Raw genomic sequence first — 56899 nt, forward strand, 5'->3', positions numbered from 1 at the left:
TCCCTCTGAGCCACCACCCGACGAGCCGTCCCCGGCCCCGCCCGCGTAGCCACCTTCGCTCCCCGCACCACCATCAGCACCGCCATCCGTGGCACCCGGCGCTGCCCCACCATCAGCAGGCCCTTCACCGCCACCGGAGTAGCCGCCTTCACTGCCGGCGCCACCGTCGGCACCGCCATCGGTCGCCCCTGGGTCAGCCCCGCCGTCAGCAGGCCCCTCGCCGCCCCCGGAGTAGCTGCTTTGACCACCGCTGTCTTCGGCACCACCGGAGTCGCCACCGGCGCCACTGTCGGCACCGCCGTCAGCACCACCGTCCGTGCCGCCTACTGTCGCGCCGCCGTCCGCCAAGCCTTCGCCACCGGGGTCGCCGGAGCCGCTGGCGATGTTGCCGCCGGCGCCGCCGTCAGCTCCGCCGTCGGTGGCACCACTCGACGCTCCACCGTCGGCCGGCCCCTCGCTGCCGGTCGACGAGGTGGTCATGTCGTCGTCGTTCATGCCCATGATGCTGCTCCCTTCGAAGTGCCCGGAGTGTCCTGCCGACTCTCCTGTGCGCAAAGTAGACCGGGGCTAAACCCCCGCGCGGGTTACAACGGGCACTCGGTTCGGCACCGATCGAGAGTGCGGCCGAGCAGGGGTCGAAAGCTCAGCCGAGCAGGTCCTGCCAGACCTTCAGGAACGCGTCCGTGACCGCCTCGGGCCGGACCGCGATCCGCAACCAGTCCGGGCCCAACCCGGGGAACGTGTCACCTCGCCGTACGGCGAACCCGCGTTCGCGCAACTGCTCCCGCAACCCCAGAGCCCCAGCCACATGCACCAACACAAAAGGCCCCCGCGCCACCCCGTACGTCGAAACGCCCGCGCACCCCAACCCGGCCAGCAGATGAGCGCGCTGCCGATCCAACTCGACCGCCGCCTCACTCGCCTCGGCAAGAGCACGTTCGTTGCTGCACGCGATCGCAGCAGCCAGCGCAGGAGTAGACACCGGCCAATGCGCCTGTACTGCGGCCAGTTGCTCGATCAACCCAGGAGCGGCCACGACGTACCCGACCCGCAACCCCGCGAGCCCCCACGTCTTGGTCAGACTCCGGACCACCACCAGCCCAGGAATCGAGGCTCCCACCAACGATTCCGGCTCACCGGGTACGGCGTCCATGAAGGCCTCGTCGACCACCAGGATGCGGCCGGGCCTAGCCAGTTCGCGCAACTCGTCGGCCGGATGCAGGACCGATGTCGGGTTGGTCGGATTCCCGACCACGACCAGATCGGCGTCGGCCGGCACCACCCGGGCGTCGAGCACGAAGCCGTCGGCGGCACTCAGCAGCACCCGGTCGACCAGATGACCGGCCGATCGCAACGCCGCCTCGGGTTCGGTGAACTGCGGGTGCACGATCACCGGATGCTTCGGCCGGAAGGCCCGCGCGATCAGGACGAACGCCTCCGCGGCTCCCGCGGTCAGCAGGATCTGCGCGGGATCACGCTGGTGGCGCGCGGCAACGGCGGCCAGTGCGGCGTCCTGCCGGGGATAGCCGGCCAGGTCGGTGAGGCTCGCGCCGATCTCCTCGACCAGCCAGCCGGGCGGCGTACCGGCGCGCACGTTGACGGCGAGATCGACCAGGCCGTGACCGACCTCGAGATCGCCGTGGTGGTCGAGATCGAATCCGTCCGGCCGCAGGGTCACCCCAGGAGGCTAACCCGAGCAGGTGAACCGCACCGGAAAAGTCTCAGAAAACTAACGCGGCGCGACCGTGAACCTTCGGTTCAGCAGCGAGGGATTGCGCCGCCGCGTCTCGGCCAACCGGTCCGCCGAGATCTCGGCCACAGCGAAACCGTCCGCCTCCCCCACGGCAGCGACGGCGATGCCCTGCGGGTCGATGATCTGGCTCAGTCCGCAGTACTTCTTCCCGTTCTGCGCGGCCGCCACGACATAACAGGTGTTCTCGATCGCCCGAGCCGTGAGCAGCGTGGTCCAGTGATGCTCCTTCAGCGGTCCGCGCACCCAAGCAGCCGGTACTACGAACGCCTCCGCGCCCGCGTCGACCAAGGCTCGCGACAACTCGGGGAACCGCAGGTCGTAACAAGTCATCAACCCGAGCTTCATCCCGGCGATCTCGACGACGACCGGCGCCACCTCGCCGGAGGTCAGCTGGTCCGACTCGCGGTACCCGAACGCGTCGTACAGATGGATCTTGCGGTAGGCGCCGAGCAGGTCGCCGTCCGAGCCGACCGCGAGCAGCGTGTTGTACGGCCGGACCTCGTCGCAGCTGCGCTCGAACATGCCCGCCACGATCGCGACGCCATGCTCGGCCGCAAGCTTGCGCAGCGTGCCGACGAACTCCCCGTCGAGCGGCTCGGCCAGCTCACCGACCGACCCGCCTTCGGTCGCAAAGTCAGCCATGATCGCCTCGGGCAACACGACCAGCTCGGGCCCGCTCCGGACGGCGTCGGCGACGAGCCGCGTCACCAGGTCGCGGTTGGCGGCCTTGTCCTGCGTACTGGCGGTCTGCACCACGGCGATCTTCACCCTCCCATGGTGCCCCATCCCGAGCAGGCTTGATCCTCACCCAGCCTGCTCCAGCCAGTACGGCGTACTGGCGCCCGGCATCGCCTGTACGGAGGTCGGTCAGGTGCGGCCTCGATGTCGGAACAGCAGCTGGAAGAAATGGAGGCTCGCAGAAAGGCGATGCTCCTGAAGTAACCAGTCGGCCGAGGCAGACTGAGGGGGTGGAATTTGATGCGGTGGTGTTGGCCGGGGGCGGGTCCACGCGATTCGGTGGCGTGGACAAGGCGATGCTCGTGCTGGACGGGATGTCGTTGCTCGATCGGGTGCTGACGGCAACAATCGCGGCCCGGTCGACCGTCGTGGTCGGACCGGAGCGGGCCGTCGTACGGCCGGTGGAGTGGACGAGGGAGTCCCCGCCGGGCGGCGGTCCGGTCGCCGGGATCGCGGCCGGCCTCGCCGTCGGGCAAGCGCCCGTCGTGGTGTTGCTGTCCTGCGACCTCCCGTGGATCACCGCCGACGAGGTCACGCAGTTGGTCGACGGTCTCGGTGAGCACGACGGCTTCGGCCTCCGCGACACGACCGGCCGCAAGCAATGGCTGGCCGCGGCGTACCGGCGTACTGCGCTCGACGAGGCGCTGAAGCGACTCGGGGACCCGCACGACAAGTCGGTACGGCGTCTATTCTCCGGACTCGACCTCGCTTGGTCGGCACCCAGCCGAGCCGGCGACGACGTCGACTCCTGGGCAGACCTCGACGACTAAACGCTTCGACACCCCGCCGGCACAGCCCTAGGTTGGCGCACGTGGACATCGCCGCGATGGTCGGGAAGGCTTGCCCCGGCAGCAACATCGCGGAGATCGTCCCGCGGTCGGGCGGCCAACTGAGCACCGTCTCCGAGGTACGCCGGCACGCCGCCACGCCCGTGATCGTCAAGGTCTACGACCCCGAATGGGCCTGGAAGCAAGCGAAGGAAGTCCACGTCTACGGCCTCCTCGCGAACGAGCTCGGTGACGCCGCCACCCGCCGATCAAATCCTCGAACCGCTGCCGACCAACGTCGAAGCGCACACGGACCTGTTCAAGCACAACAGCAGCAGCCCTTTGTCACAACGACTTTCATGAGGGCAATGTGCTTGTGGATCCCGGCAGCGGGCAGGTGCGCGGCTTCATCGATGTGGAGAACGCGATCGCCGCGGACCCGCTGATGGACCTCGCCAAGACCGAGTGTTACTCGATCCGGGGCGACGCCGGCAAGCTCGCCGGGCTCATCGACGGGTACGGCGAACTGCCTGCCGACTGGCGTGCCAGGACCACGCTCTACCGGCTCTATCATTCGCTGGAACTCTGGGACTGGTTCAAGTCGATAGGCACCGTCGATCCACTCGACAGCATCGCGAGCGACCTCGCCACAATCGTCCGCCCGTGACCCGAACCGCCGCCCGCGGGAAGGCGGCGGACGCAGTACCGTGGCTGGCATGCGAGCTGTCGTTTGTGAGGGTGCCGGTGGCGTCGAGGTTCTGACGATCGGGAAGATCGAGGACCCGACCCCAGCGGTGGACGAGGTCGTCATCGACGTGGTCGCCGCGGGGGTGAACCGTGCGGACCTGCTCCAGCGGCAGGGCTTCTACCCGCCACCGCTGGGCGCGCCGGGCACCATCGGGCTGGAAGTGTCCGGCACGATCTCCGCAGTCGGCGCCGAGGTCGAGGGCTGGTCGGTCGGCGACGAGTGTTGCGCGCTGCTGGCCGGCGGCGGGTACGCCGAGAAGGTGGTGGTGCCCGCGCCGCAGGTGATGCCCGTGCCGGAAGGCATCGACCTAGTGAGCGCGGCCGCGCTGCCCGAGGTGGTCGCGACGGTGTGGTCGAACGTGTTCATGACCGCGCACCTGAAGGAGGGCGAGACGCTGCTGGTGCACGGCGGCTCGTCCGGGATCGGCACGATGGCGATCCAGCTCGCTGTCGCGCACGGCGCCCGTGTGCTCTGCACGGTCGGCAGCACCGACAAGATGGACTTCTGCACGCGACTCGGTGCGGACGTCGCGATCAACTACAAGGAAGCCGAGTGGGCTTCGGTGGTGAAGGAGGCGACCGGCAAGGCCGGCGCCGACGTGATCCTCGACATCATGGGCGCGAAGTACCTGGCGGACAACGTCAAGGCGCTCGCCTACGACGGCCGGCTGGTCGTCATCGGGTTGCAGGGCGGGACCAAGGGCGAGCTGGACCTCGGCCGGTTGATGAGCCGGCGCGGCTCCATCACCGGGACCGGACTGCGGGCCCGGTCGGTGGTCGATAAGGGCGAGATCCTCACCGAGGTGGTCGGCCACGTCTGGCCGCTGGTGACAGCGAAGAAGGTGCGGCCGATCGTGCACCGCACCTACCCGCTGGAGTCCGTCGCCGAAGCTCACCGGGCCCTCGAAGAGTCCAACCACATCGGCAAGATCCTGCTCACCCTCTGACCCGTTACTCGGCCGCGGGGAAGTTGGCGGCCAGCCAGGCCGGGTCGGGGGCGACCAGCTGGATGACGTCGATCCAGGTGCCCTCGGGGTCGCGGACGAAGAAGTGCCGCTGGCCGAAGACCTCGGTGACCGGCTCGGTCTCCAGCTCGACGCCGGCCTCGACCAGGGCGGCGGCGACCTTGTCGACGTCCTCCACGATGAAGCCGAAGACGTTGGTGCTCTCGGTCAGGGCCGAGACCGCCGCCGGGACCGTCGCGTGGCCGCGCTCGGTGATGGCCAGTTCCCAGTCGGCTTCGCCGCGGCGCAGGACCACGAACCAGCCGAGGTCGAGGGTGATCTTCAGGTCGAAGTGCTGCTGGTAGAACGCGGCGACCTCGGCCGGCCGCGCCGTGACGACCGTCGCTCCGAAGGCTGCGGGTTGCATAGAATCTCCTGACTACTACTACAGGTGTCGTTGTTGAGTACGACAGTTGTAGTGCATTCCTGCTAGCCTTGTCAACATGCCCCGAAACCCCGAACGCCGCGCCCAGCTCGCCGACGCGGGTCTCGCAGTACTGGCCGAGCAGGGTGCCCGCGGTCTCACCCACCGCGCGGTCGACGCCGCCGCCGGACTCCCGGCCGGTACTGCGTCCAACTACTTCCGCAGCCGAGACGCTTTGCTAGGAGCACTCGGTGAGCGCATCTTCGAGCGGCTGGCGCCCGACGAGGCGGTGCTGGCTCCGCTGGCCGAGCGGACTCCGTCGGTGGACCTGGTCATCGACTACGTGCGCTACATCGTCGAGCGACTGCTCGCCAAGCCGGAGCTCCCGCTTGCGCTGTTCGAGCTCCGCCTCGAGGCAGCCCGCCGGCCCGGTCTGAACGAGATCCTCTCGCGCACCTTGCAGCAGGGTTTCGACGCCGATGTCTCGTTCCACGTCCAGGCGGGACTGCCCGGTGGCGCCGAGGAGGTCCGGCTGCTGCACTTCGCGATCGACGGACTGGTCTTCGACCAGCTCACACCCGGCGTCGGCCGCCGGTACGACGTCGACGCGGCCACCGCACACCTCGTCCGGCGATTGGTACGCGAGGATTAGTACCGTCGTGCTGTGAACGGGGAACAGCCTCAGCGCGGTGCGCACGTACTGCGGGCCGTGGTCGACGTTATCGCCGAACGCGGACTCGAGGCCGCCACCATGCGGAATGTCGCCGCCGCGGCCGGGATCTCGCTGGCGCAGGTCCAGTACTACTTCCGCAGCAAGGACGAGCTCGTCGCTGCTGCGTTCCAGCACATCAGTGAACTGTTCGAGCTCAAGCTCGCCACAGTGGACCTGACCGCACCGCCCCGCCGCGTACTACGCCAAGCGCTCGAACTCTGGTTGCCGCTCGACGACTCACGGGCCCGGGACGCCCGGATCTGGCTGGCCTTCACCGCGGCGGCGGCGACATCACCCGCCCTCCGGGAGATCGCCGCGACCACCGACTACGAGCAGCGGACCGCCTTGGCCCGCGCTCTCGACGCGGCGGCCGCGGCCGGCGAATTGCCCGAAGTGACCGACACAGAGACCGAGGCCGCCGTCCTGCTCGCCGTCGTCGACGGCCTGACCATCCAGGCGCTCGCCCTGCCCGCCCAGGCGCGCCCCGGGTTCATCGCCGGCTCGCTCGACGCCCACCTGAATCGGCTCTTCACCGTCTGACCTGGCCTTTCGCTCCTGATCGAAGTCTGTTGACCTGGGAATACTGAGTATGCATACTCAGTATCTATGTCGATCAAGCACGGTTTGCTGGCGTTGCTCCGGACGGAGCCGAAGTACGGGTACCAACTGCGCGGCGAGTTCGAGGCGGCCACCAACTCGACCTGGCCGCTGAACATCGGGCAGGTCTACACGACCCTGACCCGGCTCGAACGCGACGGCCTGGTCCAGGCCAGCCAGGCCGGTAAGGATGCCGACGGACGGTCGCTGTACGAGATCACCGAGGCCGGCCGGGACGAGTTGGCGAGCTGGTTCGACACCCCGGTGACGCGCGAGTCGCGGCCGCGGGACGAGCTGGCGATCAAGCTGGCGCTCGCGCTCGCCGTACCGGGGATCGACGTCACGGCGGTGCTGCAGCGGCAGCGTGCGGCGACGATGCGGTCGATGCAGGAGCTGACCCGGCTCAAACGAGGCAGCCGCGACGGCGAGATCTCCTGGCTGCTGGTGCTGGAGTCGATGATCTTCGGCGCCGAGGCGGAGATCCGCTGGCTGGACCACTGCGAGGCGATGCTGTCCCGCCACAGCCGGACCACCGCCGCCCGGCAAGCCGGGCCCGCCACCGGATCCGCCGCTCAGGCGACCCCGAAGTCCGAAGACCGCGAAGCGGAGGCCCACAGATGAGCATCATCCTCGATATCCGCAATCTGTCCCGGGTGCACGGCACCGGCGAGCAGGCCGTGCACGCGCTGCGCGGCGTCGATCTGGCGGTGGAGTCGGGTGAGCTGGTCGCGGTGATGGGCCCGTCCGGTTCGGGCAAGTCGACGCTGCTCACCTGCGCGGGCGGCCTCGACCGGCCGACCGGTGGCGAGATCATGATCGACGGCAACGACCTGGCCACCCTCGGAGCCAAAGCGGTCGCCGCCCTGCGCCGGCGCCGGATCGGTTACGTCTTCCAGGACTTCAACCTGATCCCGGCCCTGACCGCCGCCGAGAACGTGATGCTGCCGCTCGAGCTGGACGGCACCCGCGCCCGGGCAGCCCGCAAGCACGCCGAAGCCGCACTGGCGGAGGTGGCCATCGGCGAGCTGGCCGACCGGTTTCCCGACGAGATGTCCGGTGGGCAGCGTCAGCGCGTCGCGATCGCCCGCGCGATCGTCGGGGAGCGCCGGATCCTGCTCGCCGACGAGCCCACCGGCGCACTCGACTCCGAAACCGGTGAGGCCGTCCTCCAGTTGCTCCGCGACCGGTGCGACCAACACGGTATCGCCGGTGTCCTGGTCACCCACGACGCCCGGCACGCCGCCTGGGCCGACCGCGTGGTCTACCTGCGTGATGGCGTCCTGGTAGGTCAGTCCGGCCCGCTGCCCGAGGTCGACGTGCTGCTGGAAACCCGCTGATGGCCGGCTGGGGCCCCTCACTCCGGATCGCCCGGCGAACAGCCCGGCGCTCACTGGGGAGAACTCTGCTCATCGCCGCGCTGATCGGCGTACCGGTGTTCGCTGCTTCGTGGATCGGGTTGATGTCGGCGGCCGGCAGTCCGACCGGCGAAACGCTGGCCCGGCAGTCGATCGGCCAGGCGGACGCGCGCGTCACCGTGACGCCGTACCCGAAGCTGATGCCGTGGACGGACCGGCCGAACCTGGACGGCAGCCTTCCAGGACTTCCGGAAGGTACCGACCCGGCGGGGACGCGGGACGCTACCAAAGTCGATCCGATGAAGCTCCTGCCCGCCGGCAGCACGACGGCTCGAGCACTGCGGGAGGCCAGCAACGTCGAGCTTCGCGGACCACAGGCGAACAGGAGTGTCCGGCTGGTCACCGGCGACGGTCAGAGCAAGCTGGCCGAGGGCACCTTCAAGCTGGACAGTGGCCGGATGCCGGGCAAGCCGGACGAGGTGGCGGTCTCCCCCTCGCTGGCGAAGTACCTCGATCTTCTGGACGGCGAGCAGCTGAAGCCGGGCGCGATGCTGACCACGGGGACCGAGCAGAAGTACTCCGTGGTCGGGCTGGCCCGGAGCTTCAACGAACCGGACAGACAGACCGTCTACGCCGGGCCGAACACACCGCTGGAACAGCCAGTGGCCGGTGCGGAGGTCATGTACCTGGTCGATCTGCCCACCGGGACCGATGCCGACGCACTGAGTGACCAACTGCTCGACCAAGGCCTCATGTTGTTGCCTCGGGCAAATATCGTGGATCCGCCGCCGACGACGATGGGCAGCACGCAGGACGCCGGCGCCACCGCGGTGATCGCCCTGGTGATCGGCTTCGGTGTGCTGGAGATCGTCCTGCTGGCCGGTACGGCGTTCGCGGTCGGCGCCCGGCGGCAGACCCGCGAGCTCGGCCTGGTCGCGGCAGCGGGCGGAACGGCGCAGGACATCCGCCGGATCGTGCTCGTCCAAGGCGCCTTCATCGGCCTGCTCGGAGCGGGTGGGGCGGTCCTGATCGCGGTCCTCGCGACGATCGCCGGCCGGCCGTTGTGGGAGAAGATGCTCTCCACGCTGATCGTCGGAGTGAACATTCCCTGGCGGATGCTCGTGCTGGTCGCCGTACTGGGACTGCTGGCCGGCCTGGCCTCCGCGATCGTCCCGGCCATCAGCGCCGGACGAATGGCTCCGATGGCCGCACTCAGTGGCCGGTTCGCCTCGGCGACCGGGGTGATCCGGCTGCGGAAGCCCGCGGTCGTCCTGGTGGCCGGCGGAGTCGTCTGCGCGATCGTCGGCAGTGTCTGGATGGCCAGTGAGTTCGAGCAGGCCCGGAAGGCGGTGGCCGCGCAGGCGGATCCTTATCGGGCCACCGTGACGCCGACCGGGCCGATCGCCCTGGTCCTGCTGGGGATCACCGCTGTGATCATCGGACTGGTCTGGGTCCTGCCGAACCTGGTCGGCAAGGTGGCGAGCGTGGCCCGCGTCCTCCCGTTGAGCGGACGGCTCGCTCTGCGCGACGCGGCGCGGCACCGGCATCGCACCGGTCCCGCGGCGGCCGCGATCATGATGTCGGTCGGTGCGACGGCGGCCATGGCGTTCGCGATCTCGAACTCGATCGCGGCCGAGTCGGCCGACTACGTCCCGGCGGCCATCCACGGTGATGCCACCCTGGCTTTCGACGGCCCCGTGCCCTATTCACCGGTGACGGTGGAGAAGGTCGCCGGGCTGCTGCCGACGAAGAAGACCTACGAGATCAGTGGGATCTCGCTCCCCGGCGCCAAGTCGTCGGGCGGCTACACCCCCTCCCTTTCCGTCGTCACTCCACCGGGGAGTGGCAACTGGGGATTACCTCTGATGGTTGTCGATCCGGCCTACATCGCCCGTTTCCCGGAGTACGGGGAGAAGGCGGCGGAGGCGATGCGCGCAGGCAAGATCGTTCTGCCCAACGAGAAGGGCCTGTCCGGCGGCAAGGTCAAGCTGGTCGAGGACAACCTCGCAGAGAATGCCAAACAGCAGCAGCACGCGGCGGTGGTCATCCCGTCAGCACCCGCCACCGCTCAGCTGGCGACGTCGGCGCTGATCAGCCCGGAGGCCGCGCGCAAGCTCGGCAACCTCCGGCCGTACCGGGTGCAGTACGAACTCAAGCGCGAGCCCACGGACAGCGAGCTGGCGGCGGCGACAAAGCTGCTCGGGTACGAGGACTTTCTGAAGGTGGAGAAGGGATACGAGAGCCCGGCGCGACGCTGGTTCATCGGTCTGATGAGCGCAGCCACGGTCGTCACGCTGCTCGGCGTGGCCATCTCGGTCTCGTTGTCGGCAGCCGAGGGACGCGCCGACTTGGCGACGTTGGCTGCGGTCGGAGCTCCGCCGCGACGTCGGCGCAGTCTTGCTGCCGCGCAGGCCTGGGTGCTCGGTGAACTCGGCTGCCTACTGGGAGTCGGAGTCGGCGCCCTCTACGGCTACACCGCGCATGCGGCCTTCGGTTCGCCGTACTTCGCTGTGCCCTGGCGCGAGATCGGCGGCATCGTGCTCGTTGTTCCTTTGTTTGCGGGACTTCTGGCCTGGTTGCTGACCAGGTCCCGGCTTCCGATGGTCAGCCGGGTCGACTAGTACTCCGCACCGTTGCACCTGGTTGCCCTAGGCACCGACTTGGCGATCCTTGCCAGGTCGGGATGGGCAACCGGGTGCAGCGGCGTACTGGTGACGCGCCACTGTCCGCACGAACAGCTTTGATAACTGAGCAGTCCCTCGCTGACGGGATGCGAGGACGCGACGCGCCAGCTGTGCCGGTGAGCTTCTTCCCTGGTGGTCATGAGTCCATCGTGCTGTAATGGCATTGTGCATCTCAACCCTTACGGCGCGGACGCGGTCCTGCTGGCCGTCAACCTGACTCTCAACCCGGCCACCACACCGACCGAGCTGGCCGAGCGCTGCGAGGAGAGTGGCGTCGAGAGCCGGCTGGTGAGGAGCCGACGCGTGACGGCCGCCGACCTGGCCGCAGTACGGGTTGCGTTGGACGAGTGGCTGGAAGTCGTGGACGCACCCGACGAGCACAGCCGGGTGCGGTTGATGAACGCGATGCTGGCGAAGTACACCGAGCATCCGCGGCTGACCAACCATGCCGGTGACGGCTGGCACATGCACTACCGACCGGACGACGTACCGGTCGGACGACTCGTCGCGACGCTGATCAGCACCGGTACGGCGCTGCACCTGGCCGGCCGGGGCATCTCGCGGCTCGGCCGCTGCGCCACGGACGGCTGCGACAACGTGTACGCCGATCTGTCCCGGGGCGGGCGGCAACGCTATTGCAGCCCTGCGTGCGCGAACCGCGACGCAGTGCGAAGGCATCGCTCGAAGACCTCCTGAGGCCGTCAAAGGGCCGCGACCATGGCGGACCTAGGATGGGGGAATGAGCGAGAGCGAGCAGCAGGAGGCCCGGGAAGTACAGATGACCGGCGCCCAGACCGAGGACGGCAAGATCCTGATCGTCGGTCCGGACGGCATGGCCGTCGAGGGACCGCCGCGCGAGCGATCCGAGGACCCCGAGGACGAGCCGCGTTCGGTGACCGAGCTGGTCGAGCAGCCGGCCAAGGTGATGCGGGTCGCGAACATGATCCGCCAGCTGCTCGACGAGGTGAAGGCAGCACCGCTTGACGAGGCTTCGCGGCAGCAGCTGCGGTCGATCCACGAGGCGTCGATCAAGGAGCTCGAGAGCGGCCTGGCTCCGGAGCTGGTCGAGGAGCTGGAGCGCCTCAGCCTCGACTTCACCGAGGACAGCACGCCCACCGAGGCGGAGCTGCGGATCGCGCAGGCTCAGCTGGTCGGCTGGCTGGAGGGCCTGTTCCACGGCATCCAGACCGCGTTGTTCGCCCAGCAGATGGCGGCACGCCAGCAGCTGGAGCAGATGCGCCGCGCACTGCCCGGCGGCCAGCAGATGCAGCCGAGCGACGACGGTTCCCCGTTCCCCGGTCCGCGCCCGCCCGGCACCACGGATGGGCCGGGCAGCGGCGGGATGTACCTGTAAAACTTCAGAGTTCGAAGAGTTCCTCGAGGACGGTGGCGACACCGTCCTCGTCGTTTGCCGGGCAGACGACGTCAGCCATCGCCAGTACTTCGGCGTGCCCGTTGGCCATCCCGTACGACGTACCGGCCCAGGCGAGCATCGGCAGATCGTTCAGCGAGTCCCCGAAGGCGATCGCCTCGTCGGCCTTGATGCCCAGGTCGGCGGCGAAGTCGGCGAGCATGGCCGCCTTCGAGACGCCGCCGGCCGAGATCTCCACCAGGCTGTGACCGCCGCTGTGGCTGGCCGTCACCCGGCTCCCGGCCACCGGCGTGATCCGCGCCAGCAGGTCGTCGGAATGCCAGCTGGGATGGCGAACCAGCAACTTCGCGGCCGGCTCGGACAGCAGCTCCTCGACCTCGGCGACCAAGGTGTCGTCGGGCGTCGGCCACCGATTGAGATACCGCGGTTCCTGTCCGTAACGGTCCGGTCGCTCGATCGCGAACTCGACCTCGGGGATCTCTGCCCGGATGGCCAATGCGACGTCCAGCGCCACCTGCGGATCGATGAGTGAACTCCGGATCGCCTTGCGCTGAACGACGTCGTACAAAATGGCGCCGTTGGCAACGATCGCGACACCGTGCGCGCCGACCAGGTCGGCGAGGTCGTGCAACCAGCGCGGCGGCCGGGCGGTGACCATCACGAACTGGGCCCCGGCTTCCTGCACCGCGAGCACCGCGGCCTTGGTCCGCGGCGAGATCGAGTGATCACTGTGTACTAAGGTTCCGTCAAGATCGGTCGCGACCAGACGCGGTGGGCGGACTGCTTCAGGGATGCGCACCTGACCACCGTAGCGCCCGGCAAACGCGCCACCTATACCCCTTCGAGGGCCCTCGGCGCAACCGTTTGGACATCGCTTTCCGTGCAATCTGATTGACCGTTGAACAATGTCACCAGACCGTTACGGCAGGATGCTGCAAAGGCAGCTAGTTCCCATGCGCTGCAGGGTTTGCGCGTGATTTCATGCGGTGGCCAGTGGGAACCGGAGGCGATTCCTTCGCGTCGTAGGCCTGTTCCGGATCACGGGATCTGGCGCAGTCTCACCCCGGCAAAACCATCGGCATATCGATGTGGAATTGGGTGCAACCAAATCCACGTCCACAACGTCAACAGTTATGGATCGGTGCGTCCCGCGCCGGGACGCCACGGGGTGGGTCGGCAACAGATCGGTCCATCAGCTAGTGGGCTCGAGTGTTCGAACGTCATTCACCGTTCGTTCACGCGGGTCCTGGAACTTGGGGAGCCACGATGATCGTCAACAGCGCCAAGATAGCGGGGCAAGGGAGCAACGGCTCTCGTGCGGCTGTCGACACATCTTCCATCACGGAGGGGGCCATGACGGGCTGCACTGCACGCGCGGACATCTTCCAGCACCGGTTGATGGAAGAGCCGCCGCCTGCATCAGCGACCCGGCGGACACGGGAACGCTACGACCAGCTGGTCCGGGAGGCCAAAGCGGTCTGCGCGTCCTGCCCGTTGTTCACCGACTGCTTGTTCAGCGCCGTTGCCCAGCACGATGTCAGCGGCTTCGTCGCCGGCACCACCGCTGCGCAGCGTCGCTCGATGCGAAACCTGCTGGACGTCGAGGTCCAGGCAGACGACTTCGACCAGCTGGCCGGAGCGCGGGGCACGCGCCGGCCGGTCAGCCACGAAGAGGTGCTGCGACTCCGGACGCAGTACCCCAACGACAGCCTGGAGTCGCTGGCCATGCGACTGGGGTGCTCACTGTCGACCGTCAAGCGCCATCTGCGCAGGGCCCGTCGGGGGCAGAGCCCGGCGGCCAAGGCTCCGCGTCCGCGCCCGGAGGTGAGCGCCGTCCTGGACGCGTTCGACGCCGTGGTGGACCGGCCTTGCCAGTCACCTCGTCCCGGCAGCACCCGCGTCGCCTGACCGCTGATACTCGGCCCGCCAGCGGACTATCAGCACTTCGGTCAGACATCAGAAAGCCCGGAACCCCTGCTGGCGCAGGAGTTCCGGGCTTTTTGGTTGCCGCGTGAAACTATCTCCGGTGGCTATTCGACCAGGATCGAAGTGTTCATTTCCCGATGGTTCAGAAATAACGATTGAGTACCGCCGCGACGCCGTCGTCGGTGACCGACTTGGTCACCTCGTCGGCTTTCACCTTGACCTCGTCCGGCGCCGAACCCATCGCGATCCCCAGCCCGGCGTAGGTGAGCATCTCGATGTCGTTGCGCCCGTCGCCCATCGCCAGCAGATCGGCCGGCTCCACCCCGTACTGCGCCAGCGCGACCTTCAGCCCCGTGCTCTTGTCGACGCCCTCGGGCGCGATGTCGAGCCACGCCGTCCAGCCGACGAAGTAGCTCACCCCGTGCAGACCGAGCCGTTCGGCCAGCAGGACGAAGTCACTCTCCGACTGCTCCGGATCGCGGATGATCAACCGGGTCACCGGTCGCGGCGCCAGCTCGGCGTCCGTGACCACCCGGACGGTCGCGCCGGTCCCGAGGTCACCGTCCGGGAAGGGCGCGGTGACCAGGTAGCTGCCGTCGTGTTCCTCGACCGCCATCCGGGCGTTCGGCGCGTGCCGGCGGACCGACTCGATCACCGTCCGCGGATCGAAGGTCCGCTCGTCGACCACTTCACCGGCCGGCATCCGCAGCGTTCGCGCACCGTTGCTGCAGACAACCAATCCGTCGGTGAGGCCGAACATCTCGGCCACCGGCCGGGTGGTCTGCCAGGCCCGGCCGGTGGCGAGGATGACGGGCACCTGCGCCGCAGTACGGCGTACTGCGTCGACGACCGCCTGGGAAAGGCGTTCGTCGTGGTCGATCAGCGTTCCGTCGATGTCGAGGGCAACGGCTTTCGGCCGCCAGCCGTCGATCATCCGGCAACCGGTTCGAGAACCTCGCGACCGCCGACGTACGGACGCAGCGCGGCCGGCACCCGGACCGAGCCGTCGGCCTGCTGGTGGGTCTCCAGGATCGCGACCAGCCAGCGGGTGGTGGCCAGCGTGCCGTTCAGCGTCGCGACCGGACGCGGCTTGCCGTCCGCGTCACGGTGCCGGATGTTCAGCCGGCGAGCCTGGAAGTCGGTGCAGTTCGACGTCGAGGTGAGCTCCCGGTACGCGCCCTGCGTCGGCACCCACGCTTCACAGTCGAACTTCCGGTACGCCGAAGCGCCGAGGTCACCTGTCGCGGTGTCGATCACCCGGTAGGCCAGTTCCATCTTGTCCAGCATCTCCTTCTCCCAGCCGAGCAGCCGCTGGTGTTCGGCGGCAGCGTCTTCCAGGCTGCAGTAGGAGAACATCTCGACCTTGTCGAACTGGTGGACGCGGATGATCCCGCGGGTGTCCTTGCCGTACGACCCGGCCTCACGGCGGTAGCAGGACGACCACCCGGCGTACCGGACCGGGCCGTTCGAGACGTCGATGATCTCGTCCATGTGGTAGCCGGCCAGCGGGACCTCCGACGTACCGACGAGGTAGAGCTCGGGCTCTTCCAGCCGGTAGACGTCGTCGTGCGCGTTCAGGTAGCCGGTGCCGCCCATCACCTCGGGCTTGACCAGGGTGGGGGTGATCATCGGGGTGAAGCCGTTCTCCACCGCCTGGGCGATCGCCAGCTGGAGCATGCCGAGCTGGAGCAACGCGCCGACGCCCTTGAGGAAGTAGAACCGGGCGCCGGACACCTTCGCGCCGCGCTCCATGTCGATCGCGCCGAGCAGCTCACCGAGCTCGAGGTGGTCGCGCGGCTGGAAGCCCTCAGCCTCGAAGTCGCGCGGCTTGCCGATCTCCTCCAGCACGGTGAAGTCCTTCTCACCGCCGACCGGAGCCTCGTCGGATACCAGGTTCGGCAGTTTGCCGGCCAGCTCGTCGAAGCGCGTCTCGGCCTCGGTCGCGGCGGCCTCGGTCGCCTTCACCTCGGCGGCCAGCGCCTTGGTGCGCTCGAGCAGGGCGGCCCGCTCGTCGCCCTTGGCCTGCGCGACCTGCTTGCCGAGCCCCTTCTGCTCCGCCCGCAACGACTCGAACGCCGCGATGGACGATCGACGCTCACCGTCGGCCGCCAGCACCTGGTCGACCAGGTCAGTACTCTCGCCGCGCTTGGTCAGGGACGCACGGACGACATCGGGGTTCTCACGGAGCAATTTCGCATCGATCACACGTGCAGGGTATCGGGGCGTGTCAGCGGGGGCGAAGTGTATTGGGGATGATGAGCTGGCACCAGCGGATCATCTAGGGGGAAATCAGCGGGCATGAACCAGCATCCACCTACACATGTCGGTCGTGCGCTGACCGTTGTCCTGGGTGCTTTGCCGTTCATCGTGATCACCCTGCTGGTCTTCCAGGACTGGCCGCCGTTGCGCCGCTGGGACGAGTCCGTGGCGGCCCGCGCAGCGGAGTACGGGCTGACGCATCCGAACGTGGTGGACATCTGGGAAGTCATCGGTGCGATCACTACGCCGTGGGTCTGCCGGGCCGTCATCTTGATCGTCGCGATCTACCTCTGGCACCGGCGGGCCCGCCTGCTGACCGTCTGGCTGATCGTCTCCGCGGGCGCCGAGCTGGGTCTGGTGCAGGCGGTCAAGCACATCTTCGACCGCGCCCGGCCCGCTCAGATGCTGGCCGACGCCGACGGCTGGGCGTACGTCTCCGGGCACGCGACCGCCGCGTTCGTCATGGCCGGGGCGCTCGGAGTGGTGTTGCCCTCGGTCCGCGGCTGGCGGCGCCGGTTCCGGCTGCTGGTGGCGCTGCCGACGATCGCGGTGGTCTGGTTCGCGTCGGTCGACCGGGTCGTGCTGAACGTGCACTGGGTCTCCGATGTCCTGGGTGCCTGGGCGCTCGGACTCGCACTCCTGACCGCCACGTCGATCGGGTTCGGGCTGCGACCCGGTTTGCGGCGACGGCGCCGTCGTACGCCGGCTGACGAGAGCGGCGCGGCGGAGGCTCCGCGGGCCGCCGTGATCGTCAACCCGATCAAGGTCGGCGACGGGGTCGCTTTCCGGCGCAAGGTGAACCGGGCGCTCGCCGTCCGGGGGTTCGAGGATCCGCTCTGGCTGGAGACCCGCGAGGACGACGCCGGCAACGCGATGGCCAAACTGGCGATCGAGAACGAGTCCGACCTGGTGCTGGTCGCCGGCGGGGACGGGACGGTACGCGTGGTGTGCGCCGCGTTGTCGCACACCGGCATCCCGGTCGGGGTGATCCCGGCCGGTACCGGCAACCTGCTGGCCCGCAATCTGCACATCCCGCTCGACCTGGACGACGCCCTGGAACGCATTCTGGACGGCCGCGACCGGCGGATCGACCTGGTCAAGGTGTCCGGTGACGGCCTCGACACGGACCGTTTCGCGGTGATGGCCGGCCTTGGGCTGGACGCCGCGATCATCACCGGAGCCCCACCGATCCTGAAGGCGCAGCTCGGCTGGACGGCGTACGTGGTCTCGGCCGCCAAGAACATCAACCACCCGTCGGTGAAGGTCCGCATCGTCCTCGACGACGACGAGCCGCTGGAGCGCCGCGTCCGCACCGTGGTGATCGGCAACGTCGGCATGCTCCAGGCGAACATCCCCCTCCTCCCCGACGCCCGTCCCGACGACGGCCTGATCGACGTCGTGATCATCGCCCCCCGCCGCGTCACCCAGTGGCCGCTGGTCTTCTGGCGCGTGATGACCCGCACCAAACGCACCGAGATGTACCTGGAACGCTTCACCGGCCGCAAGGTAGAGATCACCGCCGCGGTAGACGTCCAACGCCAACTAGACGGCGACGGCATAGGCCCCGGCCGAACCCTCACCGCCGAAGTAGACCCCGGCTCCCTAGTAGTCCGAGTCCCCAAACGCCGCTAACCACAGAAGTGCGAGCGAAGCGACGCACGGCGGCGCGGCGCGGCTTTAGCTACAACTGCTTTCGCCCGCCCGGCGCTGGCATCAGCCAGGCAGGTGGGTGGGGCGGGCGGAAGCTACCTCAGGCCGAGCGGGCGGGTAGTAGACGGGCGAGCGGTCGGGGCAGGCTATTGGTGTTCGGGGGTTTCTCGGGGTTGGGCGGCTTCCTTGCGGAGGGTTTCGATTGCTTCTTCCTCCTCGGGGGACAGCTTGGCGTCGCTTTCGAAGGACTTGACCTCCTTTGCGTACGACCGGGCGTCGTTCCGGCTGTTGATCGACGTCAGCACGATCCCGTCACCCTTGTCGTCCAGCAGCGCCATCGACCACGACAGCCGGCCACCCATGTCGCCGTACGCGTCGTACCGGACCACGGCGAGATGCTGCAGCGTCTCCCGCAGCTCGCTCCTCGCGTCCTCGAGTTCCTTGCTCAACCGCCGCAGTTCCGACTTCACCGTGCCGGGCTTGGCCTCCGGCTCGCTCGACTCGGCGGGCTGGACCTGAGGCTGCGGCATGACAGCGGGCTTCGCTCCAGCCTTGGGCGCACCGGACTGCGCCCTGAGCGCCTGGATGGCGAACACGAGGGCGAGCACCGCCACGAACAATGCGGCGATCCCGAAAGCACCGGCTAACGTCGAAGACACGACGGCAGCCTAATGGCTGCGTGCTCAAACGGCTGCGCTGAGTGCCGGTCCGGGGTCCGAAGCGGCGAATCCCGGCAGGCCCACGTAGATTCGCGGCGTGACTCATTTGCCTGACCAAAGCCCCGGCGGCGGCCCACTGCCCGGAGTGCACGACCTCGGCTACGCACGCCTCGACACTGATCGCCTGGACCGCACAGGCGACGCAGAGGTGGTCTACGGCGCGGGGAAGACACCGGAGCAGGTAGTGGAGCTCCTGCAGACCCTGCACCAGACCCACCCCGCCCACGCCGTCCTGGCGACCCGCCTGAGCGTCGAGGCCCAAGCCGCAGTCGCCTCCGCCCTGCCACACGCAGTAGTCGACCAAGTCGGCCGCACTGCGGTCCTCGGCGCACCCCCGGTACTCCGAGGCACCGTCGCCGTCGTAGCAGCCGGTACGTCGGACGCCCCGGTGGCGGCCGAAGCTGCCACGACTGTCGGTGTGTTCGGCGCCAACGTCGACCTGATCACCGACGTCGGCGTCGCCGGCCTGCACCGCATCATGAGCGTGCGCGAGCGCCTGAACGCCGCCGACTGCCTCATCGTGGTCGCCGGGATGGAAGGCGCGCTGCCGAGTGTCGTCGGCGGGCTCGTCGGCGTACCACTGGTCGCAGTACCGACCTCAGTCGGGTACGGCGCTTCCTTCGGCGGCATGGCCGCGTTGCTGGCGATGCTCAACTCGTGTGCACCCGGCGTGACCGTCGTGAACATCGACAACGGTTTCGGGGCCGGTGTGTTCGCTGCCCGCGTGGCGCGACGCGCGGCACCGACGGAGGTGAAGTCGCAGTGAGGACCGCCTGGATCGACTGCGCGGCCGGCGCCTCCGGCGACATGCTGCTGGGCGCTTTCCTGTCCGCCGGCGCCGACCTCGACGTCGTCAACGCAGCAGTCGCCGCCGTCGATCCCTCCCTCTCCGTGACAGTCGACCCCACCAGCCGCCACCAAATCGCCGCCCTCAAAGCCTCAGTCCGAGTAGCAGGCGAACTCCACCCCGAAAACTTCCCGGACAACCCCGCACCGAGCGAAGAAGCTGGGCACGGACATGGGCACGGACACGACGATGCCGGGCACGGTCATGGGCATGGACCTGAGGTTGGTGGGCCTACGCGGACGTGGGCTGAGGTTCGGCGGTTGATTGAGGGGGCTGGGCTGGCGGAGGCTGTGCGGGAGCGGGCGTTGGACACGTTCGCCCGGCTGGCTCGGGCCGAGGCGGCCGCGCATGGGGTGGCCCCCGATGACGTGCACTTCCACGAGGTGGGCGCGCTCGACGCGATCGCGGACATCGTCGGTGTCGCCGCCGCGTCCGTCACGCTCGAACTCGACCACATCGTCGTCTCCACGATCGCGCTCGGTGGCGGTCGGCAGGTTCGTGGTCAGCACGGCGGCATCCCGGTTCCAGGCCCCGCAGTACTGGCTCTGCTTTCCGAAGCTGAGGCTCCGGTCGTCGGCGGCACCGCGCCGTACGAGATGACCACGCCGACCGGCGCGGCTCTGCTCGCCTCGCTGGCCGACGAGTTCGGTCTGATGCCGACGATGCGGATCCAGCAGACTGGTGTCGGCGCGGGCGGGCGGGACCCGATCGAGGTGCCGAACATCGTCCGGGTGATCGTCGGCGAATCCGTCGAACGGCCGGCCACCGAACTCGTCTACGAGACCAACGTCGACGATCTCGACCCGCGGATCTGGCCGCAGGTGCTGGCACGGCTGATGGAGGCCGGCGCCGCCGACGCCTGGCTCACCCCGATCCTGATGAAGAAGGGCCGGCCGGCGCACACCCTGTCGGTCCTGGTCGGCGGCGCGAACGCCGAAGAGGTCCGCTCGGTGATCCTGTCCGAGACGTCCGCGATCGGCCTGCGCGAGTCGGAGGTGCGCAAGCACGCCGCCGACCGTGAGTTCGCCAGCGTCGAGGTCGACGGTCAGCGCATCCACGTCAAGATCGCCCGGTACGGCGGTCAGGTGGTCAACGTCCAGCCGGAGTACGACGATGTCGCCGCGGCAGCCGCGGTCCTGAAGAAGCCGATCAAGACAGTCCTGGCCAAAGCCATCGCGGCCGGCCACGACCTCTGGAGCTGACCCCGGCCTCTAGAGGCTGACGCGACCGATCGAGTTGACGCGACCGGTCGCGTGGTCGCGGCGAGCTAGTTCGCCGCGACCTTCTCGGTTTCCGGTCTGGACTTGCGTCTCGGCCAGTCGTACGGCCACCACTGGGCGCCACCGCGACGGGCCCACACGATCAGCCCGATCAGTACGCCGAGCTCGATCGCGGGGCAGATCGTGTCGCGCAACCTGGTGCTGAACCACTCGAGCGAGTCGGACAGGAACGGCGCGACCTGACGGGCATTCGGATCGCGGCCGGGCACGTACGCGATGGCGAGCATGGTGGTCCGGATGACCATCAGCTTGTCCACCTTCGACGCGGCCACCGCCGCCAGCGCGACCCACGCGATGATGTCGTACCAGGGCAGCGAGTACATCGCCGTGACCAGCCAGGCGATCGCGTAGATCGCGGTGTAGCGGATGGCCTCGGGTGCCCGGTCCTCAGGATGGGTCCGGGGTAGCAGCGACTTGGGGAAGACCTGGGAAAGCAGGATCGCCACGACGATCAGGCCGACCCAGGCCGCGATCGCGAGCACCGTGCGGACCAGGCCGTTCGGCAGGAAGAGCGTGAAGAAGCTCAGCAGCGCCTTGTGCGGCGTACCGGTCGAGATGAAGGAGCTGTTCGACCGGGCCTGCTGCAGCGCCTCGAGGCCGACCACCGCGTAGAGGCCGGCCATCGAGATCGCGCCGCCGAGGCAGAAGATGAGCGCCCTGCGCCGGTCCGCGCGCAGTGACCAGAGCATCGCCACACCGACCAGGCCGATCGACAGCTTGGTACAGCCCGCGACGCCGAGCATGATGCCGGCCCAGAAGATGTGCCGCCGGAACAGCACCAGCGCGATGATCGCGAACATCACCGCGATCGCGTCGTTGTGCGCGCCGGCCAGGACGGTCCACAGCAGCAGCGGGTTCGCCAGGGCGAGCATCGCGATCCGGCGGCGGTTGACCAGATCGGGACCGACCAGCTTCATCAGCAGCAGCCCGGAAACGATCATGCTGACCGCGACCGACAGCTGCAGCATCCAGACGGTGAGCTGCATCGAGTCGCCGCCGACCCAGGACGAGAACCACTGGATCCAGGTCGCGATCGGGCCGTAGACGCTCTTCGCGCCCTGCCACGGCCGCTCGGTCGCGGCGATCACCGGGTCGTAACCGAGCCGGATGGTGTCCGCCGGCGCCGTCGTGTACGGGTTGCCGCCGAGCGACATGATCCGCCCGTACGCCGCGTAGATCAGGACGTCACCGGACGCCATCGGCGGCACCAGCGTGACGGCGGCCGTCGTACCGATGCCTAGGGCAACTAATCGGTTGAGGCGGGGCGCCCAGCCGTTCTTGATCGCCCGGGCGGCGAGGAAGACGCCGTACCCGCCGAGCAGGATAGCGACGTAGATCATCATCGTCACGAGCCAGTCGTTCGGCTTCGTGTCGAACCAGTACGACGGCAGCCAGGCGTGCCGGTTGGTCAGCGTCAGCACCACCACCGACGGCCCCAGCAGACCGGCCGCGACAATCAGAACCGTCGAGGCCAGATAGAGCCCAACGGCCCGCCGCCCGTCCCGATCAGCCGCCCGATCATCGGCCGCACTCGCCTGACCACCGGCGGCTCCGACGGCTCCGACGGCTCCGGCGGCTCCGGCGGCTCCGGCGGCTCCGGGCGAATCATCGCCGGTCAGCTCAACGCCGGTTTGTTCGGCCGCGGGCGCGTCGGCAGGAGCCTTGTCGGCGCTCGTGCCGTCGGTGTTCATCGGCCCGGCCCAGTGGACGAGGCGCCGCGCGCGGGCAACGCGTTGCGCGCGGCCAGCGCACGCCGTACGTGGAGGAACTGACGTCCGCGATGCAGTTGCCCGCGCAGATCCGTGCCGGTCGCGCGATGGCGAACGTCGATCGGCACCTCGATGATGCGGAAACCCTTGCGACCCAGATCGATGCTCAACGCCGCCTCGACACCGAACCCTTGCGCCAGCGGCAGCGCCGCCTCGAACGCGACCCGGGTCAGGCACCGCTGGCCGGACAACGGCTGCTCAGGCGCCCAACCGGTCGCCTGCTCGATCCCGGCCCTCGCGAGCCGTACGACGAACCCGCGTCCGCCGGCCTTGCTGCCATCGGGGCGGACCTGGGCCGGCAACGTCCCGATCGTCATGTCCGCGCGACCCTCGACCACCGGCGCGATCAACGGCTCGGCGCCCGTCGCGGAATCGGCCAGGTCGGCGTCGAGGAACAGCAGGTGCCGCGCCTGGGCACCATCCCGCTCCGCCACCGCGGCTGCTCCGGTCTCCATCGCGGCAGCCTTGCCCTGGTTCCGCGGATGCCGTACGACGACAGCTCCCGCGCGCTCAGCGACCTCGGCGGTGCCGTCGCTCGATCCGTCGTCCACGACGACCACCAGGTCGACGCCGGCGAGCTTGCGCACCGCGTCGACCGTCGCGACGATCCGCTCGGCCTCGTCCTTGGCCGGGATCACGCACGCGACGGAACCCTGGACGGGCTCGACGGGGGGCAGATCAGTACCGGACACAGCACCGCAGCCTAGTTGCTCGGCAGCCGATCCCCCGCCTCCGGATCCGGTCCCTGGGGATATCTCGTTCTTTCGGCGGATTCGGCGGCTGCCTGTGGACAACTTTGGGCCGGTCCGCGGCAATCACGGCATCTTCTCTGGCAAGACCGAAAACATCAGCGCGCCGGTGGAGGTGGCCGAGTTGGACATCAGGAGAAATTGTCGGACAATCAGACAGAATCACGGCAAGACCCGCGTCTACGGCGGGGCTGCCGTAGCTTTGGTGGGACGGGATCCGGACGAGAGGGCAGGCAGATGACTGAGGCGTATGGCGTCGACAGCGAGGTCGGGCCGCTGCGGACGGTGATGCTGCACCGGCCGGGCAACGAGCTGCGCCGGCTCACCCCACGGAACAACGACAAACTGCTCTTCGACGGCATCCCCTGGGTCGGCCGCGCGCAGGACGAGCACGACGCGTTCGCCCAGGTACTGCGCGACCGCGACGTCGAGGTGCTGTATCTCGACAAGCTGCTCAGTGAGGCGCTCGGCGATCCAGACGCCCGGGCCTCGGCCATCACCGGCGCAACCGAAGACCTGCGTCTCGGCGACACGCTCCGTGAGTACCTGCGGGCCAGCTTGGCGGCGCTCGACCCGGTGCAGTTGGCGGAAGCGTTGATGGCCGGCGTGCGCAACGACGAAGTACGGGCCGGTGGGCTGGTCACGTCACTGCTTGCGCACGAGGACTTCCTGATCGACCCCCTCCCGAACCTGCTGTTCACGCGAGACTCGAGCGTGTGGATCCGCGACTCGGTCGCCGTCACCTCGCTGGCGATGCCGGCGCGGGTTCGCGAGACGCAGCTGACTGAGCTGATCTACAGCTATCACCCGCGCTTTGTCGGGGCGGGCAAGGTGTACGACCACCAGTTGGAGCATGTCGAAGGCGGAGACGTGCTCGCCCTCGGGCCCGGAGTACTGGCGGTGGGCGTCGGCGAGCGGACCACTCCGGCCGGAGTCGAGCGGCTCGCGCGCCGGGTGTTCGCGAAGGGGCTGGCGCATACCGTCCTCGCCGTCCCGATCGCCCAGCAGCGCGCGACGATGCACCTGGACACGGTCTGCACGATGGTCGACGTCGACGCTGTGCTGATGTATCCGAACATGGCCGAGGAGATGCGCGCCCTCGCCGTCACCGCCGACGGCGACGAGTTGCACGTCGCCGAGTCCGAGCCATTCCTGGTCGCCGCAGCCAAGGCCCTAGGCATCGACACCCTGCGCCGAATCGACACCGGCCTGGACCCCGTCACCGCCGAACGCGAACAGTGGGACGACGGCAACAACACCCTCGCCCTCGCACCCCGCGTATGCATCGCCTACGAACGCACAGTCGAGACCAACGCCCGCCTGGAAGAGTCAGGCATCGAGGTAATCCGCATCTCCGGCTCCGAACTAGGCTCCGGCCGAGGCGGCCCCCGCTGCATGTCCTGCCCCATCCTCCGCGATCCCGCCTAACCCACAACGAGCGCGGGGGTGAGCCCACGACGCCCACTCCGCTTCGCTACGCCGCCTGCATCGCCTGGGAGTACTGGCGCTGACGCGCATGACCCCGCGGTGGTGAAGCAAGCGCGCAACGCCAGCTCGCGCGGAGGGCTCGCGACGCCTGCTCCGCTTCGCTACGCCGCCTGCATCGCCGGTGAAAGCTGGCGCTGACGCGCGCGACCCCGCGGTGGCGGACCAAGCGCGTCGAAGTGACGGCCGAGCGGACCGCTGGCGCTGGATGAGCCGGGCGCAGCACGCGGATTGGTGGGCTCAGCGCGGGTTGGTGGGCTCAGCGCGGGGCGGTGGGCTCAGCGCGGGGCGGTGGGCTCAGCGCGGGGCGGTGGGCTCAGCGCGGGGCGGTGGGCTCAGCGCGGGGCGGTGGGCTCACCGCGGGTTGGTGGGCTCGCGACGCCTGCTCCGCTTCGCCACGCCGCCTGCATCGCCAGCGAGAGCTGGCGCTGACGGGCGCGACCCCGCGGTGGCGAAGCGCGCGCGTCGAGTGACGCCGACCGGCGAACGCACCGCTGGCGCCGGACAACTCGCACACGGCACGCGGGTTGGCGGGCTCGCGAGGCCTGCTGCGCTTCGCTACGCCGGCTGCATCGCCTGCGAGTACTGGCGCTGACGCGCGTGACCCCTCGCGGGTGGAGCGGGTGCGTTGGGGGGTGGCGCGGACCGGCGTACGAGCCGCGGCGCTGGTGAGTCGCGGGCGGCGCGGGGGTTGGTGGGGCTCGCGACGTCTGCTCCGCTTCGCTACGCCGCCTGCATCGCCGGTGAAAGCTGGCGCTGACGCGCATGACCCCGCGGTGGCGGACCAAGCGCGTCGAAGTGACGGCCGAGCGGACCGCTGGCGCTGGATGAGCCGCGCGCAGCACGCGGATTGGTGGGCTCAGCGCGGGTTGGTGGGCCAGCGCGGATTGGTGGGCCAGCGCGGGTTGGTGGGCTCGCGACGCCTGCTGCGCTTCGCTGCGTTGGCTGCATCGCCGGTGAGAGCTGGCGCTGGCGCGCGTGACCCCCCGGTGCGATGGAGCGCTGTAAGCAGGGTTCGGTTCCACTCGGCCCGCGTGTCCCGCGGGGCGAGCCGAGCGCGTCTGCCCGCGGGGACGGATCGAGCGCGTGATGCCTGCGGCACCCGATGAGCTTGTTCAGGCGCGCGTGAGGCCGGACGCCACGAAGACCCGCGGTTGGCCTGTGCAGGAGATGACGTTCGCTTTGGTCGTCTCCACCGAGCCGCCACCGACGAATACCTCGTCGCCCAGCCAGCCGACCGTTCGTCCAGCTGCGTCGATCAAGGCAGGCCTGTCGTCGCGGATGGTGACACTCCATCCCGGCGGCCAAGCGACGTCGACGAATTCGTCCTCCGTAACGATCACTCCGTCGATCAGCCTGCTGGCGGCGCTGCGTAGTACCAGGCAGTTTGTCGAGGGGTCGATGGCGAGAGTCCCCGATGCTTGGCTTGCAGGTTCTCGAGGGGCGGTACGAGCTGAAGCGTCAGGCAGGGCAGCGGTGCGTCGTCGGCCTGCTCGGCGTCGCGGTTCACAGGATCAACTCCAGGGTTGATGCGCACGAGGACGCACGGTCTGCCGGGTGGCCGCTGGCTTTCCTCATGCGCCCGTCGCCGGGTTCCACCGACTGGGGGAACGAACTTGCGAGCTGCGGCAAATAGTTTCCGGTCGGACGCGGCTGCCGTGCGCCGCTGACGGCAGGTCCGTTCGGCATTGACGGCTGGTCGGTTCGGCGCTGTCGGTGAGTCCATCCGGGGGCCTGACGGCAGGTCGTCGGCAATGATGGCTGGTCCGTGCAGCGGTGACGGCGGGCCCGTTGTGAAGCGCGGGAGGCCTGTGTGCGAAGGAGTTTGGTGATGGGTGCGAGCGCACGCTCGCCGTGCTTAAACGTTCAATTGCAGGTGGTTGCCGGTGGGGATGTGGCAGCGATTCCGCATTGGGGTGGGTAGCTGACTAGACAGGTATCAGGGGCGACACGCGGAGTGAAAATCGGGGGTTGTTGTCGGGGCCGGTTATGAGTACTCTTCATGCCTAGGCCCAGGCCCTGTTGCTCCCCCGTCAGCAGGACTTGGGCCGTCCACGTTGCCGAAGGCCCGCACTCGTCGAGTGCGGGCCTTTGTCATGGCTTAACGGATTGTCAGCTGGCGGCTGGCGAGACCGGCGCGGGCGGCTCGCTCTTCCGTGGTCAGCGGTGCCTCCGAGGCGAGCGCCTTGTCGAGTTCGGCGGCGAACTCGGCGGCCGGCTTCTCCAGGTCGGCGGCTTCGGCGTCGGCCGGGAGCTCCCACACCGGCACGAGCACGCCGAGGGCGCGGAACGAACCGATCAGACGGCTTCCCTCGGTCAGGGCGGACGAGCCAGCGGCGTGCAGCCGGGCCAGAGCGTCGAGCAAGGTGTCCTCGGCGTGCGGCATCACCCAGCGCAGGTAGCGGCGGTCGCCGATCTGCGTCCAGTACGCCGCCTCGACGGACTCCAGCCGGACGGTCGGAGCAGCAGCCGCGTTGGCCCGCTCGAGGCCGGCCGCCACCTCACCGGTCGGGTCGTCGACGTTCTCGCCGACCCAGTAGTCGAAGCCGTCGTGCACCTTCACGGTGATCGGCTCGGAGGTATCGATCAGGTCCTGCAGGCGCGGGCCGTCCTTGAGCAGGTCGCCGAGCTGGATCGGGTTGCCCGGCTCGGTCGCGAGAGCCGCCGTGATGGCGTGCGCGACGTCGCGGCTCGGGTCACCCGTGGAAGCGTGGGTCTGCAGGCCGATCCAGATGGTCTCGTCGTCGCGGACCAGGCCCGGCATCGCCATCGGCAGCAGGGTGACCAGGTTGACCTTCTTGCCCTGGTGCTCGCCGGTCAGCGTGACCTCCGCAGTACCGGCGGGAACGATCTCGCGGAAGGCGATCAGGTCGCACTCGGCCGGCAGGCCCTCGAACGGCCGGATCACGAAGGTGTCGGCCGCCTGCGCCTGCTCACGCCCGTGGCACTGCTTGAAGCGCTTCCCCGATCCACACGGGCAGGGCTCGCGCGGGCCGACGTCGACCAGGTCGGCCGGATCCAGCGTGACGGTCGTGGTGTTCTTGGCGCGGTTGCGCGACTTCTTTCCCATACCCCGCAGTCTTGCAGTACTCGCCCACCACCCACCAACCCGAGCTGATCCACACCCGTGCACCCAGAGCCGGCAGCCGGCGGCTGGGTCAGCAGACCCGAGTGGTGGGTCCGTGGGGAGCGGCGGTATGGCCGGGTACGCCGGACGTTGGCGGCGCCGACCTCCGAGAGCGGGCCAGCGGCGAACGGCGGCGAGGGCGGCACGCCGGGGCGTCGGCGCTGCGGCCCCCGCGGGGGTCAGCGGGGGACGGCGTGGCGGGCCTAGGCCTCCGCGGGGCCCGCGGGGAGCGGCTAGGCGTGGGCGGTGCGGGCCCCGGGGAACGATGGCACGGGCGGTACGCCGGGGCGTGGGCGGCGCGGACGCGGGGGCAGCGGGGGCAGCGGGAGCAGCGGGAGCAGCGGGAGCAGCGGGAGCAGCGGGAGCAGCGGGAGCAGCGGGCAACGATCGCGTGGACGGTACGCCGGGGTGTCGGCGGCGCGGACCCCGGGGGGCGGGGCAGCGGGGAACGGCGGCGTGGACGTACGGCGGGGTGTCGGCGGCGCGGACCCCTGGGCGCGGGTGAGCGGGGTACGACGGCGTGGGCGGTACGCCGGGGTGTCGGCGCGCGGACGCCGGAGGGGGCAGCGGTGCGGAGCCGAGGGGTTAGCGGGGGACGATGGCGTGGACGGTGCGGCGGGTGTCGGCGGTGCGGACGCCCCATTCGGAGGTGAGCATGTCGACGATTGCCAGGCCCCGGCCGCCGACGGACTCGGGGTGGGCGTCGGTGATGCGCTGCGGCTCGGTGTCGCCGCGGCCGTCGACGACCTCGAGGTGGATGCCGGCCTTGTCTACCCACCAGGTCGCGCGGACTTCACCGCCGGGCAGCGGCGGGGCGTACCGGATCGCGTTCGAGAGGAGTTCGGACAGGACCAACTGAGCGTCATCGCGCGCGTTGTCCGCGACCCGGTGCCGCTTCAGATAGCCGGCCAGACGGCGGCGGGCGTCTGCTACCGCAGACACTTCGTGCGGCAGTACGACGTCCACAACACTCACGTCGGCGGGCAAGGTCGCAGAGGACAAGCAGGGTCTCCTCAGTCATCGGAACAACACTCCACTTCTGCCCCCGATCGGGCTTGCGAAAACACCGGCGGGTATTCCGTTACATAGCTCTGCTGAAGATCACGCGTTCTCCGCGGAAATCGTGACGGAAACGACGGAATTGAACGTGCGAAATAACCGGACGCATTCAGCCCACTACGCAGAACCACCAAAGTGAGCCACAGCACAAGTACCTTCCGGCGGGCGGGCGTCGGCGGCGAAGTCGGCCCGCCTGGGCGGAAGGCGGGGCAGTGCGCTCGGTGGTGCGGCGGAGGGGGAGGTCAGGCGCCGGCTCGGGGCGGGCGGGGGGTGCCCGTCCCGGGTTGGTGGGGCCTGGGTGGGTGAGGGCGGGCGTTTGGGGTGAATCTCGGCGCGTGAGCAGCTGGCCCTAGGGCGGGCTGGGGAGGGCGTGGGCACCGCGGCTGGGGCGGGCCTCGGTGGGCGGGCCTCGGTGGGCGGGCGGACGGGGGTTGGGATGGGTGGTGGAGGGGTTAGCCGGCGCGGCGGGGGCGGCGGAGGAGGGGTTTGGGGGCGGAGCACCGCGGCTGGGGTGGGCCTTGGGCGGGCTGGCTGGGCTTGGGTGGGTGGTGGAGGGGGTTAGCCGGCGCGGCGGGGACGGCGAAGGAGGGGGTTAGCCGGCCCGGCGGGGGCGGCGGAGGACGCGGTTAGCCGGGGCGGCGGGGGCGGCGGAGGCGGCGGCGGAGGCGGCGGAGGCGGGGGCGGCGGAGGACGCGGTTAGCTGGCTCGGCGGGGGCGGCGGAGGAGGGGTTTGGGGCGGGGGGTGGGGATTGGGGTGGAGGGGTGGAGGGGTGGTTGGGAGAGGGTTTGGATTGCTAGGTCGGGGCGGTCGCTGATCAGGGCGTCTACGCCTATGGCTTGGCAGTGGCGGACGTCTTGTTCGGTGTTGACGGTCCAGACGTGGACCTGGTGGCCGTGTTTGTGGGCGCGGTCTACGTACTCCGGGTGGGCGGTGACGATCTCCAGGCTCGGGCCGGCGTACGAGACGCCGGTGGGGAGGGAGCCGTCGCGGAAGCGGAGGGGGACCCGGTCCATGAGCAGGACCGTGCGGAGTCCCGGCGCGAGGACGCGCATCCGGCGGAGTGACAGCCAGGAGAAGCTCATCACCCGCACTGGCGACTCCGAGCCGATCCGCGGGTGGGCCCAGCCGAAGCGATCCAGCGCCTCGATCAGGCGCCGCTCGACCAGCCCGGCGTACCGGGTGGGGTGCTTGGTCTCGATCGCCAGCTCCAGCGGGCGGCCCGAGTCGTGCACCGTCTCCAGCAGCCGTTCGAGCGTGAGCACCTTGGTGAGGTCCGGGTCCGGCAGGTCAGCCTCGTCGTCGAGGTCGGCCCACGGGTTCTTCCACGATCCCCAGTCGAAGCTGTCCAGCTCCTCCAGGCTCATCGTGGACAGCACTCCGCGGCCGTTCGAGGTCCGGTCGATCCGCCGGTCGTGGACGCAGACCAGGTGCCCGTCCGCGGTCAGCCGGACGTCACACTCCAGTCCGTCCGCTCCGGCCTCGACGGCCCGGCGGTACGCCGCCAACGTGTGTTCTGGGCTGACTTCGCTGGCGCCACGATGGGCCACCACGCTGGGGCGTTTCGCCATAAAGACAACTCTGGCATGCCGCCGGCGTTAAGCACTAACAAAGCCACGCCAACCAAGGGCAAGCCGCTCACAACAAATGCCCGGCGGCCAACGCACCAGGCCAGTACTCCGGTCCGAAGGCACGTCATCCAGACTTGGCCGGTGACCCAGATGCGAGCAGTTGTCCTGGCCGAGCCCGGCCCGCCGGAATCACTGAAGGTCAGCACGGTCGATCGGCCGGAGCCGCGGCCCGGGTGGGTCCGGATCAAGGTCGAGGCGTTCGGGCTGAACCGCTCGGAGTACCACCTGAGGGCAGGACTGGCGACGAACGCGAAGTTCCCGGTCATCCCCGGGATCGAGGCGACCGGAACCGTGGACCTCGCGCCGGGTGGCGAGTTCGAGCCCGGCCAGCAGGTCGTCGCGATGATGGGCGGGATGGGCCGGGAGTTCGACGGCGGCTACGCCGAGTACACGGTCGTCCCGGTGAGCTCGGTCCTGCCGGTGAAGACCGATCTCGACTGGGCGACCCTCGGCGCACTGCCGGAGATGCTCCAGACCGCACACGGCTCCCTCCACACGGGCCTCGCGATCCAGGCAGGCCAATCGCTGCTGGTCCGCGGCGGTACGTCGTCCATCGGCGTCGCGGCCGCCGTACTCGCCAAGGAGCAAGGCCTGACGGTGTTCTCGACGACTCGCAACCCGAAGCGGCTCGACATGCTGCGGGAGCTCGGCGTCGACCACCCATTGGTTGACGACGGCAACGTCGCGGCCCAGGTGCGCGAGATCCTTCCCGAGGGGGTGAACGCGGCCTTGGAGCTGGTCGGCACGAACGTCCTGCCCGACACCCTCCGAGCCACGGCGGTGCACGGAACGGTCTGCTTCACCGGCATGGTGAGCGACGCCTGGATGATCCCGGACTTCTACCCGATCGGCTACCTCCCCAACGGCGTCCGGCTCACGGCGTACGGCGGCGAGAGCAGCGACCTGCCCGCCGAGGCGTTCCAGCACTACGTCGACTTGATTGCCGCAGGCAAGCTCCCGATCCGGATCGATCGCGTCTTCGGCCTCGACGAGATCGCCGAAGCCCACCGCATCATGGAGAACGGCGACGCGGTGGGCAAGCTCGTCGTCCGGCTCAGCTGACAGCCTCCTGCAGGGCTCTGGTGCGGCCGGTGGGCCGGGGCAGGCCGTAGTGGTCACGCAACGTTGTTCCGGTGTAGTCAGTCCGGAAGAGACCTCGTTGCTGGAGGATCGGTACGACGTGGTCGGTGAAAGCCTCAAGGCCTGACGGCAACACGGCCGGCATGATGTTGAAGCCGTCCGCGGCTCCGGCCTCGTACCACTCCTGGATCGCGTCGGCCACCTGTTCCGGCGTACCGCTGAAGGTTCGATGCCCACGGCCACCACCCAGGCGGCCGATCAGTTCGCGGACGGTGAGCTTCTCGCGGCGAGCGAGCGTGACGATCAGCGTGTAGCGGCTCTTCGCACCCTCGATCTCGTCCTCGTCCGGAAGCTCCGCCGGCAACTGCTGGTCCAGCGGCAGGTCTTCCGGGCGCACTCGCAAGGTCCTGGCCAACTGCTGCCGCGCGTACTCCGGCTTGATCAACTCATCGAGTTCGCGCTCCAGCCGCAACGCCTCCTCGACCGTGCCGCCGATCACCGGCACGATCCCGGGCAGGATCTTCACCGTCGAAGGGTCGCGCCCCAGAGCCGCCGCCCGAGCCTTCAGGTCCGCGTAGAACGCCTGAGCGTCCGCCAGCGTCTGTTGCGCGGTGAAGACGGCCTCGGCATAACGAGCAGCCAGACCCTTCCCGTCCTCGGACGATCCGGCCTGAACGATCAGCGGATGGCCCTGCGGCGAGCGCGGCAGGTTGAGCGGCCCGCGCACCTGGAAGTGCCTGCCCACATGATCGATCGGCTGGACCTTGTCACTGTCGCCCCAAACACCGGACTCCTTGTCGGCAAGCGTCGCGTCGTCCTCCCACGAGTCCCACAGCTTGTAGGCGACCTCCAGGAACTCGGCCGCCCGGTCGTACCGCTCCGCATGCGCGGGTTGATCAGCCAGGTTGAAGTTCCGCGCGGCTTCCGGACCGGCCGTGGTGACCACGTTCCAGCCGGCGCGCCCACCACTCACGTGATCCACGCTCGCGAACCGCCGCGCCAGGTTGAAGGGCTCGTTGTACGTCGTACTGGCGGTCGCGATCAGCCCGATCCGGGACGTGACGGCCGCGATCGCAGTGAGCAACACGGTCGGTTCCAGCGATCCGGCCGGCCGACGGCCCACGTCGCCGAACAGCACCGGCGAGTCCGCGAAGAAGACCGAGTCGAACTTGCCACGCTCCGCGATCCGGGCCAGGTTCTGGTAGTGGGTCACGTCGGTGTTCGCGACCGGGTTGCTCTCCGGCAGGCGCCAGGAGGCCTCGTGATGGCCGGTACTCATCAAGAAGGCGTTCAGGTGCAGGCTCACAGCGATACTCCCAAGGCGTCGAGAAGGCGGGAACGGACGGCGGCGAACCGCGGATCGGCGGGGCTGCGCGGCTCGGCGAGATCGATCGCCTCCTCGGCGACGATCCGGCCCGCGTCCAGCACGATCACCCGGTCGGCGAGCACGATCGACTCGTCCACGTCATGGGTGACGAGCAGTACGGCCGGTTGATGCGCGGCGCAGAGTTTCCGCAACAGGACATGCATTTTCAACCGGGTCAGCGCATCGAGCGCCCCAAAAGGCTCATCCGCCAACAGCAGCGCCGGCTCGCGAACCAGCGACCGCGCCAACGCGACCCGCTGCTGCTCACCACCGGACAACTCGTTGGGCCACGCCTTCTCCCGCCCGGCGAGCCCGACCTCGGCCAGACTCTCCCGCCCCCGCTCCTCGGCACCACGCAGCCCCAGTACTACGTTGTCGAGAACCCGGGCCCAGGGCAACAATCGCGAATCCTGGAAGACAACGGACACATTCGCCGGTACGACGAGTTCGCCGTCACCAACCACGTCGTAGTCCAACCCGGCGAGTGCGCGCAGCAACGTGCTCTTGCCAGACCCGCTTTTCCCCAGCAGAGCAACGAATTCGCCCGGTTTGATGCTCAGATCCAGGTTGTCCAGCACCGCCCGGTCGTCGTACCTGCGAGTCAGCCCGCGGACCTCGACAGCCTTGTCGAGCGTCAGTCCGCCAGTGTGCGTCGCCATGCGAGCGTCCTCCTCTGGATCAGCCGGACGGCGCTGTCGGAGAGCAGGCCGAGGGCGCCGTACAGGACCAGGCCGACGATGATGATGTCGGTCTGTCCGTAGGTGCGGGCCAGCTCCATCATGTAGCCGATACCGCTGGTCGAGTTGATCTGCTCGACGACCACGAGCGACAGCCAGGCCGCCGTCACCGCGAAGCGCAGGCCGAGCAGGAATCCGGGCAGCGCGCCCGGGAGTACCACCCGGCGGATGAACTCCCAGCGGGACAGTCCGACCGTCTCGGCGAGTTCGACGTACCGGCTGTCGATGGTGCGCAGGCCGTTGTGGGTGTGGATGTAGATCGGCACGAAGACGCCGAGCGTGATCGTGGTGATCTTCATCGACTCACCGATGCCGAGCCAGAGAATCAGCAGCGGCAGCAGGGCGAGCGACGGGATCGCCCGTTTGATCTGGATCGGCCCGTCCAGGATCGCCTCGCCGAGCCGGCTCAGGCCGGACAACAGCGCCAGGACGGTTCCGAGCAGGATGCCGAGGGCAAGACCGGCGAAGGCGCGCTGGGCCGAGGTCAGCAGGTTCGACTGCAGCCGGCCGTCGGCGATCAGGTCGCCGGTCGTGGTGACGACCGTCCAGGGCGCCGACAGGACGCGCGGATCGAGCCAGCCGGTCGCGGAGCCGATCGACCAGGCGATCAGCAACAGCACCGGGCCGATCGCGGCGCCGAACCTCAACTGCTTGCCCGGCCCGAGACGGCGCCGGCGGCGTACAGGCTGCGGGACGGCTCGTTGGGTGCGAAGGGCAGGAAGAGTCGCCAGCTGCGTCATTTGCCGGCCGCCTTGATCGCGTCGGAGGCGACGGTCTGGAACCGCAGGTCGTAGAGATCCGCGGCCTGGATCACCTTGTTGTTGGTCTCCTTGGCCAGCAACTCGATCGTCTCCTGCTGACGCTTGATCGCGTCGCTCCAGTCAGCGCTGATGTCGGGGTGACCAGCGTTCTCGACCAGCCACTGGCCGTCAGCCTCGGTGAGTCCCTGGTCCTTCACGTAGTACCCCTGGATCCATTCCTTCGGGTGTTTGTCGATCCAGTGCTGGGCGACTCCCCAGGCGGCGACGTACGCCCTGATCGCGGCGGCCTTGCCGGCGTCCTCGAGCGATTCGGTCGACACGTAGAGGTGGCCGGCGTCGTCCCGCAGCCCGTGCTGGATCGTGGTGGCGCCGTCCTTGCCGTACTTCGCCAGGTACCTCTTGATCTGGACACCGCCGATCGGCGCGACCTCGACCTGCTTGGCGGCCAGCGCGTTCGCGTAGACGTCGCCGGTGCTCGGCAACTCGACGAACTTCACGTCGTCCTTGGTCAGCCCGGCCTTCTTCAGCACCTTGAGGACGAGCGCACCCTGCGCCTGCCCCGGGCTGTACGCGATCTTCTTGCCGCGCAGGTCACCCAGCGACTTCACCTGTACTCCGGGCGCGACGCCCAGCTCGTAGATCGGGTGCTTGATCGCATCCTGGCGGAACTTCGAGGCGACGATCTTCACGCGCAGGCCGGTCCAGGTGGCGTGGATCGGTGGGATCTCGGCGACCGAGCCGACGTCCAGCGCCTTGGCCCGGAACGCCTCCGTCGTCTGCGGGCCACCGCTGAGGTTGGCGAACTGGACGAACTTGGCGACCTTGCCGAGCTGGCCGGACAGCTCCAAGGCCTTCTGGGTGGCCGGATCGCCGACCACGATCTTCGCGCCGTCCGGTACTTCGGTGGGCAGCGCGGCGTCGAGCGCGAGCTTCGGCCCGCCACCGGCCTGGGCGTCACCGCCGCAGCCGGACAGCAGGGTGAGTGCGGTCAGGACGGCTAGTGCCCCGAGTCCGACGTTGTTTGACAGTGGGCGGCGTCCAGGTGCGTGCATCGCAAGGCGGAGAAGCTGCCTCGATGCGGGTTTCATCGTGGCTGCTTCTCCAACGCCGCGAGGTGCGTGCCTGGGCGTCGCCCACGTCAAAGAACGTCGGACTCGGGGCACTAGGACTGCAAGGGGTTTCTTGGACATGAGCTTCTTCCAGACAGGGGTTCAGGAGGGCCGGTCAGTGGTCGCGTAGCGGCCGTCGTGGTACAGCAACGGCTCGTGCTCGCGGCGTTCGGCATGAGTGGCGAGCCGGGCCACGACGATGTGGTGATCGGCCACGGCGAAGCGGTGCTCGACGAGCGCCCGCAGGTAGCTCGGGGCGTCGTCCAGGACGGGTTCGCCGGTTCGCAGCCGCGACCAGCGGGTCGGTGCGGCGAACCGGTCGACGCCGCTGGTGGCGAACCGCCCGGCGATCTCGTGCTGGCCGGCGTCGAGGAAGTTGATCACCACGCTGGTGGCCTTGTGCACGGTCGGCCAGCTGGACGCGGTGGTGCCGATCGAGAACGACACCAGCGGTGGCAACAGGCTGACGGAGACCAGTGAGGTGGCGGTGAAACCGACTGGGCCGTTGCCCGCGTCGGCGGTGATCACCACGACGCCGGCGGCGTACCGGCGGAACACCGAGCGGAAGATGTCGGCGTCGACGGCACGCTCGACAGTGGGATTGGGTACGACGGTGAGCTCGGGGCGGGCGAGCTGGGCAGGGGTGAACGCGTGGACGGACATGTCTCTCCCTCGGGACGGGGCAGGGACGACCGGCAGCGGACAGGCGAGACCCGCGACCGGGCGGATGGCAGCAGCCGGCGCTCAGGCCGGGCGTGAGGTGATCGTCAGGCGGTCGGCGAGCGACCGGTGGTGCGCTGGATCAGCGACAGGTGGCGCTGGCGGTGCGCATCTGGTCGATGACGCGACGGCGCGTCAGCAGACTGCTGATCAGCACCGGGAGATTCGTCGTCATGACAAGTACTCTCTCACCAAAGTCCACTGGAGAACTAGACAATCTCGTCATTCGAAACGACCGGGTGACTCACATCCTGGGCCGCGGGTGCGTTCTACTGGCGTGATGCTTTCGGAGAAGGTCAAGCTGCCGCCGTTCCAGGCGTTGGTGGACGAGCACTGGCGAGACGTCGCCAGGCTTGCCCGGGCGCTGGCTGGGCCGGTTGACGGTGACGACGTGGCTCAGCGGGCCTGGGAGAAGGCTTTCGCCGCCTATCCCAAGCTCACCTCGGCACGGAACCTGCGCAGCTGGCTGCTCACCATCACGGCCCGGTGCGCGACCGACCTGCACCGATCCCGGAAACCACAGACCCCCTTGGACGACGCACCACCGATCGCCGTCGACGGCCCCGACGCCGCCGAGTGGCCCGATCCGGACCTCTGGCAGGCCGTCAAGGACCTGCCCGAACGGCAACGCGTCGCCATCACGCTCAAATATGTCGGCGACCTGGACCACCATGGTGTGGCCGCCGCTCTGGACACCACGCCCGCCGCATCCCGCCGACTCGTCAGCGATGCGCTCGCGACCTTGCGCACCAAACTCGGAGTGGACCATGAATGATCTCACAGTGCCTGATATCGAGGGCCGGCTGAGCCGGCTGACCTCCGGAGGCGCCCGCCCGCCGGTCCTGCCGGCCGCCGATGTCTCCTACGTCCTGCACGACACCCCCGTCGGCACTCTGCTGCTCGCCACCGCGGGCGGCCGCCTGGTGGCGAGCTCCTTCGGCGACGAGGAGACGATGACGAATCGCCTGGCCCGGGCGATCTCTCCGCGGGTACTACGCCAGCCGGCCGCACTCGACGAAGTACGGCGGCAATTGGACGAATACCTGACTGGTCAACGAAAAGCGTTTGAATTGCCGGTCGACCTGGTGCTGGCAACGCCTTTCCAGCGACTCGTGCTGAGTGATCTTCCCGACCACACCAGCTATGGCAAGACGACGACGTACGGGCAGGTCGCCGGGCAGATCGACCGGCCGAAGGCAGCGCGTGCGGTCGGCACCGCACTGGGCGCAAACCCTTTGTGTGTGGTGATTCCCTGCCATCGCGTGGTCGGCTCGAGCGGCGCGCTCACCGGGTACGCCGGCGGCCTGGAGGCGAAACGTTTTCTGCTGAATCTTGAATCGAAAACCTGACTTTTCCGCAGGCCGCTCGATTCCTTTTATACTCCCCGGAAAGCAGCAGGTCCCCAATGTGGAGTGGGGACCTGCTGTTTCTATTCGTTGCCTGGCTGGTGGATTTCCAGGATCAGCCGCCGCCGGCCGCCCCATTCGCGCTTGTAGACCTTGTAGTCCTCGATACCGGCGGCGGCGCAGAGGCGGCCGTAGCTGGCCTCGTCGTGGATGAAGTGGACGCTGCTGGTGCCGAAGTGCTCGGTCGTCACGATCCGGTGCTCCGGGCCCTGCCGGAGCCCGTTGGCGATCTCCGACGCGGTCGCCGGGCCCCAGACCGGCCCCTCGATCACGGCCAGCCCGCCCGGCTTCAGCACCCGGGAGATCTCCCAGATCGCCGACAGTTGCTCGTCCTCGGCGAACAGTTCGTGGAACGCGGTCCACAGGCAGATCACCGCGTCGAACGAGTCCGACTTGTACGGCAGGTCCGTCATCGACCCGATCGCCCAGTCGATCGACAGTTCCTCTTCCTTCGCCTTGGCCTGGCCCGCCTTGACCAGGCTCGGGCTGATGTCCAGGCCCCGCACGATCTTGCCCGCCCGGCGCAACGGCAGGCTGATCCGTCCGTAGCCACAGCACAGGTCGAGCACGGTCTCCCGGCCCTGCAGCATTTCCTCGACCGCCTCGACGACGGCGGCGTCACGTTCCGGCGTGGTGCGACTGGCCAGCCCCTCAGGACCGAGTTCTTCGTACTCGGCGCGGCTGCGCAGTGCGGAATTCAGCATTGCGCAAGTATCCCGGCATCGCCAGGTCACTGTCAGTATCGCGCCCGGATTCGAGACCGGACCGATTCCGGAAGTCGGCGAACGGTAATCCGGCGGCTCTCGTCCGGCGAGCTCCCGGCCCGGACACTGAGGCTGACCACCGTTGAAGCGAGAAAGTGAGCCGTCAGATGCCAGCCACCCGGTACGACGACCTGCGGGCGTTGTTCATCAACTGCACCCTCAAGCGGTCACCCGAGCGCAGCAACACCGACGGGCTGATCGAGGTCAGCCGGAACATCCTGGCCAAGCAGGGCGTCGAGGTCGACGTGATCCGCGCGATCGACCACGACATCGCCACCGGCGTCTGGCCGGACATGACCGAGCACGGCTGGGAGAGCGACGAGTGGCCGGCCATCCAGGAGCAGGTGATGGCGGCCGACATCCTGGTGATCGCCGGTCCTATCTGGCTCGGTGACAACAGTTCCGTCACCAAGAAGGTGATCGAACGGCTGTACGCGAACTCGTCGATCCTCAACTCCGCCGGGCAGTACGCGTACTACGGCCGGGTCGGCGGCTGCGTGATCACCGGCAACGAGGACGGGGTCAAGCACTGCGCGATGAACGTGCTCTACAGCCTGCAGCACCTGGGCTACACGATCCCGCCGCAGGCCGACGCCGGCTGGATCGGCGAGGCCGGCCCCGGCCCGTCGTACCTGGACGAGGGGTCGGGTGGGCCGCAGAACGACTTCACCAACCGGAACACGACCTTCATGACCTGGAATCTGTTGCATCTGGCAAGGATGCTGAAGGACGCCGGTGGGGTCCCTGCCCACGGCAACCAGCGCTCCGAGTGGGACGCCGGCTGCCGCTTCGACTTCGAGAACCCCGAGTACCGCTAGGGCTGAACTGCTTCCTTGCGACCGAGGCGGCCGAAGGCGATGGCTGCGAGCATCGAGACGATGATCGAGGTGTAGGTCGCGCCGAGCCAGCCGGGGACCGGCTGGTTGTCGAAGAGTGTTTGCTGGAGGTCGAGCCAGAACGGCGACCAGCCCTCGACCGTGCCGGGGTTGACGAGTTGGTAGGCGACGAAGCCGAAGACCCAGGCCAGTGCGGGCTGCCAGCGGAACCGGGCGGTGTCCGAGACGTCCCAGCGCATCTTGCTGACCACGAAGAAGTCGGCGATCGCGACCGCGAACAACGGGATGAAGACCGAGCCGATCAGGTACAGGAACTGGGTGTAGTTGCCCAGGTCAACGAACAGCGCGAGGCCGGTGGCCAGCACGCCGATCGCGACCGAGATCCAGCGCCGGTCGATGTGCCCGACCAGGTTGTGCGCGGCCATCGTGGTCGAGTACACGTTCGCGTAGGCCTCGTCGACCTCGTCCACCAGCAGCACGAACAACGCGATCGCGCCGGCCGGCAAGGTGACCAGCGCGGTGATCACGTCGGTGCTGTTGGTCTGCAAGGTGGCGACGGCGATCACGCCCAGCGCGTAGTACAGGACCGCGGCGAGGCCGTAGCCGAGGGCGGAGCCGGCGAAGGCGGCCTTGTTGGTGCGCGAGTGTCGGGTGTAGTCGGCGGCCAGCGGAGCGAACGAGACGACTCCGGCGGCGGCGAGGTCGACGCCGGGCCAGAAGCCGAAGACACCGTCCTGCGGCAGGTCGTGGACCGGCTTGCTGAGCACCTGGATGAAGAGATAGACCGACGCGAGCAAGACGAGCCAGACCATGAACTTGCGCAGCACCTTGATGCTGCCCAGCGGGCGGACGGCCATCGTGGTGGCGATCAGGCCGGCGATCAGGACGAACAGCCAGCGCCAGCGCTCGCTCGTCACCGCGACGGCGGCCTGCGAGATCACGATGATCTCCATCGTCGCCCAGCCGATGTTCTGCGCGATGTTGAGCACGGTCGGCGCCATCGAGCCGCGGCGGCCGAACAGCCCGCGCAGGCTGGCCATCGCCGGCGCGCCCGTGTGCGAACCGAAGACGGCGGCGCCACCCAGCACGAGCGCGCCGATCCCGCAGCCGACGACGACCGCGATCAGGCCCTTCACCAGCGAACCCGTGTACGCCGCGACGAGCGCGCCGGTCACCGGACCGAACAGCGAGATGCCGAGATTGCCCCAGAGGGTGAACTGGTCGAGGAAGCCGAGAGTGCGGGGCGCGTCCGTGGTGAGGACGAGCGGTGCCTCGGTGGCGGTCGACGTGCGTGCAGCGGTAGTGGTCATGATGACCTGCTCCCTACGCCGGCATTACCCGGTCAGGTTCAGGCGGTCGGCGACCCGGCTGTGACAGCTCGTCGCCCTCTCAGCCCGCCATCATCGGTGCGAGCTCCCGCAGAGGTTGTTACTTCGTCAACGATAACGCCTTACTGACCGTTGTATACACCGGCTATCCGCTTGATGAACGTCACAAGCTCCGAGCCGTTGGTCAGAACCGGCATGTGTGCACCGGTCGGCAGGGTCCAGGCCTCGCCGTGCGCCAGGTCAGCGACTCGCTGCGCCCAGGCAGGCGGGCACAGGCTGTCATGCCTGCACCGGACGACCACTGTCGGGCACTCGAGCCGACTGATCGCAGCAGCGAGGTCATAGCGTCGGGCGACCTCCATAGCGCGCGCCATCGAGATGAGGCCGGTCCTGGCGTACTGCGGAACCAGGGGTGGCACCAAAGCCGGTGACTCCCACACTGCGGAGCGTATCCACCTAGCGGCGAGAGTGGGCCAGCCTGACGCCTCGACGTCTCCGGTCGGGCCGATGAGCAGTAGGCCCTTGACCAACTGCGGCCGCGCCAGTGCGGTCGCCACCACGATCTGGCAGCTCGCCGAATGACCAACCAGGACGGAGGGAGCGGACAGGCGCTCCGCAACACGCTCAGCCAGCGATTCGGTCCGCAGGTCATCGCCGCGCCGCACGCGTTCGCCGTACCCGGGCAGCGTCACCACCTCGTACTGCGCATCCAGGTGCTCCACCGTGGGCGCGTACGACTCTGATCCAAGGCCGAGACCGGGGACCAGTACTACGGGCAAGGTCACTCCCAGGGTGGGCGGCTCGGGGGAGCCTGTACTACGGGATTCGACACGTCGGGCTTGAGCTCGCGGTACCCAAGGGCAAGCCCCGCCGTCAACATGAGCAGGCCCAGACCGCCCCACGCGTACGCCGTGGGCAGGCGGTGCAGCGAGTCGTCGATCGAGCCCAGGCCTGTGGTCAGCACCATGACGAACCAGATCAGCAACGGGATCAGGGAGAGGCCGACCAGCCCGAGTCCGGCGAGCTCTGCCCGATCCGGCTGGCGGCCGGCTTTGCGCCGGCTCAGTACGTCGCGCAACCACATGGCCAGCGCGGCTGCGCCGACCACGAGGGTCAGGAGCTGGCCGATGGTGTCGATGGCGTCAGTGCGGAGCGGGTGGTTCAGGGGCGAGCCGGGCGCCTGGGAGATCTCCCGCAACGAGACCCGCTGCACGGAGATGACCAGCAGACCGTAGATGCCGGCGATGATCGTGGCGATCAGGACAACCCGCGCAGCGCGTGGGTCACGCACCGACTCCCGCCCGTACGTCGGCAACTGGTGCGGCTGGGGATTCGCGGGCGGACCGTACGGCGTACCGGGGCGGTAGGCGGGTGGCTGGTTGTAGGTGTGCCCCACCGGCACCTGCTCGCCGTACTGCGGCTGCTGCCCGTACTGCGGCTGCCCCGGCTGCCCGTACTGCGGTTGGCCGGGTTGCGGTTGGCCGGGTTGTGGCTGGGTCTCGGGTGGCGGGGCCAGGAACGCGCCTGGCCGGCTCGGGTCGCCCGGGCCGCCGGAGGCGTAGGTGCCGCCGCCGTACGGGGCAGGTTTCGCGTAGTGCTCGTCCGGGCGGGACTCATCGGGGTTGTCACCCCGGCCATAGGTGGGGAAGTCCTGTGACGACATTCGCTACACCATCCCGCTCGCTCGGACCGTCTCCGGACAGGTTCTCACGCGTGGGGGGAAACTAGGTGGCTTTGATGGTCGGCCAGGCGTTGGGGAGGCAGCCGGCCAGGCCCTTGGTCTGCTGCATCATCACCGGAGCCGGCGTGTTCGGCTTGGGGCAGGTGGAATGGCCGTGGCCGAGCGCGTGCCCTACCTCGTGGTTGACCAGGTAGCTGCGGTAGAGGTCGACCTTGCCGGCGTACGCGGGGACGGCGTACACCCAGCGCTTGGCGTTGAGGACCACCCGGTTCTCGACCCGGCAGGAGACCTCACCGCCGGTGTCGAGCGGCAGACACAGCTTGTCGGTGAGCGTCGGCGTGGCCACGATCACCCGCAGGTCGGCGTCGACCTTGTCGGTCCGCTCGAAGCTGACCGGCTGCAACGCCTGCCAGCCGCGCGGATCGGTCAACGTCTTGTGAATGGCCGCCGCGACGAGTGCCCCGTTGAGCGACAGCCCTTCCTCGATCTCCACCCGGTAGGTCAGCTTGTCCCGCACTCCGGTCGCCTTCGCCGACCCGGGCACGACCTGGAGACGCCCGGTCGAAACCATCACGTTCGGCTTGGACCCCTTCGGCGGCCGGGTCAGAGTCGGTGCCGGGCGCAACGGCTTGGTGAACGTTGCCGTCGGCGTCGGAATCTCGGTCGGCTTGGCGACCGCCTTCGGCTCCGGCGGGGCCACCGCGACCGACGCCCCGCTGAACTGCGCGGCGAGATTGGTCTGCCGGCCGGCGTCCGGATGCACCACCATCACCACCCCGAGCACCGCCAGCGCGGTGACCGAGAACCACTGCGCCTTGTACGACTTCCGCCGGCTGTGCCGCCCACCCCGGCGCGCACGAGTGCCGCTGCGCGATCCAGTCCGCCGGGTGGTCATGTCGAGCCACCCTATCCACTCTTCGTTACATCACGAAAGTGCATCTTCCATCACGTTCCGCACTGACCTACTCACGAGTCAGGTGCGGGTTCGGAGGAACTTGCCGAAGTGGGGGACGGTGAAGGCCACGGTGCCGCGTTCGGCGGAGAAGACGAGGCCCTTTTTGATCAGGCCGTCCCGGGCTGGGGAGAGGGACTGGGGTTTGCGGTTCAGGGTGGTGGCGACTTCGGCGGTGGGGACCGAGCCGTCGTCGGCGTTGATGCCCAGCTCGGCCATCGCGCGCATGTACTCGCGTTCGGCCGGGGTCGCTCGCTCGTACCGCGATCCGAAGAAGCCCACCGTGAGTTCGGCCGAGGCTTCGGGGGCGGCGACGGCGACGTCCTTGATGGTGATCGGGCTGGCCGGGGCGTGGTCCCAGGTGGCGTGGGCGAAGGCCTGGACGAAGTACGGGTAGCCGTCTGTCTGGGCGTAGAGCTCGTCGAGCGCTTCCTCCTCGAAGACGACGCCCTCGGTCTCGGCCGGGACCATCAGGGCACGGTCGCAGGCCTCGCGGGCCAGGCGGTCGACGCGGATGTAGCGGAAGAGGCGCTCGGAGTACGACTTGCTGGCGGACAGTACTGCGGGCAGATGCGGCAGGCCGGCCCCGACGACGACCAGTGGGGCGCTCTGCTGGCTGATCTCGTGGCAGGCGGCGCACAGTGCGGACAGGTCGTCGGCGCTGATGTCCTGCATCTCGTCGATGAACAGTCCGACGCCGACGGACAGGTCGCCGGCCAGGTCGGCCGCGTCGGCGAACAGCTCGATCAGGTCCATCTCGAGGTCGCCGGAGTCGGCCCGGCCTTTCGCGGCGACCACGTCGACCGGGGGATGCCAGCGGATGCCCTTGCGATCGTTCTGCGCGGTCCGCAGCGCAAAAGCCTTCAGTACTGCGCTGAACTCGTCGACGCGGTCGTCGTCGCGATGCCGGTGGCCGAGCTCCCGCATGGCGGTGTGCATCGCCTGGGCGATCGGCAGCCGGATGCTCTGGTCCGGCCGGGCCTCGATCTTGCCGGTACCCCAGGCGCGTTTGATCGCCTGACTCCGCAGGGTGTTGAGCAGCACCGTCTTGCCGACCCCGCGGAGGCCGGACAGCACCAGGCTCCGCTCCGGCCGTCCCGCCGCGACACGTTCGAGCACCACCTCGAACTGCCGCACCTCGGTGTCGCGACCGGCCAGCTCGGGCGGGCGCTGGCCGGCGCCGGGCGCATAGGGATTCCGGATCGGATCCATGCATTTCACTGTATGAGGATGTCTAGCGTTTTCCTTAGATTTCGCTAGCCAACCCGATCGCGTGTCGCCGCTCTGTCACGATCTGCGCTCGTCTAGCAAAAACACTAGAAAGAACTAGACAGTCGTAGCGCAGCCTAGGAAGCCGCCGCGAGCACTATGGTCTGCGCATGGGCGGGGCTGAGTTGCAGGACTGGACCGTGCAGGCGGCTGCGCAGTACGAGCGGACGCATCAGCAGTACGTCGGCGGCGCGCGGAAGCTGGAATCGCTGATCAACGAGCTGATCGGCGAGGAAGAAGGCATCAACTACCTCAGCGCGACCGCGCGGGCCAAGGATCCCGAGTCGTTCCTGGCGAAGGCGACCAAACCGCACCCGGACGACCCCAGCAAGCCCAAGTACGACGATCCGCTGAACCAGATCACCGACCTGGTGGCGGCCCGGATCATCACCTTCCTGGTCGAGGCGGTGGACCGGGTCTGCGAGGTGATCGAGTCGGAGTTCGAGATCGTCGAGCACACCGACATGGGCGCCCACACGCGGGCACAGGGCGCCTTCGGGTACGCGAGCAAGCACTACCTGGTCCGGCTGAACGCACATCGCCGGGAGCTGCCCGAGTACGCCGTACTGAAGAACCTGACGATGGAGATCCAGGTCCGTACGGCGGTCCAGCACGCGTGGGCCGAGTTCGAGCACGACATCCGGTACAAGCTGGACATCCCGCCGGACCGCAAACCCGAGTTCGACCGGCGGTTCCTGCTCGCGGCGGCGCTGATGGAGCTGGCGGACAACGAGTTCGCCGAGATCGACAAGCTGTACCGCGAGCTCGCCGCGGCCGAGCCCGACGCGGAGCCGATGGACCTCACCACGGCGACGCTGACCACCTACCTGACCAGGCGCTACCCCGACGCTCCGCACGCCAAGACGAACCACTACGCGTGGATCCTCGGCATCCTCGCCCAGCTCGGCGTCACCACCGAGGAGCAGTTGACCGAGCTGCTGCAAGGCATCGACAGCCAGGCGGTGCAGGCGGCGATGACCCATCGCTTCCCGGCCGGCACGGTCCGGCGGCTGGACGACGACCTGCTGGCGGCGAAGGGGTCGGAGTACATCGAGCTGTTCCCGACCGAGGAGCGCCGGCAGAAGATCCTGCGCGGACGGCTGAAGGCCCTGGCCAGAGCCGGCCTCGTCGAGGGCTGACCCCGCAACCATTAGACTACCCACCGAAGACAGACAGTTACATTCTGTCTATCCCGGGGCGGGCTTTCACGGATCCGCCGGATCCTGGCCAGATCGGCAACGTCCCCGAGGTGGTCGAAGCTCTGCGGGCGCTGAAGATCTGGGCCGGCAGCCCGTCGTACGAGAGCATCACCGACCGGATCAACCGGGCCTGGTCAACGGCCAGAGGCCGAACTGGCCCGCCGAACCACGGTGGCCCGGCCGGGAGGCCGAACTGAGCAGACTGCGGGAAGCCGTCGACGCTGCCCGGCGCCAAGGTGACTACGACGAAAGCTCTGGTGCTGCTGGACAACGCGGCCGACGAGCAGCAGGTCGAGGCTTTGTTGCCTGAGGCACCTGGTTGCGTCGGGATCGTGACGAGCCGGGCGCAGACTCAGCGGTCTGCGCAGTGCGACCGACGTGGCGGTGGACGTCTTCAGCCCGGCGGAGGCGCACGCGTTTTTGACCCAGGTACTCCGGGAGGTCCCGACCGGCAGCGATGCGCGAGCGGCCGACCGGATCGCCGGCCGGTGTGGATACCTCCCGCTCGCCCTTGGGCTGGTCGCCGGGTACATCCGCGGTACCTCGGGCTGGACCCTGACCGACCACGCCGAGCGTCTCGACGAACGTCATCGCGACCGCCGGCTGGAGAGCGGTGTCGAGCTCGCCTTCAACGTCTCCCACCGGCACCTACCGGCCGACCAGCGCCGGCTGCTGCGGTTGATGTCCCATCACCCCGACGAGGACAGACCGCGGTCAGCCGGAAGCCGAACACCTGCGGGCCGAGCTGACGGACGAGCTCAGCGGATTCCGAGGAGGTCGTTGACCGGGCGCCAACAGGCCCCGATCCACCTGCTGAAAACGGTTTGACGGACTGTCGGCGGCCCCGCCTACGCTGGATGCATTCGCCTGGTCAGGTGTCTCGAAACCCCTCTAGTTCTTTGGGACGTCATGTCGCTGCGCCTCATTCCGTTTGCCGACCCGGGTGTACCAGACACCCGGTCCGGTCTCCGACTCATTCTCTGGCTCGAACACCAGCAGCTCCGTGGTCAGGCCCTCGCGCTGTTCTGGGGACTGCTGTACTTCGGCGGCATCGCCGCCGCGCCCGTCGCGGTCGGGCTGGCCGTCCAGGCCGTGATCGACAAGTCCTGGCCGAAACTGTTCCTGGCCGGCCTGCTGCTGCTCTTGATGGGCGCCATCAAGGCTGCCTCCGACTCCTTCTTCCACCGCGCCGTCGTCACCAACTGGATCAGTACGGCGTCTCGTCTTCAGCAACTCCTGTCCCGCAAGGCCGCTGAGCTCGGCTCGCTGCTGACCCGCCGGATCGCCGCCGGTGAGGTGGTCGCCGTGAGCAGTGGCGACGTGGAGAAGATCGGCTGGTTCGTCGAGGTGCTCGGGCGGTTCGCCGCCGCCCTGCTGACCTGCTTCGCCGTGGTCATCGGTCTGCTGTTCTACGAACCGCGTCTCGGGCTCGTGGTGCTCGTCGCCGTACCGATCCTGGCGTTCTCGATCCTGCCGCTGATGGGTCCGGCCGAGCGCCGGGCCGACGCCCAGCGGGCGAAGGGCGGCCGCGCGACCGAGCTGGCAGCCGACACCGTCGCCGGTCTGCGCGTACTGCGCGGCATCGGTGGCGAGCAGCTCTTCCTGGACCGCTACCGCGTGGCCTCCCAGGAGTACCGCGCCAGCGCGGTGCGCAGCGCGCGGATGTGGTCGCTGATCGCGGCCATCCAGGTGCTGCTGTTCGGGATGTTCCTGGTGCTGATCGTCTGGCTGGGCGTCGGCATGGTCAACGACGGGCTGATCGGGGTCGGCGAGCTCGTCACGACGTACGGGTTCATCACCTTCATGCTGGTGCCGCTGCACACGTTCGAGGAGACGGCGAGCGCCTTCATCTTCTCCAAGGTCTCCGCGCGGCGTGCTGCCCGCGTGCTGTCGCTGCAACGGATGGACGACACGGCGGGACAGTCGGCGGCCCAGGTGCCCGAGGGTGACCTGATCGACCCGAAGTCCGGCTTGGCCGTCCCGGCAGGAAGCTTCACGGCCGTGGTCTGTGGCAACCCGGACGAAGGCGGTCAGCTCGCGGATCGTCTCGGCGGCCACAGCCCCGAGGCCGACCCGGACGACCCGTCTGTCCTGCTGGGCGGCGTCGCACTGGACGACCTGCCGCTGGACTCGGCGCGAACCGCAGTACTCGTGCAGGACAAGGACCCTGTACTCCTCTCGGGCACCGTGCGCGAGCTGTTCGACGTACCGGCGAGTGGAGCCGTCTCTGTTGAGACTGCTCTCGATGCGGCCCAGTGTGGCGACATCCTCGACGTACTGCGGCAGTCGCTGCCCGACGGCGGCACTGACGCCACTGCAGCGGTGTTGACCGAGCGCGGCCGGTCCCTGTCCGGTGGACAGCGGCAGCGCGTCGCACTGGCTCGTTCGCTGTACGTCGACCCGGCGGTGCTCGTGCTGGACGAGCCGACGAGTGCCGTGGACGCGCACACGGAGGCGCGGATCGCGGACAGCCTGCGGTTCCTCCGGTCCGGCCGGACCACCGTGGTGTTCACCTCGAGCCCGCTGATGCTGGACCGGGCCGAGCGCGTGGTGTTCGTGCCCGACGGCCAGGTCGATGCCGTAGGCACCCATCACGAGCTGGTGCACACCAACCCGCGGTACCGCGCGGTGGTCACCCGTGAAGACGAGCCAACTCTCGAGGAGTCGCTGTGAAGCCCCCTGAGTACGACCCGGCAGCCCCGCAGGAGGCGGCTCGCCTGCCGGTGGCCGGCACCGCGACCGTGAGGGCCTATCTGAAGACTCTGTTCCGCAGGCACCGGCGTGCCTTCGGCTGGCTGACCCTGGTCAACGCGGTGGCGGCACTGAGCGGCATGGTCGGGCCCTGGCTGCTCGGCAACGTCGTGGAGAAGCTGTCCCTCGGCAAGACGGATGTCGACCTTCCGTACGTCGTACTGGGCTTCGTCTGCGCTCTTGCGGTGCAGACGGTCTTCGTTCGCCTCACTCGGCTCCGCGGGGCCGTGCTGGGTGAGGAGATGCTCGCGGATCTCCGTGAGGACTTCCTGGTCCGGGCGGTCGCACTGCCGCCTGGTGTGCTGGAGCGCGCCGGGACGGGTGACCTGCTGTCCCGGATCACCACGGACGTCGACCGCCTCTCGCACGCCATGCGAGACGCGGTGCCGCAGCTGACCATCGCAGTGATCTGGGCAGGTCTCCTGATCAGCGCCTTGGTCGTCACGGCACCCGAGCTGGCCGTGGCGATCGTGATCGCCGCGCCGATCCTGATCATCGGAGGCCGCTGGTACTTCCGCCGCGCGCCCTCGTCGTACCGGTCGGAGGCAGCGGGCTACGCGGCCGTCGCCTCGGCGCTGGCCGAGACGGTCGACGCCGGCCGGACCGTCGAGTCGCACCGGCTCGGCGACCGCCGGATCAAGCTCGGTGACACCAGGATCGGCCAGTGGGTCGCGTGGGAGCGCTACACGCTCTACCTGCGGATGATCCTGTTCCCGGTCATCAACATGACCCACACGGTCGCACTGGCCGCAGTACTGGTGATCGGCGGCGGACTGGCCATCGAGGGGCACATCACCGTCGGTGCGCTGACCACCGGCGCGCTCTACATCCAGATGCTGGTCGAGCCGGTCAACATGATGATCCGCTGGTACGACGAACTGCAGGTTGCCCAAGTCTCGCTGGCACGACTGGTCGGTGTGCGGGAGATCGAGGCCGAGGAAGCCGGTCACCAGGACGAGCCGGACGGCCGGACCGTGCTGGCCGACGAGGTGCGCTTCGGCTACCTGGAAGGGCGCGATGTCCTGCACGGCGTCACGCTGACCGTCGAGCCCGGAGCCCGCGTCGCGCTCGTAGGCCCTTCTGGGGCAGGGAAATCGACGCTGGGCCGGTTGCTGGCCGGCATCTACTCACCCCGGGTCGGTGACATCACCTTGGGTGGCGCGGCGCTGGACAAGATGTCGGCCGAGCAGGTGCGAAGCCATGTGGCCTTGGTGAACCAGGAGCACCACGTGTTCGTCGGCAGTGTCCGGGACAACCTGCGGCTGGCCCGGCCGACCGCCTCCGATGCCGAGCTCTGGACCGCCCTGCGGGCAGTGGACGCGCACGCGTGGGTGGCCGGGTTCGAGCACGGCCTGGACACCGAGGTCGGGTCCGGTGGAGTCTCGCTGACCCCGGCACAGGCGCAGCAGGTCGCACTGGCCCGGCTGGTGCTGGCCGACCCGCACACGCTGGTCCTGGACGAGGCGACGTCCCTGATGGACCCGCGAGCGGCCCGGCACCTGGAGAGGTCGCTGGCCGGAGTACTGGAAGGCCGGACTGTGGTCGCAATCGCCCACCGGCTGCACACCGCGCACGACGCGGACGTCATCGCGGTGGTCGAGGACGGCCGCATCGTCGAGCTGGGCGGCCACGACGAACTCGTCGGCGCCGAAGGGCCGTACGCAGCCCTCTGGCACTCCTGGCACGGCGACCGGTAGCTCCGAAGTGTGGGGGCAGGCATCCAGCCTGCCCCCACAGCTACTTTGCATGGAGCTGCAACACGGACGCCGAGGCCTGGGGAACCTTGTGCGTGTGAGGATTGTGAGGTGCTGACGACTCTGCTCTCGCTGCCGACCGTGATGGCCTTCGATGTCGACCCAGAGGGTGACCTGCTCGTCGGGTACGACGGCAGCGGTGTCCGGCAGATCCATGCGGTGGCTGCGGACGGCACCTGGCGAGCACTGACCGCACTGGACGACACAGCTCGCTCTGCACGGTTCATCCCGGACAGTCGCCAGGTAGTCGTCGAGCACGACAGTGGCGGCGACGAGAGAGGCCAGCTCTCCTTGCTGGACCTCGACGACACCAGTGGACCGGACGGGCTTCCCGCCCTGTCGCCACTCGTCCATGACCTGGACTACTTCCACCACCTCGTGGATGCCAAGCCCGGCAAGGTCTTCTTCACCACCAACCGCCGCAACCAGGTGGACTTCGACCTGGTCAGGCTCGACCTGGCCACTGGCGCCGAGACAGTCCTGTACGACGGCGGCGGCTACCTGAACTCGGCCCACGTCTCGCCCGACGAGCGCTGGGTGGTCATCACCCTGGCCGGCGGCCCGGGCAACTCGGTGCAGCTCCTCCTGGTCGACACGGCTGTCCAGGCCATCACCGAGCTCACGGCGTACGACGAACTGACCTACCAGGAAGGGCCCTCGTGGCTGCCTGACTCGTCCGGGTTCGTCGTTGCCAGCGACCAAGGACGCGACCGGCTCGCCCTGCGCCGCTACGACCTCGGTACTGCGACCTGGACCGATCTCATGGTCGACGAGAAGCACGACCTGGCCGGTTGGGTCTGCCCTGACGGCGAACACCTGCTGGTCGGCACCACTGACGACGGCGTCGTCACCATGGCGCTGCACAAGCTCGCGGACGCTGCCTTCGTCGCACAACTCGAGCTGCCGAGCGGTGGTTGCGCGGCCCGACTGATGGTGGCCCCGGATCCCCTGTGGTCGTCCGATGGCAGCTACGCGCTGCTCAACCACAGTTCGCCGGTCGATCCGCTGTCAGTGTTCAGGTACACGCGGGAGACCGGTGAGGTCGTCGCTGTCGAGAGCCCGGCGGGGCCTGCGCTGCCGGAAGGGCTCACGCATCCGGAGAGCCACCGGGTCACCTCCTTCGACGGCGAGCAGGTCCCTGTGTTCGTGTACCGCCCGACCGGTGGTGGGGACGGCTCGGCCGTGGTCTGGGTCCACGGTGGGCCGGAAGCGATGGCGATGCGCGTCTGGAACCCGGTGGTCACCGCACTCGCGGCTGAGGGCCACACGGTGATCGTGCCCAACGTGCGCGGCTCAGCGGCGTACGGGAAGCGGTGGTACTCGCTGGACGACAAGCACCTGCGGCTCGACTCGGTGAAGGACCTGGCGGCGATCCACGACTGGCTGCCGTCGATCGGCGTCGACCCGGAACGTACTGCGCTGTTCGGCGGCTCGTACGGCGGTTACATGGTGCTCGCCGGACTCGCGTTCCAGCCCGAGCGGTGGGCGGCCGGCGTGGACGTCGTCGGGATCGCCTCGCTCGTGACGTTCCTGGAGAACACTTCGGCGTACCGGCGGGTGGCGCGGGAGCGCGAGTACGGCGTACTGGCCGAGGACCGTGAGTTCCTGGAGGAAGCGAGTCCGCTCAACCGGGTGGACGACATCCGGGCGCCGCTGTTCGTGATCCACGGCGCCAACGATCCGCGGGTGCCGTTGTCAGAGGCAGAGCAGATCGTCGACGCACTGGCCAAGCGAGACGTCCCGTGTGAGCTGCTGGTGTACGCCGACGAGGGTCACGGGCTGGCGAAGCGCGTCAACCGGCTCGACGCCTACCCGAAGGCCTTCGCCTTCCTGGCCGAGCACCTGAGCACCTGAGCGCTAGCTGAGCGGTGTCAGGAGAGGCGTCAAGGTGCCGGCCGAGGCGTCGAGGCGAACCGGAAGGCCGAGCGGTACGGCGAGGTTGAGGTCCTCGTGGCCGATCGCGGCTCCCTCGACCATCGGCACCCCGAGCGGCTCCAGGCGTTCGCGGATCACATCGGCCACCAACTCGCGTTCGCTGTCGATACTGAAGTCACCAACCACCAGGCCAGTCACCTCGTCGAACCAGCCGGACCTGAGCAGCTGGGTGAGCAGCCGGTCGACGCGGTAGCCCTCCTCGCCGACGTCCTCCAGCAGCACGATGCCGGCCGGCTTGGCAAAGGTCGGCGTACCGATGCTCGCCGCCAGCAGGGCGACGTTGCCCCCGAGCAGGCGGCCTTCCGTCGTACCGGCGACCACGGTCCGGGCGCCGGTCGGAGCGAGCAGGTCCTGCACCGACTCAGGCTGGAACAGCAGGTCGCGCAGCCGATCGTGGGTCTCCTGAACGCGGAGTTGCCCGATTCCGGCCGCCATCGGGCTGTGCAGCGTGACCAGGCCCTGGGCGTTGAAGACCTCGTGCAACGCGGTGATGTCGCTGAAGCCGACCAGGATCTTGTCGACGGCAACGAGCTCCGCCAGCTCGAGATGCTGCAGCATCCGCTGGACGCCGTACCCGCCGCGGCCGGCGAAGACGGCCTTGACCGACGGGTCCAGCCAGGCGGCCCGGAAGTCGGCAGCGCGAGCCCGGTCGTCCCCGGCGAGGTAGGGCAGCCGCTCGTCGCGAGCCAGCGCGGACGGCATCACCTCGACGTCGATGTCCCAGTCCCTCAGGTACTTCGTCCCCAGCTCGAGCCGCTCCGGGTCGAGCGGCCCCGCCGGCGCGACCACTGCGACCCGATCCCCTGCACGCAGCCGCTCCGGCCGCCTCACCTCAGTCATTCCCCAGACGATAGTGCCCCGGCCTGCATCGGCGGCATCTGCCAGCCACGGGCCAGCGACGACTCGTACGCCGGCACGCCGCCCGCGAAGTACTCGGTGAACTTCATGATCAGTGGGTCCCAGCGCAACGGGTCGATGTAGCGGTCGTCGTTCATCAGCAGATCGTCGCGGACGTGCACGCGCTGCACCGTCATCTCCAGGGCGCGCAGGTTCGAGTCCGAACCGCCGATCCGATGGATCGCCTCGATCCTGCCCTCGAGGTTGATCGGGCTCTCCTCGATGGCGTCCACATCGACCAGAGTGCCGGGCGACCTGGTCAGCCCGGCTGCCGCGAACTTGTCTGGCTCGTAGCGGTAGCCGCGCGCCCGCTTGGCATCGGACATCTGCCGCGATCCGGTCAGCAACGCGATCCGGTCGAGCGCGGCGACCATGGCCGGCTCGACCAGGTTGAGAATGCACTCGGGCCGCTCCATCAGGTTCTGCACGGTCTGCGACCCGACCGACATCCCGAGCATCGCCGAGCGATCGAGCCACCAGGCCGACGACATCGGCCCGAGATTGGTGCTCCCGTCCGCGTTGCGGGAACTGATCAGGACAACCGGCGTACCGAAGTACAGAACCTTGGGTTCAACAATCCGCTTCATGCCCGTTGAACGTCAGCCGCCCCCGTTGTGTGAGGGCGGCTGACGACTACGTCTACCAGGTGATCTGCACCGGGGTGGTCTTGGTGGTGTTGTTGACGGTGATGCCTAGTTGGACTGTGCCGGGGCGCAGTGCGGTGATGAGGCCGGTGGTTGGGTCGAAGGCGGCTACGGCCCAGAAGGGCGCAGTACGGGTCGGTCCGATGTGTAGGAGGGACGAGCCGAACCAGTCAGCTGAGACCGGGAACGAGACCGGCACTCGGCGGTTGTCCTGTACTACGGTCGCCGCAGCCGGGGCACTCGTGCCCTGCTTGAGCTCAGTCGGTGCTGTCAGCTCCAGGGCGTCTACGTGTGGCCGCAGCTCGACCTGGAACCAGGAGCGCTCAGGGGCCGACCAATGGCGCTCAGCGGCGGCAGCCTCTTGCGTGTCGGGGTCGATGCCGACCAGAGCCCAGCCGGTGAAGCCACCGGCGTCCGGAGCGGCCGCAGGGCCCTTGCCCGAGTTGCCGGTCAGTGGCAGCAGTACGCCGTCGGTCCGGGTCGCTGCGAACGTACCGGCGTGAGCAGCCATGTACGCCGCACCCTTGCCCGTCGACGCCCGGAAGTCCGCGAGCCAGCGGACCAGCAGCTCCGCTTCCTTGCGATCACCGAGTTGCGAGTTCTGCGTCGGTGACGGGTCGTCGATCGGGTGGTGCGCCATCACCACCACGTTGCGGATCGACCGGTTCGCCCGGGCGTCGTCGAGCTGCTGCTTGAGGTCGAGGATCTGCGCGAACCCGCCGGCCCGCAACGATCCCAGCGAGGAGTCGCGCAGGATGAACCGCGTGCCCTTGTGGTCGAACGTGCTGGTCGGAGCGCCGAACACCTTCGTCCACTCGGACAGGTCGCCCGGTCCGTAGCTCTCGTGGTTGCCCGGCACGTAGTGCACCGGCACCTTGCCGGCGACCTCCTCGTCGAGGATCTGCTTGGCCAGCGCGATGTCCTTCGCGAACGCGCGATCGACGAAGTCACCGTTGATCACCAGGAACTCGGGGTTCTGCGCGAGCGCCTCACGGATGGTCCGGCGGGCCTGCCGGACGATGTCCGACTCGGGAGCGTCGGCGGTGAACTGCGCGTCCGACATCACCGCGAACTTCCACCGCTTGCCGCCTGTCGCGGTGCCGTCGGTGACCACCATCGGGTCGATCACCTTGGCCGGCGGCGCCATCGTCAGCGGCGGAGCGCTGCGCACGGTCAGGTCGTCGATCACGATCCGGCCGGAGTACTGCCGGGTCGGTACCGTCTCGACCACGTAGATCCGCCAGAACCGCAGCGGCATCGTCAGCCCGGGCGGGATGTTCGCCTCGACGTACTTCCAGCCGGTCCAGTCGACAGCCGCCGCGAGGTTGAGCGTCTGCGCCGCGCCGCCGGCCCCGTCGTACGCGTTCGCCCGCAACCAGGCGCCCTTGCCATCGCCGTACACCCAGGCGCCGAGCTTCTGCGGCTGCCCGGGCAGCGTCTGCTGCGGAGTCTGCGCCAGGTACGCCGCCCGCGTGGCGGTGCTGCCGGTCAGCGAGTAGTCCAGCGCGATCGCCTGACCGCCATCGTGGCCCTCGGCAACCGACCTGGACGCCGTCGCGGCCCCGGCCGGTACTGCGTTCGCCTGCCAGCGGGCGATGTCGTCGAGCTCATCCACGACCTGGCTGGTCAATCCGGCGGTGACACTGAGCTGCGTGGTCAGCGATCCGACCTTTGCCGTCACGACGGTCGACACGGCATCGGTGCCCACTGCCTTCACGTCGAACCCATTGCCGCGAGCAACTATTGCGACGAGGTTGCTGTCGTAGCTGAGTTTGACGTCCTGCGGTTCGATCCAGGTGGAGAAGCCGTCGCTGTCGAAGCCGTTGACGGTGAAGAAGCCGCTGGAGGTTGCGTCCGGCAACGACACCTGACGGGTCGAGGGTGCCAGGCGGATCGGCGTACCGAGGACTGTCATCGGGAAGCGGCCTCGGGCCACGCCCTTCAGAGCCGTGACGGTCACATCGCCTGCCCGACGCCCCGTGACGACGCCCTTGCTGCTCACCGTCGCATTGCTGCCCGCGAACCAGTACGGCGTACCGGCGGCCGGCGCGTAGGTCTCGTCGTGGCCGCGAGCGCTCAGGACACGGGTGAGGCCGGCGAGGACTCGGGCGCTCTTGGAGAGATCGGCGTCGGCGTCTTCGGCCGCAGTACCGGCAGCTTCGATCTGGAAGCCGGTGAGCTTGCCTGATCCCTTCACAGGAAGGAGTCCCAGGCCGTTCGGGACGAGTCGCTCGCCGCCGTCGGAGGGGTGGTTGACGATGCCGGGCGCGGCTTCGCCCGGCGACCGCGCGAGCATCGTGGAGGAGCCGCCACCGTCGAGGTTCAGGACATCGTCGGCGCCGAGGCTGACCATCAGCTGCCCCATCTCCTTCAGGGTCAGCCCGCGCGAGCCGGTCGCCCGGCCGTCGACTGTCAGCAGCACCATCCGCCGGCCGTTCTCGGTGAACCCGACCGCGGTCCGCGGCGCAAGGTCAGCATCCGGTACGTCCGCCGGCACCTGCCCGTCGCGAGCCAGTTGCACGTTCCCGCTGATCGCGACGGCGGCGTCCAGGGCGTCGGCGCTCGGACCGTACTGCACCTCGACCTTTTCGCCGGTCTCGAAGGCGGTCAGCGCGGTGGCACCCGAGTCGCGACCGATCAAGGCCAGCTCGCCCGCGGCCAGGGGCGTAGTACCGGGGGTGGTGCTCGAGGAGACGACCACGCCGTCGCGGAGGATGACCTCACGGACCGCCGGTACTCCGTCGACGGTCCTGGTCCGGGCTGCCTCGCCCCACTCGGGGGTGTAGAGGCCGATGCCGTTCGCGCTGACGCCGGGTGAGTTGAGGTTCGTCAGGTTGAGCTTGGTGGCGTTGTCGTCGGTCGCGGTTCCTTGGAGAAACACCTGGGCGATCCGGCCGAGGCCGTCCTTGCTGATCACGGCGGTGTCGTTGTGGCCGGCCGAGGGGGCGTTGACCAGACGACCGCCGTTGTCACTGCGCTCGATGCCGACGCCGAGAGGTGCGGTGGTGTCGTTGATGTCGAAGAAGTCGCCGTTGACCCCGGCGATCGCGCCCTTGCGGGCGAGCTGCTGGCTGAGCGGCTGGCCGCCGGAGACCTTCCCGGTGTTCACGTAGTCGAC

General features: G+C 68.8%; 53 protein-coding genes and 1 riboswitch (2 of these 54 running past the window's edge). Of the genes, 25 read left to right on the plus strand and 28 right to left on the minus strand.

Going from position 1 to position 56899, the window contains the following annotated elements; all coding sequences use genetic code 11:
• The 3 genes from AB0F51_RS08875 to AB0F51_RS08885 form a co-directional block, all read right to left on the minus strand.
• Positions 1 to 495, minus strand: the 5' portion of a protein-coding gene (locus AB0F51_RS08875; protein WP_360276242.1) for a BatC protein. Its footprint begins 156 nt before the window's first position; 495 of the gene's 651 nt are visible here — the first part of the coding sequence; the start codon lies at positions 493 to 495; its stop codon lies beyond the left edge, outside the window.
• A 148-nt stretch (positions 496 to 643) separates the two neighbouring features.
• Entirely contained in the window at positions 644 to 1678 is a 1035-nt protein-coding gene (gene cobC / locus AB0F51_RS08880; protein ID WP_360276245.1) for an Rv2231c family pyridoxal phosphate-dependent protein CobC, read from the minus strand.
• Positions 1679 to 1729: 51 nt separating this feature from the next.
• Positions 1730 to 2521 carry a carbon-nitrogen hydrolase family protein gene (locus AB0F51_RS08885; RefSeq protein ID WP_360276248.1) on the minus strand — a complete coding sequence of 264 codons (792 nt, stop codon included), beginning with the start codon at positions 2519 to 2521 and terminating at the stop codon, positions 1730 to 1732.
• 200 nt (positions 2522 to 2721) lie between these two features.
• On the opposite strand from AB0F51_RS08885, the gene AB0F51_RS08890 reads away from it, so the two are divergent.
• The 3 genes from AB0F51_RS08890 to AB0F51_RS08900 all read left to right on the plus strand — a co-directional run bounded on the left by AB0F51_RS08890 (position 2722) and on the right by AB0F51_RS08900 (position 4952).
• Positions 2722 to 3261 carry a molybdenum cofactor guanylyltransferase gene (locus AB0F51_RS08890; protein WP_360276250.1) on the plus strand — a complete coding sequence of 180 codons (540 nt, stop codon included), beginning with the start codon at positions 2722 to 2724 and terminating at the stop codon, positions 3259 to 3261.
• Positions 3262 to 3628: 367 nt separating this feature from the next.
• Positions 3629 to 3925, plus strand: a complete 297-nt coding sequence (locus AB0F51_RS08895) for a hypothetical protein (protein WP_360276253.1) — start codon at positions 3629 to 3631, stop codon at positions 3923 to 3925.
• Positions 3926 to 3974: 49 nt separating this feature from the next.
• The gene (locus AB0F51_RS08900; RefSeq protein WP_360276256.1) at positions 3975 to 4952 is read left to right on the plus strand and encodes an NAD(P)H-quinone oxidoreductase; all 978 of its coding nucleotides are present in this window, start codon (positions 3975 to 3977) and stop codon (positions 4950 to 4952) included.
• A 4-nt stretch (positions 4953 to 4956) separates the two neighbouring features.
• On the opposite strand, the gene AB0F51_RS08905 is transcribed toward AB0F51_RS08900, so the two are convergent.
• Entirely contained in the window at positions 4957 to 5376 is a 420-nt protein-coding gene (locus tag AB0F51_RS08905; protein WP_360276258.1) for a VOC family protein, read from the minus strand.
• A 76-nt stretch (positions 5377 to 5452) separates the two neighbouring features.
• Here AB0F51_RS08905 and AB0F51_RS08910 point away from each other — a divergent pair, with 76 nt between their 5' ends.
• The 7 genes from AB0F51_RS08910 to AB0F51_RS08940 all read left to right on the plus strand — a co-directional run bounded on the left by AB0F51_RS08910 (position 5453) and on the right by AB0F51_RS08940 (position 12075).
• The gene (locus AB0F51_RS08910; RefSeq protein WP_360276260.1) at positions 5453 to 6025 is read left to right on the plus strand and encodes a TetR family transcriptional regulator; all 573 of its coding nucleotides are present in this window, start codon (positions 5453 to 5455) and stop codon (positions 6023 to 6025) included.
• Positions 6026 to 6037: 12 nt separating this feature from the next.
• Positions 6038 to 6625: a TetR/AcrR family transcriptional regulator gene (locus tag AB0F51_RS08915; RefSeq protein WP_360276263.1), complete on the plus strand. Its 588-nt coding sequence runs from the start codon at positions 6038 to 6040 to the stop codon at positions 6623 to 6625.
• A 66-nt stretch (positions 6626 to 6691) separates the two neighbouring features.
• Positions 6692 to 7303 (plus strand): PadR family transcriptional regulator, encoded by a 612-nt coding sequence (locus tag AB0F51_RS08920; RefSeq protein ID WP_360276266.1) that lies wholly within the window; start codon positions 6692 to 6694, stop codon positions 7301 to 7303.
• A complete protein-coding gene (locus AB0F51_RS08925) occupies positions 7300 to 8019 on the plus strand; it encodes an ABC transporter ATP-binding protein (protein WP_360276269.1) in 720 nt (239 codons plus the stop codon). The genes AB0F51_RS08920 and AB0F51_RS08925 overlap by 4 nt, the downstream gene beginning before the upstream one ends.
• Positions 8019 to 10658, plus strand: a complete 2640-nt coding sequence (locus AB0F51_RS08930) for an FtsX-like permease family protein (protein WP_360276271.1) — start codon at positions 8019 to 8021, stop codon at positions 10656 to 10658. The genes AB0F51_RS08925 and AB0F51_RS08930 overlap by 1 nt, the downstream gene beginning before the upstream one ends.
• Before the next feature lie 228 nt (positions 10659 to 10886).
• Positions 10887 to 11417 carry a CGNR zinc finger domain-containing protein gene (locus tag AB0F51_RS08935; RefSeq protein WP_360276274.1) on the plus strand — a complete coding sequence of 177 codons (531 nt, stop codon included), beginning with the start codon at positions 10887 to 10889 and terminating at the stop codon, positions 11415 to 11417.
• Between the two features lie 43 nt (positions 11418 to 11460).
• The gene (locus tag AB0F51_RS08940; RefSeq protein WP_360276277.1) at positions 11461 to 12075 is read left to right on the plus strand and encodes a bacterial proteasome activator family protein; all 615 of its coding nucleotides are present in this window, start codon (positions 11461 to 11463) and stop codon (positions 12073 to 12075) included.
• Between the two features lie 4 nt (positions 12076 to 12079).
• On the opposite strand, the gene AB0F51_RS08945 is transcribed toward AB0F51_RS08940, so the two are convergent.
• Positions 12080 to 12892 (minus strand): HAD family hydrolase, encoded by an 813-nt coding sequence (locus AB0F51_RS08945; protein ID WP_360276279.1) that lies wholly within the window; start codon positions 12890 to 12892, stop codon positions 12080 to 12082.
• Positions 12893 to 13446: 554 nt separating this feature from the next.
• On the opposite strand from AB0F51_RS08945, the gene AB0F51_RS08950 reads away from it, so the two are divergent.
• A complete protein-coding gene (locus AB0F51_RS08950) occupies positions 13447 to 14001 on the plus strand; it encodes a WhiB family transcriptional regulator (protein ID WP_360276282.1) in 555 nt (184 codons plus the stop codon).
• A 160-nt stretch (positions 14002 to 14161) separates the two neighbouring features.
• Here the strand turns inward: AB0F51_RS08950 and AB0F51_RS08955 are convergent, their stop codons facing one another.
• On the minus strand, positions 14162 to 14953 hold the full coding sequence (locus tag AB0F51_RS08955) for an HAD family hydrolase (RefSeq protein ID WP_360276284.1): 792 nt from the start codon (positions 14951 to 14953) through the stop codon (positions 14162 to 14164).
• Complete coding sequence (serS, locus tag AB0F51_RS08960; RefSeq protein WP_360276287.1) at positions 14950 to 16224, minus strand: serine--tRNA ligase; 1275 nt, start codon at positions 16222 to 16224, stop codon at positions 14950 to 14952. Before serS ends, AB0F51_RS08955 begins: the two co-directional genes overlap by 4 nt.
• 93 nt (positions 16225 to 16317) lie before the next feature.
• Here serS and AB0F51_RS08965 point away from each other — a divergent pair, with 93 nt between their 5' ends.
• Positions 16318 to 17910 carry a diacylglycerol kinase family protein gene (locus tag AB0F51_RS08965; RefSeq protein ID WP_360276289.1) on the plus strand — a complete coding sequence of 531 codons (1593 nt, stop codon included), beginning with the start codon at positions 16318 to 16320 and terminating at the stop codon, positions 17908 to 17910.
• Between the two features lie 164 nt (positions 17911 to 18074).
• On the opposite strand, the gene AB0F51_RS08970 is transcribed toward AB0F51_RS08965, so the two are convergent.
• A complete protein-coding gene (locus tag AB0F51_RS08970; protein ID WP_360276292.1) occupies positions 18075 to 18587 on the minus strand; it encodes a DUF4446 family protein in 513 nt (170 codons plus the stop codon).
• 97 nt (positions 18588 to 18684) lie between these two features.
• Between AB0F51_RS08970 and larB the strand changes: the two genes are divergently transcribed.
• Together larB and larC are read left to right on the plus strand one after the other, a co-directional pair.
• Positions 18685 to 19413, plus strand: coding sequence for a nickel pincer cofactor biosynthesis protein LarB (gene larB / locus AB0F51_RS08975; RefSeq protein ID WP_360276295.1), 729 nt, complete (start codon positions 18685 to 18687; stop codon positions 19411 to 19413).
• Entirely contained in the window at positions 19410 to 20696 is a 1287-nt protein-coding gene (gene larC / locus AB0F51_RS08980) for a nickel pincer cofactor biosynthesis protein LarC (RefSeq protein WP_360276298.1), read from the plus strand. Before larB ends, larC begins: the two co-directional genes overlap by 4 nt.
• Before the next feature lie 65 nt (positions 20697 to 20761).
• Here the strand turns inward: larC and AB0F51_RS08985 are convergent, their stop codons facing one another.
• Positions 20762 to 22465 (minus strand): DUF2029 domain-containing protein, encoded by a 1704-nt coding sequence (locus AB0F51_RS08985; protein WP_360276301.1) that lies wholly within the window; start codon positions 22463 to 22465, stop codon positions 20762 to 20764.
• On the minus strand, positions 22462 to 23235 hold the full coding sequence (locus tag AB0F51_RS08990) for a glycosyltransferase (protein ID WP_360276304.1): 774 nt from the start codon (positions 23233 to 23235) through the stop codon (positions 22462 to 22464). The genes AB0F51_RS08985 and AB0F51_RS08990 overlap by 4 nt, the downstream gene beginning before the upstream one ends.
• Positions 23236 to 23529: 294 nt before the next feature.
• On the opposite strand from AB0F51_RS08990, the gene AB0F51_RS08995 reads away from it, so the two are divergent.
• Complete coding sequence (locus AB0F51_RS08995; RefSeq protein ID WP_360276307.1) at positions 23530 to 24720, plus strand: arginine deiminase; 1191 nt, start codon at positions 23530 to 23532, stop codon at positions 24718 to 24720.
• Between the two features lie 1172 nt (positions 24721 to 25892).
• Here the strand turns inward: AB0F51_RS08995 and AB0F51_RS09000 are convergent.
• From AB0F51_RS09000 to AB0F51_RS09015, 4 genes are all read right to left on the minus strand, one after another.
• Positions 25893 to 26120, minus strand: coding sequence for a hypothetical protein (locus AB0F51_RS09000; protein ID WP_360276310.1), 228 nt, complete (start codon positions 26118 to 26120; stop codon positions 25893 to 25895).
• A gap of 758 nt (positions 26121 to 26878) precedes the next feature.
• Positions 26879 to 27847 (minus strand): DUF5926 family protein, encoded by a 969-nt coding sequence (locus tag AB0F51_RS09005; protein ID WP_360276313.1) that lies wholly within the window; start codon positions 27845 to 27847, stop codon positions 26879 to 26881.
• A gap of 642 nt (positions 27848 to 28489) precedes the next feature.
• Positions 28490 to 28906, minus strand: coding sequence for an ATP-binding protein (locus AB0F51_RS09010; RefSeq protein ID WP_360276316.1), 417 nt, complete (start codon positions 28904 to 28906; stop codon positions 28490 to 28492).
• A gap of 753 nt (positions 28907 to 29659) precedes the next feature.
• Positions 29660 to 30532 (minus strand): glycerophosphodiester phosphodiesterase family protein, encoded by an 873-nt coding sequence (locus tag AB0F51_RS09015; RefSeq protein WP_360276318.1) that lies wholly within the window; start codon positions 30530 to 30532, stop codon positions 29660 to 29662.
• Positions 30533 to 30682: 150 nt separating this feature from the next.
• Here AB0F51_RS09015 and AB0F51_RS09020 point away from each other — a divergent pair, with 150 nt between their 5' ends.
• The gene (locus AB0F51_RS09020; RefSeq protein WP_360277258.1) at positions 30683 to 31654 is read left to right on the plus strand and encodes a zinc-binding alcohol dehydrogenase family protein; all 972 of its coding nucleotides are present in this window, start codon (positions 30683 to 30685) and stop codon (positions 31652 to 31654) included.
• Here the strand turns inward: AB0F51_RS09020 and AB0F51_RS09025 are convergent.
• The 5 genes from AB0F51_RS09025 to AB0F51_RS09045 form a co-directional block, all read right to left on the minus strand.
• Positions 31647 to 32978 carry an LLM class flavin-dependent oxidoreductase gene (locus AB0F51_RS09025; protein WP_360276321.1) on the minus strand — a complete coding sequence of 444 codons (1332 nt, stop codon included), beginning with the start codon at positions 32976 to 32978 and terminating at the stop codon, positions 31647 to 31649. The genes AB0F51_RS09020 and AB0F51_RS09025 overlap by 8 nt on opposite strands.
• Positions 32975 to 33697, minus strand: coding sequence for an ABC transporter ATP-binding protein (locus tag AB0F51_RS09030; protein WP_360276324.1), 723 nt, complete (start codon positions 33695 to 33697; stop codon positions 32975 to 32977). Before AB0F51_RS09030 ends, AB0F51_RS09025 begins: the two co-directional genes overlap by 4 nt.
• Positions 33673 to 34515: an ABC transporter permease gene (locus tag AB0F51_RS09035; RefSeq protein ID WP_360276327.1), complete on the minus strand. Its 843-nt coding sequence runs from the start codon at positions 34513 to 34515 to the stop codon at positions 33673 to 33675. The genes AB0F51_RS09030 and AB0F51_RS09035 overlap by 25 nt, the downstream gene beginning before the upstream one ends.
• Entirely contained in the window at positions 34512 to 35624 is a 1113-nt protein-coding gene (locus AB0F51_RS09040) for an ABC transporter substrate-binding protein (RefSeq protein ID WP_360276330.1), read from the minus strand. Before AB0F51_RS09040 ends, AB0F51_RS09035 begins: the two co-directional genes overlap by 4 nt.
• Before the next feature lie 123 nt (positions 35625 to 35747).
• Entirely contained in the window at positions 35748 to 36308 is a 561-nt protein-coding gene (locus AB0F51_RS09045; RefSeq protein WP_360276332.1) for a flavin reductase family protein, read from the minus strand.
• 337 nt (positions 36309 to 36645) lie between these two features.
• Here AB0F51_RS09045 and AB0F51_RS09050 point away from each other — a divergent pair, with 337 nt between their 5' ends.
• A complete protein-coding gene (locus tag AB0F51_RS09050; protein WP_360276335.1) occupies positions 36646 to 37140 on the plus strand; it encodes a sigma-70 family RNA polymerase sigma factor in 495 nt (164 codons plus the stop codon).
• Entirely contained in the window at positions 37133 to 37714 is a 582-nt protein-coding gene (locus AB0F51_RS09055; RefSeq protein ID WP_360276338.1) for a methylated-DNA--[protein]-cysteine S-methyltransferase, read from the plus strand. The genes AB0F51_RS09050 and AB0F51_RS09055 overlap by 8 nt, the downstream gene beginning before the upstream one ends.
• A gap of 80 nt (positions 37715 to 37794) precedes the next feature.
• On the opposite strand, the gene AB0F51_RS09060 is transcribed toward AB0F51_RS09055, so the two are convergent.
• Entirely contained in the window at positions 37795 to 38475 is a 681-nt protein-coding gene (locus tag AB0F51_RS09060; protein WP_360276340.1) for a methyltransferase domain-containing protein, read from the minus strand.
• Positions 38476 to 38642: 167 nt separating this feature from the next.
• Here AB0F51_RS09060 and AB0F51_RS09065 point away from each other — a divergent pair, with 167 nt between their 5' ends.
• Positions 38643 to 39353: a flavodoxin family protein gene (locus AB0F51_RS09065; RefSeq protein WP_360276343.1), complete on the plus strand. Its 711-nt coding sequence runs from the start codon at positions 38643 to 38645 to the stop codon at positions 39351 to 39353.
• Here AB0F51_RS09065 and AB0F51_RS09070 read toward each other — a convergent pair.
• The 5 genes from AB0F51_RS09070 to AB0F51_RS09090 all read right to left on the minus strand — a co-directional run bounded on the left by AB0F51_RS09070 (position 39350) and on the right by AB0F51_RS09090 (position 44544).
• Complete coding sequence (locus AB0F51_RS09070; protein ID WP_360276346.1) at positions 39350 to 40681, minus strand: cytosine permease; 1332 nt, start codon at positions 40679 to 40681, stop codon at positions 39350 to 39352. The genes AB0F51_RS09065 and AB0F51_RS09070 overlap by 4 nt on opposite strands.
• Positions 40675 to 40801, minus strand: a riboswitch (TPP riboswitch). Its footprint overlaps the gene before it by 7 nt.
• 20 nt (positions 40802 to 40821) lie before the next feature.
• Complete coding sequence (locus tag AB0F51_RS09075) at positions 40822 to 41484, minus strand: alpha/beta hydrolase (protein WP_360276349.1); 663 nt, start codon at positions 41482 to 41484, stop codon at positions 40822 to 40824.
• On the minus strand, positions 41481 to 42362 hold the full coding sequence (locus AB0F51_RS09080; RefSeq protein ID WP_360276351.1) for a hypothetical protein: 882 nt from the start codon (positions 42360 to 42362) through the stop codon (positions 41481 to 41483). Before AB0F51_RS09080 ends, AB0F51_RS09075 begins: the two co-directional genes overlap by 4 nt.
• A 61-nt stretch (positions 42363 to 42423) precedes the next feature.
• Positions 42424 to 43275: a DUF3152 domain-containing protein gene (locus AB0F51_RS09085; RefSeq protein ID WP_360276354.1), complete on the minus strand. Its 852-nt coding sequence runs from the start codon at positions 43273 to 43275 to the stop codon at positions 42424 to 42426.
• Between the two features lie 78 nt (positions 43276 to 43353).
• Positions 43354 to 44544 carry an ATP-binding protein gene (locus AB0F51_RS09090; RefSeq protein WP_360276357.1) on the minus strand — a complete coding sequence of 397 codons (1191 nt, stop codon included), beginning with the start codon at positions 44542 to 44544 and terminating at the stop codon, positions 43354 to 43356.
• 167 nt (positions 44545 to 44711) lie between these two features.
• On the opposite strand from AB0F51_RS09090, the gene AB0F51_RS09095 reads away from it, so the two are divergent.
• The 6 genes from AB0F51_RS09095 to AB0F51_RS09120 all read left to right on the plus strand — a co-directional run bounded on the left by AB0F51_RS09095 (position 44712) and on the right by AB0F51_RS09120 (position 52159).
• Positions 44712 to 45740, plus strand: a complete 1029-nt coding sequence (locus AB0F51_RS09095; protein ID WP_360276360.1) for a (p)ppGpp synthetase — start codon at positions 44712 to 44714, stop codon at positions 45738 to 45740.
• Between the two features lie 110 nt (positions 45741 to 45850).
• Positions 45851 to 45997 (plus strand): hypothetical protein, encoded by a 147-nt coding sequence (locus tag AB0F51_RS09100; protein ID WP_360276363.1) that lies wholly within the window; start codon positions 45851 to 45853, stop codon positions 45995 to 45997.
• Positions 45998 to 46178: 181 nt separating this feature from the next.
• On the plus strand, positions 46179 to 46628 hold the full coding sequence (locus AB0F51_RS09105) for a hypothetical protein (RefSeq protein ID WP_360276365.1): 450 nt from the start codon (positions 46179 to 46181) through the stop codon (positions 46626 to 46628).
• An 81-nt stretch (positions 46629 to 46709) separates the two neighbouring features.
• Positions 46710 to 48473 (plus strand): ABC transporter ATP-binding protein, encoded by a 1764-nt coding sequence (locus AB0F51_RS09110; RefSeq protein WP_360276368.1) that lies wholly within the window; start codon positions 46710 to 46712, stop codon positions 48471 to 48473.
• On the plus strand, positions 48470 to 50248 hold the full coding sequence (locus AB0F51_RS09115) for an ABC transporter ATP-binding protein (protein ID WP_360276371.1): 1779 nt from the start codon (positions 48470 to 48472) through the stop codon (positions 50246 to 50248). The genes AB0F51_RS09110 and AB0F51_RS09115 overlap by 4 nt, the downstream gene beginning before the upstream one ends.
• A gap of 108 nt (positions 50249 to 50356) precedes the next feature.
• Complete coding sequence (locus tag AB0F51_RS09120) at positions 50357 to 52159, plus strand: S9 family peptidase (RefSeq protein WP_360276374.1); 1803 nt, start codon at positions 50357 to 50359, stop codon at positions 52157 to 52159.
• Between the two features lie 3 nt (positions 52160 to 52162).
• Here AB0F51_RS09120 and AB0F51_RS09125 read toward each other — a convergent pair whose 3' ends face one another.
• The 3 genes in view from AB0F51_RS09125 to AB0F51_RS09135 are tightly spaced (at most 52 nt apart) and all read right to left on the minus strand, a layout consistent with a single transcriptional unit that may run on beyond the window.
• Positions 52163 to 53080 (minus strand): LD-carboxypeptidase, encoded by a 918-nt coding sequence (locus tag AB0F51_RS09125; RefSeq protein WP_360276377.1) that lies wholly within the window; start codon positions 53078 to 53080, stop codon positions 52163 to 52165.
• The gene (locus tag AB0F51_RS09130; protein WP_360276380.1) at positions 53077 to 53724 is read right to left on the minus strand and encodes a flavin reductase family protein; all 648 of its coding nucleotides are present in this window, start codon (positions 53722 to 53724) and stop codon (positions 53077 to 53079) included. Before AB0F51_RS09130 ends, AB0F51_RS09125 begins: the two co-directional genes overlap by 4 nt.
• 52 nt (positions 53725 to 53776) lie before the next feature.
• Positions 53777 to 56899: the 3' portion of a phosphodiester glycosidase family protein gene (locus AB0F51_RS09135; protein ID WP_360276382.1), read on the minus strand. It continues 396 nt past the right edge of the window; 3123 of the gene's 3519 nt are visible here — the last part of the coding sequence; its start codon lies off the right edge, out of view — the gene reads right to left on this strand; it ends in the stop codon at positions 53777 to 53779.

This window comes from Kribbella sp. NPDC023855, assembly GCF_040639475.1.
Lineage (GTDB): Bacteria > Actinomycetota > Actinomycetes > Propionibacteriales > Kribbellaceae > Kribbella.

Excerpts from the sequence above, each read along its gene's own strand:
- AB0F51_RS08940 (WP_360276277.1), top strand. The coding sequence starts at position 11,461 with ATGAGCGAGAGCGAGCAGCAGGAGGCCCGGGAAGTACAGATGACCGGC.
- AB0F51_RS09020 (WP_360277258.1), top strand. The coding sequence starts at position 30,683 with ATGCGAGCAGTTGTCCTGGCCGAGCCCGGCCCGCCGGAATCACTGAAG.
- AB0F51_RS09040 (WP_360276330.1), bottom strand. The coding sequence starts at position 35,624 with ATGAAACCCGCATCGAGGCAGCTTCTCCGCCTTGCGATGCACGCACCT.
- AB0F51_RS09095 (WP_360276360.1), top strand. The coding sequence starts at position 44,712 with ATGGGCGGGGCTGAGTTGCAGGACTGGACCGTGCAGGCGGCTGCGCAG.
- AB0F51_RS09030 (WP_360276324.1), bottom strand. The coding sequence starts at position 33,697 with ATGGCGACGCACACTGGCGGACTGACGCTCGACAAGGCTGTCGAGGTC.
- AB0F51_RS09055 (WP_360276338.1), top strand. The coding sequence starts at position 37,133 with ATGAATGATCTCACAGTGCCTGATATCGAGGGCCGGCTGAGCCGGCTG.
- AB0F51_RS08995 (WP_360276307.1), top strand. The coding sequence starts at position 23,530 with ATGACTGAGGCGTATGGCGTCGACAGCGAGGTCGGGCCGCTGCGGACG.
- AB0F51_RS08920 (WP_360276266.1), top strand. The coding sequence starts at position 6,692 with ATGTCGATCAAGCACGGTTTGCTGGCGTTGCTCCGGACGGAGCCGAAG.
- AB0F51_RS09015 (WP_360276318.1), bottom strand. The coding sequence starts at position 30,532 with ATGGCGAAACGCCCCAGCGTGGTGGCCCATCGTGGCGCCAGCGAAGTC.
- AB0F51_RS08910 (WP_360276260.1), top strand. The coding sequence starts at position 5,453 with ATGCCCCGAAACCCCGAACGCCGCGCCCAGCTCGCCGACGCGGGTCTC.
- AB0F51_RS09090 (WP_360276357.1), bottom strand. The coding sequence starts at position 44,544 with ATGGATCCGATCCGGAATCCCTATGCGCCCGGCGCCGGCCAGCGCCCG.
- AB0F51_RS09005 (WP_360276313.1), bottom strand. The coding sequence starts at position 27,847 with ATGGGAAAGAAGTCGCGCAACCGCGCCAAGAACACCACGACCGTCACG.
- AB0F51_RS09110 (WP_360276368.1), top strand. The coding sequence starts at position 46,710 with ATGTCGCTGCGCCTCATTCCGTTTGCCGACCCGGGTGTACCAGACACC.
- AB0F51_RS09070 (WP_360276346.1), bottom strand. The coding sequence starts at position 40,681 with ATGACCACTACCGCTGCACGCACGTCGACCGCCACCGAGGCACCGCTC.
- AB0F51_RS08905 (WP_360276258.1), bottom strand. The coding sequence starts at position 5,376 with ATGCAACCCGCAGCCTTCGGAGCGACGGTCGTCACGGCGCGGCCGGCC.
- AB0F51_RS08950 (WP_360276282.1), top strand. The coding sequence starts at position 13,447 with ATGACGGGCTGCACTGCACGCGCGGACATCTTCCAGCACCGGTTGATG.
- AB0F51_RS09050 (WP_360276335.1), top strand. The coding sequence starts at position 36,646 with ATGCTTTCGGAGAAGGTCAAGCTGCCGCCGTTCCAGGCGTTGGTGGAC.
- AB0F51_RS08955 (WP_360276284.1), bottom strand. The coding sequence starts at position 14,953 with ATGATCGACGGCTGGCGGCCGAAAGCCGTTGCCCTCGACATCGACGGA.
- AB0F51_RS09065 (WP_360276343.1), top strand. The coding sequence starts at position 38,643 with ATGCCAGCCACCCGGTACGACGACCTGCGGGCGTTGTTCATCAACTGC.
- AB0F51_RS08965 (WP_360276289.1), top strand. The coding sequence starts at position 16,318 with ATGAACCAGCATCCACCTACACATGTCGGTCGTGCGCTGACCGTTGTC.
- AB0F51_RS08985 (WP_360276301.1), bottom strand. The coding sequence starts at position 22,465 with ATGAACACCGACGGCACGAGCGCCGACAAGGCTCCTGCCGACGCGCCC.
- AB0F51_RS09085 (WP_360276354.1), bottom strand. The coding sequence starts at position 43,275 with ATGACCACCCGGCGGACTGGATCGCGCAGCGGCACTCGTGCGCGCCGG.
- AB0F51_RS09080 (WP_360276351.1), bottom strand. The coding sequence starts at position 42,362 with ATGTCGTCACAGGACTTCCCCACCTATGGCCGGGGTGACAACCCCGAT.
- AB0F51_RS09130 (WP_360276380.1), bottom strand. The coding sequence starts at position 53,724 with ATGAAGCGGATTGTTGAACCCAAGGTTCTGTACTTCGGTACGCCGGTT.
- AB0F51_RS08925 (WP_360276269.1), top strand. The coding sequence starts at position 7,300 with ATGAGCATCATCCTCGATATCCGCAATCTGTCCCGGGTGCACGGCACC.
- AB0F51_RS09035 (WP_360276327.1), bottom strand. The coding sequence starts at position 34,515 with ATGACGCAGCTGGCGACTCTTCCTGCCCTTCGCACCCAACGAGCCGTC.
- AB0F51_RS09125 (WP_360276377.1), bottom strand. The coding sequence starts at position 53,080 with ATGACTGAGGTGAGGCGGCCGGAGCGGCTGCGTGCAGGGGATCGGGTC.
- AB0F51_RS09045 (WP_360276332.1), bottom strand. The coding sequence starts at position 36,308 with ATGTCCGTCCACGCGTTCACCCCTGCCCAGCTCGCCCGCCCCGAGCTC.
- AB0F51_RS08930 (WP_360276271.1), top strand. The coding sequence starts at position 8,019 with ATGGCCGGCTGGGGCCCCTCACTCCGGATCGCCCGGCGAACAGCCCGG.
- AB0F51_RS09060 (WP_360276340.1), bottom strand. The coding sequence starts at position 38,475 with ATGCTGAATTCCGCACTGCGCAGCCGCGCCGAGTACGAAGAACTCGGT.
- AB0F51_RS08900 (WP_360276256.1), top strand. The coding sequence starts at position 3,975 with ATGCGAGCTGTCGTTTGTGAGGGTGCCGGTGGCGTCGAGGTTCTGACG.